Below are 56,190 nucleotides of genomic sequence, written 5' to 3'. Positions count from 1 at the left end.
CCCACCCCCGCAAATCGAGGCCCCAAAACGGCGATTCCCGGGCGGGTCGCAGTGCGGGATCCGCATAATTGCGCCACTTTCTTCCCAAACGCCGCGCACGCTGGCAGCATGGGGGTATCGACCAGTGCCTGCTCGAGAGGAGCTGCGCCATGCAATCCCCGGCCCCACACGCAAGGTTCGCAAGGCGCGAGCGCTTCTTTCGCCCCTCCCCCGTGCGGTCGGTGTGGGACGTCTCGATGGAACCGGGCATGATCTCACTCGCCGGCGGCAACCCCGATCTCACGCAGCTGCCGCTCGACGCGCTCGGTGAGGCGGCCGCCCACCTCATCAAAGCGCAGGGCCTCGAGGTGCTGCAGTACGGGGCGGGGTCGGGCATTGCCCCGCTGCGCGAGCAGCTCGCGCTACTGATGCGCACAACAGGCCTCGCCCCCGACCCCGACGAGATCCTCATCACCGCCGGTTCGCAGTTTGGCATCGAACTGGTGACGGCGATGCTGTGTGACCCGGGCAACGTGATGCTGGCCGAAGCCCCCACCTACGTGGGCGCGATCAGCACGTTTCTGGGGCTGGAGGTAGCCGTCGAACATGTCGCGTGCGACGAGCACGGCCTGATTCCCAACGAACTCAAGCGCCGCATCATCGAGCTGCGCGCGGCCGGCCGCACCGTCAAAGCGCTCTACACGATCCCCAACTTCAGCAATCCCGCGGGCGTGACGCTGTCTGCCGCTCGCCGCCCCGTCATCGCACAGATCTGCAAGGACGCCGGCGTCACCGTGATCGAAGACGATCCGTACGGGCTCGTGCGCTTCGCCGGCGCGCACATCGCTCCGATCAAGGCCCACGACGACGACGTGATCTACCTCGGCTCGATGAGCAAGATTTTCTCCCCCGGCATTCGCATCGGGTGGGTGTACGCCCCGCGTGCGCTGCGCGATCGGCTGCTGCTCTTGTCTGAGGCGACTCTCATTCATCCCTCGCTCATCAGTCAGCACCTCGCGCTTGCGTACCTGCGCGATTTCGATTGGCGCGCGACGCTCGACAAGACCATCGCGCTCTACCGTGAGCGCGCCGAGGCGCTTCTCGCGGGGCTAGCCGAGGCGCTCCCCGCGGGCTCCACCTGGACTAGCCCGAGCGGCGGCTTCTTCGTGTGGGCCACGCTGCCCGAGGGCTACAGCGCAGACGCCCTCTTCACACTCGCGGTGGAAGAGGGCGTCGTGTTCATCGCCGGACCCGGCTTCTTTGCCGATGGCACGGGAGACCGGCACCTGCGGCTCTCGTTCTCACTCGAAGCTCCGGATCAGATCGCTGCGGGCCTTGAACGGCTCGCACGGGCCACTGCCCGGCTCACGCGAGCGTGTTGACGGGCGAATCAGGAGCGCCCGAGAACACCACCGACACCGCGTTCTGCGCCTGGATGCGCACGTACTCGATCTCGGTGCGAGTCGAGAAGTACGCGATGTGCGGCGTGAGCACGACATCGCTGCGTCCAACGAGTGGGTGCGAAGCCGAGGGCGGCTCCTCCTCCAGCACGTCGAGCGCAGCAGCGGCCAGGTGCCCGGCGTCGAGCGAGGCCGCCAGAGCGTCGCTGTCGATGAGGCCACCGCGCGACACGTTGACGATGACAGCGCCCGCGGGCATGCCCGCCAGAAACTCGGCGTTGATCATCTTCTCTGTCGAGGGGAACAGCGGCAGGTGTAGCGAGAGTACGTTCGTCTGCGCTTGCACCTCCTCCAGGCTCGCACGGGTCACACCGGCTGCAGCCAGATCGGCCTGCACCTCAGGGGTGTCGGGCAGCATCGGGTCATAGCCGAGCACGCGCCCAAACAGCGGCCCTGCGACGCGAATGTATTCGCGGCCGATCTTGCCGAGGCCCACCACACCGAGCGTGAGTTCACTCATGCGCGGGGGCGCCACGGGGGCGCGGTCGTTCCAGGTGCCGGGCTTTGCAGACTCCAGGTAGAAGTCGAGCTGGCGCACCGCGTGCAGGGTGAGCGCGAGCGCGTGGGTCGCAACCTCTTCGGTCGCGGCGCCGGGCACGTTCGTCACCCACACCCCGTGTTCAGTGGCGGCATCGAGATCGACGTAGTCGAAGCCCATCGACATGAGCGCCACGATCTTGAGCTCGGGCAGTGCCTCGATCACTTCGCGGGTCACGGAGGCGTAGCCGGGTAGCAGCACGGTTGCCCCCTGTGCGCCCGCGATGATCGCTTGTGAGTCACGCGTGTTCAGCACGCGCACCTCGAAGCCAGCCTCCTCCAGCAGCGCAACGCCCGGCGTGATGTCAGTGTCGTCGGCGTCGGTGTAGACGGCGATCGGCTTCACGGCGCTCATGCGGCAGCCACCGAGGCGTCGAAGGTTGCCTGGTCGATGTGGATCAGCTGCAGTCCGCCACCTGCGACGGCTGCGGCCACCGCTGCGTTCAGCTCGGCAACGTTCGCTGCGCGCTGACCATTGCCACCGAACGCAGTCGCCACGGCCGCCCAGTCGGGCTGCACGAGGTCGACCCCCACGGGCGCGATCTCGGCGTCGAGTTCGTTCTGCTTGATCTCGGCGTAGCCACCGTTGTCGACGACAATCACGGTCACGTCGAGGCGCTGCTCGATCACCGTGATGAACTCGTTCATTGAGAACATGAGCGCACCGTCACCGGTCACGGTGAACGCGGGGCGATCCGGAGCAGCAATGCGCGCGCCAAATGCCGCGGGCAGGCCGTACCCCAGAGTCGCGTACGTGGCCATGTAGGGCGTCGAGTTCGGCGTGGCCACGCGCAGCGTGTTGAGCAGACCCCAGTACGCCACCTGCGAGGAGTCAGTCGCGACGATCGCGTTGTCTGGCAGCGCGCCCGCAATCGCCTCGGCCAGCAGCGTGTTCACTGCCGAGAGTTCGAGGGACTCGGCGCGCACCGCGGCGCGAGTCGCTTCGACGCCCGCCGCCACTGCCGCCGCGTCGCGCGGCGTGAGCTCTGCCGTGGCCAGCTCGGCATCGATCGCGGCAAGCGCGGCCTGCGCATCGCCCACGATCCCCACGTCGGCACGCTGGTTCTTGTGCAGCTGGGTTTCGAGCAGATCGATCCGGATCACGGTGCCCCGCGCTTCGAGCTCGTCGACCCACAGCTCAGCCTCGCCCAGCTTCGAGCCGACAACGAGCAGCACGTCTGCGTTCTGTGCACGGTCGCGGGCGGCGGCCAGGCGCAGCGCCGAACCGATGGCGAGCGGGTGACGCTCGTCGAGCACGCCCTTCGCGTTGAGGGTCGTCACGACCGGCGCCTGCAGCCGCTCGGCCACCGCGCGCAGCTCGGCTGCCGCGCCGCGCGATCCGCCGCCCGCGAGGATCACGGGGTCCTGGGCGCCCGCAAGCAACTGGGCGGCCTGGGCGACGAGCGCCTGATCCGGAGCTGGGGTTGCCTCGAACTCGCGTGCTGCGAGGATCGCGGCATCGATGTCGTTCTCTTCCTCGAGCAGGTCGAGCGGCACCTCAATGTAGATGGGGCGGGGGCGCGTCGTCGCGAACAGCTCGAACGCATCGTGCACCGCTTGCACCGCTTCTGCGGCGGTCTGTACGCGGCGGCCCCACTCGACGATCGCGGCGGCGGCAGCCAGCTGATCCTTCGTCTCGTGCAGCGTGCCCTTGTCAGCAAACTCGGCGCCGCGGGCGGGGCCGGGCGCCAAAATGATCATGGGGCGCGACTCGCAGTACGCGGTGCCCGCAGCTGAGAGCGCGTTGAGCAAGCCCGGGCCGCTCGTCGTGATGACGACGCCCGGCTTGCCCGTCTGCAGCGACCAGCCGTCAGAACCGTAGCCGGCGCCCTGCTCGTGACGCGTGGTCACGGGACGAATGCCGAGCGCCCCCAGCGGCCGGTAGAACTCAAGGTTGTGGGTGCCGGGGATCCCAAAGATCGCGTCAACACCGTAGCCCGCGATGGTCTCCATCACAAGCCAACCGGTCGTGAGTCGCTTCGCGCTTAGCTCAATCTGCGTCATTGGTTATGCCTCCTCGGCGGCGAACCGCTTCGTGCCGTCCACCCAAGTCTCGAACACCTGGATCTGTGAAACTTCTGCGCCTGTGGTCTCAAGCGGGTTGCCCGCAAGGACCACGAAGTCAGCGCGCTTACCCGCTTCGAGCGAGCCGAGCTCGTTCTCGCGGCCGATCGACACTGCTCCCTCGAGCGTATGCGCTTTGAGTGCTTCCGCCGCGCTGATGCACAGCGAGTCGGGGCCGAGCTTCTTGCCGCGGCGGGTCACGCGGGTCACGGCCGCCTGAATTGCCTCGAGCGGGCGTGGCTCGGCAACCGGCGCGTCAGACGAGATTGTGATCGGCACGCCAGCGTCTCGAAACTCGCCGAGCGGGTTGAACCGTTCACCGGGGGTGCCGATGGCCTGCTCGACGCCCTCGCCCCAGTTGTAGTAGTGCTGAGTCTGGTTCACGGGGCGAATGCCGAGCTTCGCCATGCGCGCGATCTCTTCGGCGGCGGGCAGGCCACAGTGCTCGATGCGGTGGCGGGCGTCTGCGTCTGGTCGCTCCTCAAGCGCTGCCTCGATCGCGTCGACAACCATCTTGATGGCAACGGGCGACTGGGCGTGGGTCGCGGTCTGTAGACCGGCCGCGTGCGCCTTGCGCACGAGCTCCGTGTACTCGCGGGGCTCGTGGTAGAGCTGACCCTTGCGGCACGGGTCTTCGGCGTAGCCCTCAGGGAAGTAGGCGGTCCAGCCTCCCAGGGTGCCGTCTGCGTACAGCTTGATGCCGGTGGCCGAGAGGAACGAGTTGCCGAACGGGCCGGTGATGCCGAGCTCGATCACCTGGTCGAGCAGGTGCGACAGGAAGTAGGCCGAGACGCGCATGTTGAGCGCGCCGCGGCCTGCCATCTCAAGGTAGGCCGCCATCTCGCGCTGCGACACCTGGGCGTCGCCGATCGCGGTGACACCACCGGCGAGGAACTCGCGCTGCACGAGGTCGAGCTGGCGCTGGTGCTCGGCGGGCTCATCACCCAGGTGAAAGTTGGGGCCGTGGTGGCCGATCTTCACGCCGTGCAGGCCCGTGAGTACGTTGCAGGCGGCGTCAGACAGCTCACCCGTGAGCTCGCCCGCAGCGTCGCGGAAGAACTCGCCGCCCTCGGGGTTCGGGGTATCTTTTGTGATGCCGTACTTCTCGAGCGTGTACGAGTTCACGACGCCACCGTGGCCAGAGGCGTTCATGATGTACACCTCGCGGTCGGTCGCGATCTCGTCGAGTTCGAAGCGGGTGGGGTGGCGACGCTCGGCGAGGTTGCGCTGCTCGTAACCGAACCCGCGCACCGGCACACCTGCCGGGAGCTTCTCGGCGCCCGCGCGCATGCGCGTCACGATCTCGGGGATCGAGGCGACTTCTGCGGGGGTGATGTCGACCCAGGTGAGCAGCTGACCGTACATCAGCGGGTGAGCGTGCGCATCGATGAACCCGGGCACGATCGTCGCGTCGGGGTAGTCTGCGCGCTCGGGCTGAACGCCCGCCGCGACCGCGGCAGCCTCAACCTCGGCCACAGAACCAATCGCAAGAATCTTGCCGCCGGCAGTCAGCATTGCTTCTGCGGTGGGGCGAGCCTCATCGACGGTGAGGATCGCCTGTGCCGTGACGATCGTGGGCTGCGAGTCGCGTGCGTCGTAGGTTGCGAGCGTGCGCATTACTTGGTTCCTCCTGCGGTGTCGATGTGGGTGGTGTCAAGGCGGGCCTTGAAAGATTTGGTCACGGGTGCCAGGTCGGAGTGCTGCGGCGCAAACTTCACGCCGATCGCGGCGGCGAGTGTCAATACGCCAAAGAACGCGACGACCGACCAGAAGTTGCCGCCGGTGACGACGAGCAGTGTCGAAGCGATGACGGGCGACAGACCGCCCCACACTGCAGCACCAATGCCGTACGACAGCGACATGGACGTGTACCGGCCCTGGGGGCGGAACATCTGCGCCATGAGCGTTGACAGCGGCGCCCACGCGCCGCTGAGCGTGACACGAATGAGAATCACGAACAGCCAGATCAGCGCCACATTCTTCGCCTGAATCGACATCACGAGCGGAATCATCACGAGGAACGAAGGAATGATGCCGAGGTACATGACCGTCTTGGAGCCGATTTTGTCGCCGAGGGCCGCAATCGGCAGCGTCACGAGCATCTCAACGAGTGAGGCGATCGTCATCGCGCCCAGCAGAATCATCGGATCGAGACCGATTTCGGGGGTGTCAGCGTAGTTCTGCACGAACGTCGTCGCGACCACGTAGCCGCCCGAGGACATTGCGATGATCAAGAAGCCCATGAGAATGGGAAACCAGTTGTTCTTGAGTGAGAACAGCAGCGGGCTCGACTGCTCTTGCCCCTCAACCTTCGCTTCGAAGACCGGGGTTTCCTCGACCTTGAATCGTACCCAGAAGCCGACACCGATCAGCACGATGCTGAACAGGAATGGCAGACGCCAGCCCCACTCGAGCAAGAAGTCGTTGCCGAACGAACCGAGCAGCCAGAATGCACCGGTCGCCATGAGCGCGCCCAGCGGGTTGCCCACCTGGGTGAAGCCGCCGTAGAAGTTCTTCCACTTCGACGGTGCGCTCTCGACCGCCATGAGGCTCGCACCGCCCCACTCGCCACCGACGGCCAGGCCCTGCACCATGCGGCACAGGATCAGCATGACCGGCGCCCACATGCCGATCGTCGCGTAGCTCGGCAGTAGGCCGACGAGCGTGGTCGCAATGCCCATGAGAATGAGCGTGATCGTGAGCGCGGGCTTGCGGCCCAGCTTGTCACCCATGTGACCGAAGATGATGCCACCGAGCGGGCGCATGAAGAACGCGACCGCGTACGTGCCAAACGAAGCGAGGGTCGCGAGCGCCGGATCGAGGTCTTCGGGGAAGAACACGTGCGGAAAAATGATCGCCGCAGCGGTCGCGTAGATGTAGAAGTCGTACCATTCGATCGAGGTGCCGACGAGTGCGGCGAACCCTGCCCGAAGCGCACGTTTGTGCGTGCGCTCCTGGATGGGCGCGGCTGTTGATGACATGCAAAGCTCCTTCGCTTCAAAGTAAAGCGCGTGGCCCGGTGTACCGAGCGCACGAATATAGCTGCGACTCTAGGCGAGATTGTGGCGCGCGGCCACCCATATACACACAGAACTACAGGCGTTGACACTTGTTATGCGACGATTGCGCGCTCATTTGTTCTCAAAGCGTGCAGAATCGCCAAGTTCTACGAACTTTATGCGTAGACTGACTGACACTACCGCGTATTTCAGCGAGAAGGAGACACGCATGCCGCTCGGCCCAGGCGCAGACGCCCACCACGATCGTCTCGATGCCGAGCTAGTTCATGCGCTTCAGCTCGACGGCCGTGCGAGCATTCAAGACCTCGCCGAGCAGTTTGGAGTTTCACGCGACCTCGTGTCGCACCGACTCAAGTTCTTGTTCACGCAGGGCGGGCTGCGCGTAGTCGCCGCCGTTGATCCCGGGTTTGCGGGCCACCACCTACTCACGCACGCGATGGTCGATCTCGATGGGCCCGCGCGCCCCGTTGCCACCGATCTAGCACGCCTCGAGGGTGCCGTGTTCGTGTCACTCGTGAGCGGCACCTGCCCCCTCGTATTCGAGTCGCGCAACGCTGGGCAAGCAGAGCTGCACGAGACGCTCGCGCACGCTCGCAGGCTACCCGGGGTGGAGCGCATTCGCGTGACCACCTACGGTGAGATCCTCAAGGGATTCTTTGTGTCACAGCAGCGTTCAGAAATCGAACTCGACGCGCTCGACCACGAGCTGATCGGACATCTGCAGCACGACGGCCGTGCCAGCTACCGCACGCTCGCAGACCTGGTGCACCTGTCACCCTCTTCTGTACGCGCCCGGGTGCAGCGACTCATCGCCTCGGGCGTGATCCGGATCTCGGCCATCAAGGCCGGTGGCATCTCACGCAGTCGCCTCGCGATCGGCATTGGGATCACGGCGCGCGGTGCGACCGATGAGATTCGCGACTTCATTATGGAGTCCCAGGCGATTGATTTTGCGGCGTCGGCGCACGGGAACTTTGACTTCATCGCGACGCTCGTGGGCCCGAGCGCGGGCACGCTGCTGGCAACGTTAGAGGATCTGCGGGCGCTATCCGCGGTCGCCGCGATTGAGTCGTGGACGCACCTCGACATCGTGAAAGAGGACTACGCCCGCACGCTGGGAGCGCGCGAACCGCGCCGCGGGTGAGATGCGCGTGAGGCTCGCAGTCTAGCCGCCGAGAGCGCGCTGTACGCGGCTGAGCGAGATATTTTCGTGCAGCAGCACGCCCGTGCTGGTGCGCTGCTCGAAGTGGTAGCCCATGCGTCCCTGGCACAGCATGCCGATGAGGTAGGGCTCACTGGGGGTCCACATGATCCAGGTGGGCTGGCCGTCGGCGTTCGTGCCCAGGTAGGTGAACTCGATATCGCGGTCACCGATGCGCTGCACGCTCGGCGACAGCGTCTCCCGTGAGAGGGCGACACCGCCCGATCCCGTTTGCTGCATCTCACTCATAGCTCGATCCTAGCGAAAGATCAGCCCTGCGGCCTAGAGGGAGCGCGGCGCGCCCCCTCTAGGCCCTGCTTACTTGCCCGATTACGCCCCTGCGAAAAACGCGCCGGTCGCGCGCGCGAGACCGTGCAGGTCGTTCACATGGGCGAGCTCGCGTGCCGAGTGCATCGACAAGAGCGGCACCCCCACATCGACGGTGCGAATGCCGAGTCTCGTCGCGGTGAGCGGCCCAATGGTTGAACCGCACGGCACGGTGTTGTTCGACACGAACTCCTGTGTCGGCGTACCCGCCGCCGCACACGCACGCTGCCACAGGGCAGCACCGTGGGCATCGCTCGCGTAGCGCTGATTCGCGTTGACCTTGAGCATCGGCCCGCGCCCCGCTAGCGGGCGCACGTTGGGGTCGTGCTTCTCGGGGTAGTTCGGGTGCACCGAGTGCCCCGCATCTGCCGAGACGCACCACGACGACGCATTGGCACGCGCCGTGTCTTCGACCGTCGCCCCGAGCCCCGCGCGCAGGCGCGCCAGGACGTCTTCAAGAAACGGCCCGCAGGCGCCTGAGCGCGTTGAGGAGCCCAGCTCTTCGTGGTCGAAAGCTGCGAGTATGGCAATGGTGCCGGGCTGCGGCTCCGCCTCCATGAGCGCCACGAGGCCCGCGAACGTCGAGCTCAGGTTGTCCATGCGCGGCGAGGCAAAGAACTCACCGGTCGCCCCGATGCGGGCGGGCGGCTGTGTGTCAAACAATCGTACGTCGGTGCCCGCAATGTCACTCGCGCGCACGTTCGTGCCGCTGCCAGCGTTGCTGTCAGCACTACTGGTTGCGATGTTACCTGCGTTTGCCGCGGCAGCAAGCAGCTCGAGCACCGACACCTCGCCCGGCGTCGCTCCCGGCACTGCGAGCACCGGCTGCGTGTGACGCTGCCGGTTGAGCGTGAGCCCCTCGTTCGCTTCGCGGTCGAGGTGAATCGCGAGCTGCGGAATGCGCGCCACCGCTCCCGTGCACACGAAGTGCTCGGCGCCGTCACGCGTCACAACGCGACCGGCAAACCCCAGGTCACGGTCGAGCCACGAGTTGATGAGCGGCCCGCCGTACACCTCGACGCCCGCCTGCGCCCAACCGTCAGCCACAAAATCGGGCTGCGGCTTGAGCACAAAACCGGGTGAGTCGGTGTGTGCGCCGAGAATGCGCACGGGGCTTTGCGGCCCCACCCCCGATCCGGCACGCCAGGCAATGATCGCGCCGTCACGAACGACGAAACCGCGGGCGCCCGATTGGGTGGGAGCCCAGGCGACCGCCTCGTCGTGCCCGACGAAGCCGGCCGCAGTGAGTGCCGCGGCAGCTTCGTGGGCTGCGTGGTACGAGCTGGGCGATGCGGCCACGAACTTGGCGATCGCGTCGATGTAGGCGTTCTGGTCGCCCAATAGTGCGGTCATTGGTTACTCGGCGCTCACAGCTTCTGCGGCCTCGGGCTTTTCGGGCGCCTCGAATGCGGCGGCGAACTCGGCCAGCAGACGCGCGCCGAAACCGGTCGAGCCGACCGAGCGCCACAGGTCATCGCTCTCAGACTGCATCGTGCCCGCGATGTCGAGATGGCCCCAGGGGGTGCCGTCGACAAACTCGTTCAAGAACAGGGCCGCGAGAATCGCGCCGGCGTATGCGCCACCCATGTTCGACAGATCGGCCACGTTCGACTTGAGCTGTTCGCGGTAACGGTGGTCGAGCGGCATGCGCCAGATGTTCTCGTCGGTCGCTTCAGCCGCGGCCTCGAGCTGCGCCGCGATCTGGTCGTTGTTAGCGAGCATCGCCGCGGTGCGGGTGCCAAACGCGGCCATTGCCGCGCCGGTGAGCGTCGCGATGTCGACGATCGCGTCGGGGCGCTCGCCGCCTATCGCGGTGTCTTCGGTTGCGAGCACCAGGCCGTCGGCAAGCACCAGGCGCCCCTCGGCGTCGGTGTTCTTCACCTCAACCGTCTTGCCGCCGCGAATGGTGAGCACGTCGCCCAGCTTCATGGCGCTACCCGACGGCATGTTGTCGGTGCACATCAGCCAGCCGGTGACGGCGCTTTGCACGCCGAGCTCGGCGAACGAGGTCATGGCGGCGAAGACCGCGCCCGCGCCCATCATGTCGAACTTCATGGCGGCGTGCATCGCGTTCGAGGGCTTCAGGCTGATGCCACCCGAGTCATACATGATGCCCTTGCCGATGAGCGCGAGGTGCCCCTCGGGGTCGGCGGGGCGGTAGCTCAGCTTGATCATGCGCGGCTCTTGCACGCTACCGGCGTTCACGCCGAGCAGGCCGCCCAGTCCCATCTCTTCGACCTGCTTCAGGTCGAAGACCTCGACGCCCAGGCCAAACTCGGGGGCGATCTGCTCGATAATCTCGCCAAACTTGTCGGCGTTGAGGTGACGCGGCGGCGTGTTAGCGACGTCGCGCGCGATGGCCGCGGTGCGGGCGAGCACGAGGCCTCGGGCGACCCCCTGCTCTGCTTCTTCGGTGTACTCGGCGGGCACCTGCAGTGTCAGCTCTGCGAGTTCGACCGTGACCGGCTCGTTCTTCAGCGCGTCGTAACGGTAGCGGGCGAGGGCCGCGCCCTCAATGGCGGCCTGCACAGCGACGCCGGCATCCCACTCGCCCGTGCCCAGTAGTTCGGTGAGATCGACCGCGATGTGGCCGCACTCGCGGGCCGCACGAGTGAACGCGGCGACAGCATCGCGCAGTTCAGCGTCGGTCTCGATGCCGGTCTTGCCGGTGCCCACGAGAACCGTGAGGGGGCTGCCGGGCAGCACGAGGGTCTGGTTGGAGCCAGCCTTGAAGCCAGCGGCGGCGAGCGCCTCGCGGTCTAGGGCACCCACTGATGCGGGCAGATCGCCCTCAGCAGCCACGAACACGGCCTGCGCGCCGTGGCCGGTGGTGGCCTCTGTAGTGAGGCTCACGCTCGTAGTGCGTGAGAGAGAAGGGACGGGATCGAAGGCTGCATCAATCTGAACACTCATGCGACCAGCCTATCGCCGCGGGCTTCGCGCTTCGGTGCTTGTTCGCGTGGGGCTCACCCCTGGGCAAGCGCGGCGACGGGCGAGATCCGGATCGCGCGCTGCGCCGGTGCTACCGCGGCCCCGATGGCGAGCAGCACGCCGAATCCTGCGACGCCCCCGATGATCGGCAGCGGGATCGACGGCGCGGCAAGACCTAGGCTCGCGCCGAAGATCGATTGCGCCGCGATCCAGCCGTAGAACACGCCCAGCACGAGCCCCAGACCGAGCGCCGCGGTGACCATCTGCACGCTCTCGGCGATCACCATGCGGCGCACCTGGCCGCGCGTGAAGCCGAGGGCTCGCAGCAGGCCGAGTTCGCGTGTGCGCTGCAGCACGCTGAGCGAGAGCGTGTTGACGAGGCCCACTGCGGCGATGATCGCCGAGAACCCGACGAGCCCTACAAGCACCGCGGTTGTGATGGCCAGGGTTTGGTTGAGTGTTTCGATGTCTTGCTGCGCGCCACCGAAGGCCTGAAACGCCATGTCTTTGTAGCTTTCGAGTGCGACAGCGAACATTGTGACGAGGGTGACGCCGATGACGAGGCCGATGGTGGAGCGGGCGCTGCGCTCTGGAAAGCGCACGGCGTTGCCGGCGGCTATCGTGCCGACCGGGCCGCGCCCGAGCGTGCGACCGGTGAGGTTCAGGAGCGGCGGCATCACAAAGTGGGCGCCAATCGCGATGCCGGTGAATGAGAAGAGACCCCCAAAGAACGAGACGAGCAGCGCGAAGGGCGAGCCCAGGCTGAGCAGCAGCCCCAGCGCAAGCAGCACCGCGCCTCCCACCAAGAACAAAATCGCGATCACGGTGCGGCCAGTGCGGTTCTTCGCTTGTTCGGTGGTGAGTTCGACCGCAGCGCCGGTGGCCGCAATAGGTGAAACGGTGCCGACGCGGCGCGATCCGGCCCAGGCGGCCACCCAGGTCGTGAGTGAGACTGTCACGACGGCCCCGATCGTGAGCGGGTCGAACAGCGGGTAGTCGCGGCCTGCAGGCAGGAAGCCGGTGCCACCCCAGGCGCCTGTGCCCCACTGCACGATCGCGATGACGAGCCCGGTCGCGAGAATCATGCCGATGACGGATCCGATGGCCCCCATCGCGAGACCCTCTGCCGCGACTCGAGCGCGGACTCGCTTCGAGGTCGCACCCACGAGTCGCAGCAACGCGATCGTGCGGGTGCGGCCCGCGATGATCGTGGCAAACGTGTTGGCGGTGACGATCGCACCTACATACAGCGCGATGACAATAAAAACGAATGAGACGCTGAGCAGCAGGGCCTTGAACGTGCTCGACTCTTCGGCGAGCGCCGGATCGATCGCGGCGGTCATAATGCCGCTTATGTGGATCAGGGTGACGGCGAAGAGCGAGCTCAGCGCGGTCACGATGATGGTGGCGGCGTGATCCTTGATCTGGGATCCGGTGCTCATGATCGCACCGCCGTGGCGCTGCGATCTTCGAGCCCCAGCATGGTGACCGAGATGTCGGCGGCCGACATGGCCCCGCGGTCTGACACGATCTGCCCGTCAGCCAAGAACAGGATGCGGTCGGCATAGCTCGCCGCAACCGGGTCGTGCGTCACCATCGCGATGCTTTGCCCGGTCTCGGTAACGGCGGCGCGCAGCAACTGCAGCACGTCGCGGCCGGTGCGCGAGTCAAGCGCCCCGGTGGGTTCGTCGGCAAAGATCACGTCTGGCTTCGTCGCCAGCGCCCGTGCGATCGCGACGCGCTGCTGTTGGCCGCCCGAAAGCTGGTGGGGCCGGTGGCCAAGGCGCTCACGCAGGCCGAGGGCATCAATAAGCGCCTCGACACGGGCGCGCTCGGTGACATCGGGCTTGCGTCCGTCAAGTTCGAACGGCAGCCGCAGATTGCCCATCACGTCGAGCGTGGGCACCAGGTTGAAGGCCTGAAACACGAACCCGATTCGGCGACGGCGCAGCTTCGTGAGCGCGGCATCGCCGAGGCGTGTGATCTCGTCATCGCCGAGCCACACCTGCCCCTCGCTCGCGGTGTCGAGCCCCGCCATCACGTGCATCAGCGTCGACTTGCCAGACCCCGAGGGCCCCATGATCGCGGTGAACTGGCCACGGCCGATGCCGATCGAAATATTGTCGAGGGCCGTGACCCGCTGGCCGCCTTTGCTACCAGGGCCGCCCGGGCCGAAGTGCTTACTGAGGTGAGTGACGCGTGCGACGACGCCGATATCGCTGGACTTGATATGCATGCCTCCAGGCTAGAAATCGCGTGGCATACACACATCGGCCGGGGGTACCGCAGTAATAGCACTCAGGTACCGACGCCACGTGAGACCAGGGGTCACCAAACAGCCCCGCAATTCGCACTAATATGATGAGTTTATAAACCCACAAACTCGTGGAGGTATTAATGCCACTCGGCGATGCGCAACGCCCCCTGTATGAGATCAAGGCGAACCTCTTTAAAGGCCTCGCCCACCCGTACCGCATTCGCATCCTTGAACTCTTGAGCAACGCACCCGAGGTATCGGTGCAGACCATGCTCGGAGAGACGGCGCTCGAACCTTCGCACCTGTCGCAGCACCTCGGAGTGCTGCGCAGATACGGCCTCGTGGTTTCTGAGCGCCGCGCGAGCATCGTCTACTACCAGCTCGCGTACCCGGAGATCTCCGATCTCTTGCGCGTCGCTCGCGGCCTACTGCATGAGCTGCTCAGCAGCGACGAGGCACGCACGGCAGCAGCCACCCTGCCCAGCATTGCGCGTTCCGAGGAGGGGGCAGCATGACCGCGAGTGCCGGATCCGGTGCACGCGGCAGTTCGTGGCTTAGCTCGCTACTCCCCAGCGCGCAGACTACAGCGGCGTGCGTCGCAGCTGGAGGGGCGATCTAGCCGCGGGGCTCACCGTCGGCATCGTTGCGCTGCCGCTGGCGCTCGCGTTCGGTGTCAGCTCTGGGGTTGGGGCAGGAGCGGGGCTCATCACCGCAATCGTCGCGGGCATCGTCGCGGCGGTGTTTGGTGGTTCACACGTGCAGGTGTCTGGGCCGACCGGGGCCATGGTCGTCATACTCGCACCGATCGTGGCGGCCCACGGCGCGCAGGTCGTTGCCCTCGTGAGTGTTATGGCGGGCGTTTTTGTGCTCCTTGCGGGCTTGCTGCGCCTTGGCCGCACGGTGAGCTATATTCCCTGGCCGGTGATCGAGGGGTTTACCGCCGGTATCGGCATCATTATCTTCATGCAGCAGGTGCCCGCTGCGGTTGGGGTGAGTGACCCGAACCTGTCGACGAATGCGCTTGTTGCCGCGGTGCAGGCAATCGGGGCTGCTTCGTGGCCGGCAGCTGCGCTACCCGTCGCGGCAGTGGCAGCCGTGGCCGCTATCATGCTGCTGCTCGCAAGATTCGCCCCCGGCGTGCCCGGGTCTTTCATCGCGATCATCATCGTCTCACTCGTCGCCTTGTTCGCGGTGCTGCCGTTACCCTCGATCGGTGAACTACCGCATTCACTGCCGGCGCCGGCCCTCCCACAGTTTGACCTCTCGCTCATAATGAGCCTCACCGGGCCCGCGTTAGCCGTTGCAGCATTGGCGGCGATTGAGTCGCTCTTGTCTGCGCGCGTGGCGGCATCGTTAGCCGATACCGGCTCTGTGCAGTCCGACCGTGAATTGGTTGGCCAGGGTCTCGCGTCGCTCGCGGCAGGATTGTTTGGCGGTATGCCTGCCACCGGGGCGATCGCCCGCACAGCCGTGAATGTGCGCAGCGGTGGCCGCACGCGGGTAGCCGCGATCACCCACTCACTCGAACTCATTGTCGTTGTGGTTGCGGCCGCTAGCGTTGTCGCCCGCATACCCCTAGCGGCCCTCGCCGGCGTGCTCATGATGACGGCTGCCAGAATGGTGTCGCTATCAACGCTTCGCCGGGTAGCGCGGGCCGGCGGCTCAAACCTCGTCATCTACACGCTCACCCTCTGCGTGACGGTCGCATTCGACCTCATCATCGCGGTGGGCATCGGCCTGGCGGCGGCGGCTTTCTTCGCGCTGCGCGCGCTCAGCCGCATGAGCGGTGCACATCGCGAACGACTGCCGGGCACTCCCCAGCTCGGCGACGACCGCATCGCACTTTTTCGCATCTCGGGGTCCCTGTTTTTTGGTGCGGCAGATCGTCTAGCCGACGCGGTCACGGTCGCGCAAGAATACGGTGTCGAAGTGGTCGTGCTGCGGCTCTCGCAGGTGCAACTCGTCGACGCTACTGGCGCGCACGCGCTCGCTGACCTCGTCGGCACGCTCGAACGACGCGGGGTCACCGTGCTCATTAAGGGCGTGAGAGACGAACACCGTGCCCTATTTGAGCAGCTCGGGGTCATGAGTTCGCTGCGGCATCCCAACCACCTGTTCTCCCAGCTGGATCCGGCGCTCAGTCACGCGCGTTCGCACGTTGCGCGGGGCCGAGCTAGCGTTGCCGGGCAAGCCTAAGCAGACTCCTCGCGCAGCGCCGAGATCTCGCTGAGCAAGTCGGCCATCTTCCAGCACCGCACGCCCATCGCAGTTTTACCGTCGGCTGACACCAGAAACGCCGCTGTAACTGCGCCCCATTTACGCACCCGCACCTCATTGATTGCATCAAGCGCGAGGCCGAAGTCCCGGTGTACGTCAGCCACTCCGAACAGGTTGTTGACAATGTTGTTCACGCGGTTGGCTTTGAAGAGCACCGCTGTCGAGGCCAACGAGATGCGCCCGCCAATCCAGTTCAGCCGCCTAAAAACCTCGGCGTCACTCAGACTATCGAGGGTGGCGACGTCGATCAGCACCACATTTGCGATTCGTGAGGTTCCCATATTGAAAGTCATCGTATCGCCCACTCTGCTGGGGCACGATCCGGCCCTCCTGCGGGTTTCGAAACAACCGGGAATAGATGCGCATGCATCTAGGTTGCACCCGGCATGAGAGCGTTCGGTTTCCTGTCCTTCGGCCACTACGGCCCCGTACCCGGGTCGCGCGTTCGCACCGCGGGCGACATGCTGCGCCAGACCATCGAGCTCGCCGAGGGCGCCGACGAGATCGGCGTAAACGGGGCATACGTGCGCGTGCACCACTTCGCGCGCCAGGCTGCATCGCCGATGCCGCTACTCACGGCGATGGCCGCCCGCACGAAGCGCATCGAAGTGGGCACTGGCGTCATCGACATGCGGTACGAGAACCCGCTGTACTTCGCTGAGGAGGCCGCGGCGCTCGACGAGATCGCAATGAACCGCATCGCCCTCGGTGTGAGCCGGGGGTCACCCGAACCCGCTCTTCGCGGCTACGAAGCGTTCGGCTACACGGGCTCTGAGGACCCTCGCGGCGCCGACATCGCCCGCGACAAGTTCGAGCTATTTCTGCGCGCGATCGACGGCGAGGGCATCGCCTCGGCAGATCCTCAAATGGGCCCGGCAGGAAAGCTCGCGATCGAACCCCACTCCCCCGGTCTGCGCGACCGCATTTGGTGGGGCGCCGGATCAACCCCCACCGCCATCCAAACGGGCGAGATGGGGCTCAACATGATGAGCTCAACGCTTCTCACGGAGGCGACGGGCGAGCCGTTTCACATATTGCAGCGCAAGCAGATCGACGCCTACCGCAAGGCCTACTTTGACGCGGGTCACACTCGCCCACCGCGCGTCTCGGTGAGCCGCAGCGTGTTTCCCATCATGAACGCGAATGATGAGGCCTACTTTGGGCTGCGTTCACGCGATGCCGGCGATCAGATCGGTGTGATCGACGGGTTCCGCTCGACGTTTGGCAAGACCTACGCGGCAGAGCCGGATCAGCTGGTCGAGCAGCTCCTCGCCGATGAAGCGGTGATGGCGGCAGACACCCTCATGCTGACGATTCCCAACCAGCTAGGACCCGAGTACAACCTGCACATTCTCGAGTCGTTCGCGAAGCACGTCGCGCCTGCATTGGGCTGGAAGCCGAACACCGAGGGGCCTGTGCAGGGGTACGCGATCTAGCGCGCTAGCGGAGTGGTGTGGATTGCAAAAGACTCATCATGACAATCGATGCGCCAGAAACTCAGTCACATGCCACAGCTACGTGTCACCGTGTAACACAGGAGGATTCGATGTCAACAACGACTATCACTCTGCGCCTCACAGAGTCCGAGAAGTAACTGCTTGCAGATTACGCAACGACGTTCGGTGTGAGCATTTCTGAGTTTGTACGCAACACAGCGCTCGCTCGCATTGAGGATGAACTCGACCTCGTTGCATGGGAAGACGCGAAACGCGAATTCGACAACGACCCGAGAACACTGACTCCTGACGAGATCGCAGCGAAATACCTTTGAATGTAGCAACTGCTCTATTCTCAGCGAGCCGATAGACAGCTCAGCAAACTCGACGCCGGGGTCCGTCGTGTCATTGTGGCTTGGCTCAATAAGAACCTCGATGGGTGCGATGATCCCCGCGCGACCGGTAAAGGGCTTAAAGCGAGCTTGTCGGGCAAGTGGCGCTACCGCATCGGTGACTATCGCGTGCTCTGCGAGATACGCGATGCCGAACTCGTCATCCTTACTATCGAAATCGGTTATCGATGCAATATCGACGAGTGAGCCTAATATGCGATCTGACGTCATTTCCCGTTCGAATCCAGGTAGTCTGACAAGACTGTGAGCACGACTCCGCAACACCCCAGGATTCGCCCTTACCAAGCCGACGACGCTACGCCCACGCTGAGAATTTTCACGACGGCGATTACAAGGACCGCGGCAGCTGATTACTCTCCAGAACAGATTATGGCTTGGGCCCAACCTGGCCTGCGAGACGCCACAGAATGGCACCTCGCCATGCACAACCGAAACAGTTTTGTCGCCACTTTGCACGATGAAGTCGTTGGCTTCTCTGATGTTGATGAGCATGGGCACATCGACATGATGTTCGTGGACCCCCAACACCAGCGGCAAGGAGTCGCGCACACACTTCTTACCGAGGCGGAAAGACAAGCGAGGGAGCTCCATGCGGCAAGTCTGACGGCTGATGTCAGCATCACCGCCCGGCCTTTCTTCGAGAAACACGGATTCTGCGTCGAGCGCCGACAGGAGCCCGTCAAGCATGGAGTAAAGCTCGTGAACTATCGAATGCGCAAGGTGCTCAATGAAAGCCACACTTAGCGCCCATCAGGGCCGTAAGTGCGATCGTGAGTTAGCCTGTGCGCATGCTGATGCGCCGCCTGGCAAGCCTCGCCCTTATGATCGGGCCGCTACTCTTTGCTCTTTCGCCATTCTTCTGGGTGGGCAAACACTATGGCGTCGTCGGCGGGTTTCTCGTCGCGATCTCCACCGTGCCTTGGCTGTTCGGGCTCATTAGTGAGTACGACGCGCTGCGTGCGAAGCTTCCAGTGTGGTCGGGGCTCTGGATGCTGCTCACCCTCATTGGAGCGTTTGGTACCGTCGCGTTCGGCATACAGGGAGTCTTCGAGAGTCTGCTCGGTTTCGGCGAATGGCGCGGGGCTGCGACTTTCGACACGTATCCGCTTCCTGTAACCCTCATACTTATGACCGCCGGGCCCGCCTTTCCGCTCGCGCTTTTCATCCTGGGGGCCATGTACTGGAAGACCGGCCTCGTGCCACGCTGGGCGGCGGCCCTGCTCATGTTCGCAGCTATCGCGTTTCCCATCGCAAGGGTTACCCGCGACTTCCCTTTTGTCTTCATCGCCGACTTCACCATGCTCGCGGCATTCTGCGCGATCGCTTGGTACGCATCACGCCGCCCCGCGCCTCATTTAGTTGACTAATACCCGGCTCCAACTCCGGATCAGGTATTTTAACCCAAACGCAGTCGTTATATTTCTGTTATAAATAGTGCTGCTGGGGCCTGTTCTGACGCGATTTCGGGTTGTTTTGGGTCGCTTTCGCCAGGTTTCCGAGTGCTTTTGCCGGCGGGTGCGAGGCGATGTCGGTGTCAATGTCGGTGGTCCAAGCGACCATAGAGACATGGAACTTTTCGCCTCACTGACGCAGCAGCTGGCAGCGGTACGCCAGCTGGTTGGTGAGGTGCCCGCGGCCTGCGAGATCCCCGAAATTGTGCGCCAGTTGCCCGACGACGAGGTGCTCGCGGTACTCACCTCGGCAGCCGCGGTCGTGCACGAGCTCGAACTGTTGCAGCTCGCCGCGACCGGTGTCGTGGTCGAGCGTTCGAGCCGTGAGGCCGGGCATGCAGGGCTTGCACAGTCGCGGGGGTTTCGTAACCCGGCGACGCTGATTCAGCAGCTCACCGGTGCCACCCGTGCCGAGGCGCTGCGCGGGGTGCGCGTGGGTGAGTCTTTGTTCGAGCAGGCACCCGCCTGGCCCGAGGGCATGCCGCTACCGGCCGAAGTGCCGGGCGGCGGTGATGGTGCTGGGACTGGCGATGACGCTGGGAGTGGCGACGACGCCGACGGCAGTGGAAACACTGGCGCGGGGGTGACTGACGGCACTGCCCCCGATAGTGCGGGCGCTGCCGGTGACACCGGGAGTGCCGACGGCAGCGGTGACGCCGGTACCGCCCTGGCGCCACCCGAGCCGTGGCATGCCCCCCTGCGGGCGGCGCTCCTTGAGGGCTCCTTGTACGAGTCGCAGCACGACGCGATCCGCACCGGACTCGGCGAACCACCCGCGCCGTCTCTGCAGCGCGAAACCCCCGACACCGATACGGGCGCCGACAATGGCGATACCGTCACCGACATGGGCGATACCGATACCTGTACCGACACAGACACCGACACCGACACCGACACCGACACCGACACCGGCGGTGGCGATACGGGGGCGCGCACGTTCGCCGAGCTGCAACACGAAGCGTTAGCGCTCGCCGAGGTGTGGCGGCTCGCCGCCGAAGAACTCATCCGTGAAGCGCCACTGCGCACGGTCGAAGAGCTGCGCCAGGCCGCCCGCAACATTCGCGACATCCTCGACCCGGCAGGCGCCGAGGCCCGGTCACGGGCACGCTACGAGGCCCGCTCGTTCAGGCTGTGGCGCGACGCGGCCGGCGCCTGGCGCGGATCCTTCACCTTCGATGACGAATCCGGGGCGCTCATACGCAGCCTTATCGACACTGCGCTACGCCCCCGCCGGGGCGGTCCCCGGTTTGTGGACCCGGCCGACAAAGCGCGCGCGCAGCAGCTTATCGATGACCCGCGCACCAACGATCAACTCACCCACGACCTCATGATCGACGCCGTCTCGAGCGGCATCACCGCCGACCCCGCCACCACGCTCGCCGCCCAGAAACCGAGCGTACGCGTGGTGACCGTGCTCCACCGCGGCAGCCGCTCCACACCACCGACCGCCGCACCGGCCGCCTCACCGGCCGCCTCACCGGCGGCGCCACCACAGGCGCAGCCTTCACCCACAGCGCAGCGAGCAGAATCACCGACAGCACCACCGGCCGCCACACCGGCGGCACGATCGCTGACAGACCTCAAACAACAGGCCCAGCAGCTCCTCACCCAGCCCGCCCCGGCACAGCCCGGGCAGGGCATCAGTGAAGCAGACGGCAGCGTGCTCCCGGCGGGCACGCTCGCACGGCACCTGTGTAACACGGGACTCATCAACGTGATCGTGGACGACGCCGGTAACCCGCTCAACATGGGCCGCACCCAACGCCTGTACACGAGCGCCCAACGCGTCGCCTTGTCGCTGCGTGATGGGGGCTGCCGGTGGCTGAACTGTGACCGGCCCGCATCATATTGCGAGGCGCACCACATTGACGAGTGGGTCGCGGGCCACGGCCGCACCGATATCGCTACCGGAATCTTGCTCTGCCGGTACCACCACGGGCAGCTCCACCACGGTGGCTGGCGCATCACCCGCGACGGCGACGGCCCCTTCATGCTGCACGACAAACACGGCACCGCGCATGAACTACCGGTGCGCGCCGACCGGTCCACGATGTGGAACTTTACCGACCTCACCCCGCTCCCGCCACGGCTCTACCCACGCCCAGACACACCTCCAGACCCAGACACACCGCCAGACCCGGGCACACCGCCAGGCCCGGGCACTCCACCGGATTCAGGAACGCCACCAGGTGCAGGCACCCCACCGGATTCTGGCACCCGACCGGGTGCAGGCGCACCACCGGATTCAGGAACGCCACCAGGTGCAGGCACCCCACCGGATTCAGGCACCCCACCGGACTCAGACACTCCGCCCAACCCAGATACCCCACCGGGCGCGCAGGAACCACCTGCGTGGTCACCGGACGCAAAGGCTCCAAACACACAGGCGCCAAACTCACAGGCGCCAAGCACACATGTGCCAAACACACAGGCGCCAAGGACACAGGCGCAAAGCACACAGGCGCCAAGGACACAGGCGCCAAGCACACAGCAACCCGCTCAACGAGACCAGCAGCCACCCCAGCTGCCAACCCAGCTGCCGATCTTCATCGAACAGCAGGAGCCACTGACCGCAACGAACTTCAATATTTCGCCGACGCCAACACCAACACCAACACCAACACCAACACCAACACCAACGGTGACCGCATCAGCTTGGGCGCCACCACCGAGAACTCCAACCCCAACTGAGCCACCCCCCGGCCAGCCCCAATATCGAACCCGCGGCTCGCCCCGCGGCCACGCCCGCCCCTCAGGCGAGCATGCTCTCCCAGATGAGTCAAGGGCTGGTGCCGGCTCAGAGTCGCTCCATGTCCAGCACTCGCCGCATCGCGAACAGCGAGCCAGGCGCCCCGCCGGGGTAGCGCCGCACACACCGGCCCAGCAGAAGATGCCCTGTTATCACCTCCATCACGCACCTTCATCACGCACCTTCATCACGAACATCCATCACGCGCCTTCATAACGAACATTCATCACGAACATTCATCACGAAGAGCCTGATTAGGATTGGACACAATGCAGTTCAGCCGACCTTCGCGTCTCACACCAGGGGGAACATGATGCACCGTTACAAGCCCAGAACCCTTGCGGCAGCGGCCCTCACCTGTGCAGCCGCCCTGTTCCTACTTCCGGGTTGCAGTATCGTTTCCAACGTCACAGATCTTTTTGGTGACAAGAGTGCCGAGTCGAGCGAAGGCCCCCGCAACAGCGCTAAGAAGCCCTCTGAGCAGTCCTCCACGTCAGAGCAAGAAGATGCAAAGCAGGCCGCCGAAGAGAGGAAACAAAAAACTGAAGACGCTCAGCGCGAAGCAGAAGAAGCCAAAAAGGCTGAAGAAGCCAAACGCGCCCGGCTCGTGCTCCCCTCCGCCTGCGACGCCATGAATTCGACCGCATACGACGAGGCCACCGCGGCAATCGCCAACCTCAACCTCACAGTGCCTATTCAACAAGCACGCCTCGACAGTTTTGAGTTCACAGCGGGTGAGGTCGCGAAGGCCACGATGCAAAAAGCGGTCCGCTTCGAGAGCTGTTCGTACCCCGTCTATTTCCACAACGCTGTAGTCCAGTATGTAATCGAGATAGCAGCCGCCGATCAGGCCTCCCTTATTTCTGCGCTGCGCGACGACCCCACCATCACCGAGAAGTCTTCAGGTAGCGTGGTGCACTTCACATTTGACCAGTACTACGAGGGGCAGCGCGGCGCCCCGATGAGCACGAGGGTGAACTACATCTTTATGGGCAACGCATGGATCGCCCTGTTCGACAACGGTGAGCTCGACTACGCTCCCGCCGCGATCGAGGGGCTGCGCGCGGCCAACCCCACGCTGTAAATCAGCTCCCGCCCACCGGCATTAGGCTGAGTCCGTATGTTTGAAGCACGCACGCACCTCGTTTATACCCGCGACGGCCGCACGCTCACAGGCTCCTCCATCGGCCCGACCGATGGCCACCCTGTGCTGTTTATCTCAGGTGCGGCGACCGGCAAAAGCATGACTTTTGGTGACGAGTATCTCAGCCAAACGGGCCTACTCCTCGTCACAATGGATCGGCCCGGCATCGGCGGTTCGACGCCCGACACTACACGCACGCTGGCATCGACCGCCGACGATTACCGTAATTTCATGCGCGAGGTCACCGGTTCAGACGCCCCATTTCACGTCGTCGCAAACTCCCAGGGCTCGGTCTTTGCGCTGCAGCTCGCCGCAAGCAAGGTCCTCGAGTCCCTCACCTTGGTTTCGCCCGCTGACGAGCTCGCCCACCCCGCGATCCACGCCCAGTTGCCCGCTGAGGCCACCGCACTCGCTGACCTTGCGCGGCACGATCCGGATCAAGCCGCAACGATCTTAGCCGGGCTTGACATGCAGGCCATGGAGAGCATGGTCCTTGCAGGCTCACATCCGTCCGATGCCGCGTTCTATCGCAGCGAGCCCTTCGCGACCCGCTATCGCGATGCACTCGCCGAGGGGTTCGCATGCGATGGCGCTGGCTATGCGCGAGACACGCTCATCGCTATGCGCCCATGGGGCATAGAGCTCGACACCATCGCATGCCCGGTCACGATGCTATTTGGCGCGCTCGACCTGTCACACTCACCGGATCACGGGGCCACGCTCGCCTCTCGGATCACGGGCGCCACCCGCACCGTGCTCCAAGACGCGGGCGGCGCGCTCTTGTCGACCCACTCGCGCCTGGTGCTAGACACCGTGCTCGACGCCATGCTCGGCACTGTGCTCGGCACCGCACCTGAGCTGGCAAGCTGACGCTCTGCAGACGCGCAACACGGCAAGCAAACAACAGGGCAAGCGAGCAACCGTTCAACCGTTCAACCAGCCGCAGGGCGACCGAGCGCCCCGGTAGCTCCTACATCGCGCGGTACGCGGCGCTCATTCCTACGACGTAGTGCTCAAAGCTGGGCTCCTCGGTGTCTTCGGTCGCCGCGACGAGCAGGTCGAGGTAGTACTCCCACCCCGGGCCGATCTCGCCAAGCTCGACGCGCTCGGTGAGCAGCTGGGTGAACAGCAACACCGTGTCGTCGTCGCCGTCGGCCTCGAGCGCAAACGCCATCTCCCAGTCAACGCCCTCGTCAAGCACGTGCAGCACGAGCCTGTTTGGCGCCTCACACGCACGAATTCCGACGCGCAGAGCGGGCTCATGCGATTCGAAGCGCATGCGCACGCGTACACCGCTACCCGGCTGCGCGTCCCCCTCCCACGGCCCAAACCAGCGCTCAGTGAGGTCTGATTCGGTGAGAAACTGCCACGCCTCGTCGATCGGCAGCGCGAGCGACCGCGCGATCTGCAGGTACCTACGCCCCTCGTTTACAACGACGCGTCCACTTGCTTCCATGGGGTGCCTCCTCTAGGTCTCACTCAGCGTATCTGGCAGGCGCCATCCCTGCCCGAGAATGTTCGCCATAGCGAACTTAGGATCGCGGCCAATCGAGGCCTGATCTGGGGTTCTCACTCGCTCCGGATCATTGCTAACGTTGCATCTCGTACTTGCGACGCGCGCTGGTGGCAGCGCGGTAGCGCTGTGTGTTGGTGCGACCGCAGCGCTTTTTTGTGTAGTTTGAGCCCCCGAGGAGTGAGCATGAGCGAGATCGATATCGCGAACCCCCATGACTACGACCACCGCCACGCCGATGTCTCTTCTGGCTGGCTGCGCGCGAGCGTCTTTGGCGCCATGGATGGGCTCGTCTCAAACGTCGGCCTGATCGCTGGTATCGCAGCGGCCGGAGCCCCCACCGGTGTTGTTGCCCTCACAGGCGTATCGGGCCTCATTGCGGGCGCGATCTCAATGGCGCTCGGCGAGTTCACATCGGTGCGCACCGCGAACGAGCAGCTCGACACCGAGGTGGAGGTCGAGCGCGAAGCTCACGCCCGCAACCCCGAGGGTGAGCAGGCAGAGCTGGCCGTGTTGTTTGAGCGTTTGGGCATGGAGCCCGGCACCGCCACGTCTGCCGCTGTGCAGGTGCACGCCAACACCGAGCAGGCTGTGCGTGTGCACCTCGCTCACGAGCTCGGGCTCAGCCCCGAAGAGAAGCCGTCTCCCTGGGTCGCCGCAGTGTCATCGTTTATTTCGTTTGGCATCGGCGCCATCATTCCGGTGCTGCCCTTCCTCTTTGGCTTTGGTGACCTGTGGTGGGGCCTCGCATTTGGTGGGGCTGGTCTGCTCGTGGCGGGTGGCCTCGCAGCCGGCATAACCCGGCGCAGCTGGCTCAAGGGAGCGGTGCGCCAGCTCGTCTTTGGCGGTGTCGCGGTCGCCGCGACCTACACGATAGGCGCAATGCTTGGCGTGTCTGAATTTAGCTAACCCAAGAGCTCGGCTCTCACCAGATACACGGCTCGCATACCGGTGACCGTATGCTCCAGCGGATACATTGGCCAAAGCAATCGGCAATTGCCTTTTAGCTTCACAACCGGGCGTTGTCACACCGCCCGAAGGGAACCAGGTGCCGATTATGTCGCTGACGTCTACCCACGCGCGCACGCAAACCCCCAAGAACGGCCTCGGCCCGCTGCAGTACACGCGGGCACGCACCGAAGATTTTCCGCCGATCGCCAAGGCCTACACGAATGTTTCGCGTGAGGTGCGCGAGGCGGGGCTACTCAAGCGCGCGCAGGGGTTCTACGCGGTCGTGGGTGTGGCACTGGCTCTCGGGTTTGCCGCCGCTGCGACCGGTTTCATTCTGCTGGGCGATAGCTGGTTTCAGCTGCTCATTGCAGCGGGCGTAGGCCTGCTCTTCACCCAGGTCGCGTTCATCGCGCACGAGGCGGCACACCGCACCGTGCTTGCGACCGGCCCGGCTAATGATCGGCTCGCCCGCGTGCTCATCGCGTTTGTCGGCATGAGCTACGACTGGTGGGATTCGAAGCACAGCCGCCACCACCAGAACCCCAACAAGGTCGGCAAAGACCCCGACATCGAGGTCGACACGATCTCGTTTATCGAAGAGGACGCGGTGAATTCACGCGGCCTGGTGCGCGCGATCACGAAGCGCCAGGGCTGGTTCTTCTTCCCCCTGCTCACTCTCGAGGGCCTCAACCTGCACCTGCACGGGTTTAAGCACCTGCTGCAGCGCGGGCCCGTGCGCGGTCGCTGGATCGAGCTGTCGCTCATCACAGCCCGCTTCGCACTGTTTTACACCCCCATCTTCATGTTTCTGCCGCTTGGGCTCGCCTTCGCGTTTGCGGGCGTGCAGATCGCCGTGTTTGGCGTCTATATGGGTGCCTCGTTTGCCCCGAACCACAAGGGCATGCCCGTCATCGCCCACGACGCGAAGCTCGACTTTTTCTCAAAGCAGGTGCGCACCTCACGCAACATTCGTGGCGGCTGGTGGGCGACGGCCATGTTTGGCGGTCTCAACTATCAGGTTGAGCACCACCTTTTTCCCAGCATGTCGCGCCCCTACCTCGCGAAGGCCCGCAAGATCGTGATGGAGCACTGCCGCACACTCGACGTGCCCTACACCGAAACGTCGGTGTTGCGCTCGTACGCAATCGTCATCGCATACCTCAACCGGGTGGGTCTTGCCGCCCGCGACCCGTTTGCGTGCCCGGTTTCGGCACAGTACGGACGCTAACCGCAGCATCTGGCGCTGCCTACCCGCTCGGGGCGCGTAGGCTTATTCCATGCCCAGCCCCGAGTTCGTCGACGCCGTACTCGATGTGGTGCGCCGGATTCCGGCGGGCCGCGTCATGACGTACGGCGATGTGGGCCTCGCGGTCGGCTCGAACGCGCCCCGCGCGGTGGGCCGCGTGATGGCGCTCTACGGCCACGCGGTGCCCTGGTGGCGGGTTGTGCCCGCCAGCGGTCTACCACCGCAGGGCCACGCGCGTCTCGCACTGCCGCACTACCTCGCCGAGGGCACGCCGCTACGCTACCCGCGACCCCACGGCGAGGCTGCCCCGAACCCGACGACGACGTCACCCACCGACCCCGAATACCGGCTTGCGCTTTCTAGCGCGCGCCTGCCCTACACGCACGAAATCTACGCGGAGGTCGCCCTGTGAGCGAACACGTCACCCACTCCCCCGAGCCCGAGACCGTCCCCGCGGCCGATTTCGAAACCTCGGGGACCGCTCCGGATCACCCCGGCGGTGAAGCTGGGCTGCGGCTCGGGTTCGTGCGCGGCATCGCTCCCACCAAGTGGGCGAAGCGCTACCTGGTGGCGACGCACACGCGGCTTGAGCTCGTGCCGGTCGCGGCCGCGTTTAGCCCCCGCACGAAAGCCAGCCCCGACTACGACATGCTGCTCGAGCGCACGGCGCCCGGCATCACCCCTGACGGCACAGGTATCGCGGGCGACGCGGGCAACTCGGGCGACCGGCGCGCCCTGCGGCTCTACGACGAGGGCATCGCGCTCGTCGTGAATGTCGATCACGAACTGGCCAGCGAGACCGAGATCACCGCGGCCGACCTCGCTCTCGTGCCGCTGCTTGACCACCCGGATCACGCGCCTGAGTGGCCCGCCGCACAGCCGTGGGCGGATCCGGATTGGAAACCGCGGAACGCCCGGGCCGCGCTGGATCTCGTGGCCACAGGAGCGGGGGCGATGTTGCTGCCGATGCCGCTCGCGCGGCACCTGTCGAGCAAGAAACAGCACGCGCTGCTGCTTGTGACAGGCGAGGGAGCTCCCGCGGCGACGACCGTGTGGGCGACGTGGGAGGTGAGCCGCGATGACGCCGACGTGCAGCAGCTCGCGGGTATCTTGCGTGGTCGCACCGCTCGCAGCTCGCGCGAGGGATCGCCAGCGGCGGGCTCGCCCACCGAAGCGAAACCCAAGCAAAAGCAGCCAGCGCCCAAGAAGCAGCAGCCCAAGCTCAAGCCCAACTCGCGTGGCGCGCAGCTCGCAGCTGTGCGCGAAAAGGCCGAGCGAGCGAAGGCCGAGAAGCGGGCGGCGGCGCGCAAGGCGAAGAAGGGCGGTGGCAAGCGCCGCTAGGCGATGAAGCGCTCGACCACGAGCAGCGCCGCGAGCACGATCATCATGGCGCCGCTCGCGTACGACACGAACCTGGCGAGCTCAGGGTGCCGCGCGATGACACGCTTCGAGGTGAATGCGACGAGCGTGTAGACGACGAACACGGTGAGTGTGAAAACCGCGCCGAGCACGAGCATCTGCGCGCTCGCCGGCCACGCCGCCCGCAGCGACACAAACTGCGGCAGCAGCGCCACGAACAAGAGGAGGCCCTTCGGGTTCGTGCCGCTCGTGGCAACGCCCTTCACAAACATGCGCCGCAGCGATCCGGGGGTGCCCGCGGCCTCGGCGTAGCGCGCCTCGTTCGCCGAGCGCAGGGTTTGCACGCCGAGCCACCCGAGGTACGCAACGCCCGCGACCGTGATCACGTCGAGCGCGCGGGGCGTCGTCGAAACGAGCGTCGCGATGCCAAAGGCGGTCGCTACGGTGAGCAGCAGGTATCCGAGCGTCAGCCCCGTCACGGCGGGCCAGATGCCACGCCCGCGCACGCCCGTCGCGATTGCGTACCCCCAGTCTGCGCCGGGGAGAAAGGCGAACCCGATGCTCGAGATAGCGAATGCGCCAAACAGTGCCATGTCCATGCTCTGAAGCGTAGAGATTTAGGCGCGACAAGTGCTTGTGTGTTTCACCACGAAACCCCGTACCGTACGCATATTATTATCGCTATGGACGCGATCGATAGAGAAATCTTGCACGAGTTGCAGTTATCGGGCAGAGAAAGTGCGACCACGCTTTCACAGCGCGTGGGCCTCACCGTCGCGCCCACCCTGCGACGCATGAAGGATCTCGAAACTTCGGGGGTGATTCGCGGTTACCACGCCGATATCGACCCCGAGCGGGTGGGGCTCTCGTTTGAGGCGATCGTGTTTGTGCAGATGAACCTCACCGACTCTGACACGATTCGCGAGTTCGAGCGGCAGGTCGACGAGCAGCCGCAGGTGGTGGAGGGCCAGCGGCTCTTTGGCGACATCGACTATCTGTTGCGCGTGCTGGCACCCGACCTGATGAGCTACCAACGGTTCTTTGATGAGGTGCTCACCGGCCTGCCCGGAGTACGCAAAATCACATCGACCATCGTGATGAAAACGCTCAAGGCTCCCATCGTGGTGCCGGTGTAGCCGGGCACAGTTACGTGCTGTGCCCGGCTAGGCTCCGCAGGACCCTACCTGTCGGCGAATCGGTCGGTCGCGCGTACGAGCGCGTCAACGATGCCGGGCTCATCTGACGAGTGGCCCGCGTCTGCGATCATCTCGAAGTGCGCCTCGGGCCACGCGCGGTGCAGGTCCCAGGCCGTGCGCGCAGGCGTGCACACGTCATACCGCCCCTGCACGATCACGCCTGGAATGCCCGCCAGTTTCTCGGCCGCGTCACGAATCAACTGCCCATCTTCCATGAAGCCACCGTGCGTGAAGTAGTGGTTCTCGATGCGCGCGAACGCGACCGCCGCCGGCGCGTCCTGCCTTGTCGCGGCGATGCCCGCCAAGTCGGGGTGTAGCTTGACCGTCGACTTCTCCCACACGGTCCATGCGACCGCCGCCGGCACGTGCACGGCGGGGTCCACATCGAAGAGACGCCTGTGGTACGCCGCTACCAGGTCTGCGCGCTCAGCCTCGGGAATCTGCTCAAGATACTCCTCCCACACGTCGGGGAAGAGGTGGGAGGCGCCGTCTTGGTAGAACCAGTCGATCTCTGTCTTACGCAGCGTGAAGATGCCGCGCAGCACGAGCTCGGTCACACGCGACGGATGAGTCTGCGCGTAGGCGAGCGACAGCGTCGACCCCCACGAGCCGCCAAACACCTGCCAGGTGTCAATTGCGAGATGCTCGCGCAGGGCCTCCATGTCTGCCACGAGGTGCCAGGTCGTGTTGGCGGCGAGATCGGCGGCGGGGTCGCTTGCGTGCGGCAAGCTGCGCCCACACCCGCGCTGATCAAACAACACGATCCGGTACCTGGCGGGGTCAAAGAACCGTCGCTGATCGGGCCCGCAGCCACCGCCGGGCCCGCCGTGCACAAACACGACGGGCTTGCCCGCCGGGTTACCGCACTCCTCCCAGTACACCTCTTGGCCGTCCCCCACAGCCAGCAGGCCGTGGGCGTTGGGTTCGATGGGCGGGTACAGGCTGCGCAGTTCGGTCATACTCTCCACTGTAGCCATTAGCCAGTGCTTGCAGAGGCTACAGCGTCTACAGCGTCTACAGCGCCCCGACGAGGCCCGTCATCAGTGAAATGACCATCGCAATCACGAATGCGTTGAACGCGAAACTCACGATTGTGTGCGTGCGCACGGCGGCGAGCGCCGCCGAGGTGCGCGGCGTGGCGGCTGTCATCGCCCCCACCGACGAGATCATCACTGCCATTGACACAAAGTCGGTGAACACAGGTTCTTCGGTGATATCGAACTCGAGGGTCTCGCCCGCCGCGTGCAACCGCAGGTAGCGCAGGGCAAACGCGATCACCATAGACGCCCACGACGAGCCGACCGTGATGATGACGAGCGCCGCTAGCCACAGCATATTGCTGCTGTTGCCGAGCATTGTGGCCACCACGGCAACGACGAGCGACGCTCCCGCGGCCGAGAGCGCCCAGTCGCCTGCGCCGCCGAAGCCGAGCAGCTTCGCCGCTACGCTCGGGCCCCGGTGGTGCTGCGTCGACGCAAGTGCCATGAGCGCGGGCCGTGGCGTTGCCCGGTAGAGCCGGTAGGTCCACACCGTGTACAGCACTGAAAACGTCGACAGCGAGCCGCACAGTGCCGCAAACCCCAGCGTGGGGGTCAGGTCAGCGCCGCGTACTACCGCGATGGCGAGCGGCGCGAGCAACACGACAAACGAGACCGCCAGCGCGACCATCGCGCGCACTGTGTCGCTGTGCGCGCGACTGGTATCTAGCGGCCGTACTGGCTCGCTTGCTGGCTCGCTTGCAGGCTCGTTTGCAGACACACTTGCAGGCCCACTTGCAGTCTCGTTTGTCTGCCGCGCCCCGGGCAGGGGCGAGTCTGAGAGATGGTCTTCGCTACGCACCCGCCCAGCTTAGCTGCGCGCGGCCGCCCGAGCCTTCGCCTGCTTGTGCAGCTCTTTCTCGTGAATCGGCCAGCGGCCAGCATCGCGCTCTGCTTCGACGTACGCCTGAGCTTCGGCCTGCCGTTCTGCCTCAATGCCCGTCGCAATCTCGGCGCGCAGCAGGCCAGGAGTGAGCCCAAACGCATCGACGAGGTCACCGGCGTGGTCGCGCAGCCGCCCGATCAAGCGGTCGACGTAAGCGGTCACCGCCTCGGCTCGCTGCCCCGAGAGGCGGCCAGCGATCAGGTACCACGCCGCGTTCTGTTCGATGAGTGAGAACCCAAACAGGTCGCGCAACCACGTGAGCACCTGCTTGGAGCCGGGATCTGCGAGCGCGTCGACGGCCTCGGTAAACGCCTCCCACTGCAGCAGCTCGGCGTGCGCCCGGGCGGCCGCGATGAGCTTGTGCTGCTGCGCGTTAAACGCTTCTTCTTGCGCGGCGGCGCGCGCCTGTTTGTCGGCCCGGTCGATCCCCTTGCCTGCGTCGCGCAGCACACCTGCGATCTCGGCAACCATTGTCTCAACGCGGTCGGCGAGCAGCGCGCGTTGCGCTTCGGGTGCGCGCAGGCTCTCCACCGAGCGCGCCACCTGCCCGAGGTCGGCGATGCTCTGCCCCATCTGACGCAGGCCGAACCTGCTCACCCGATCGCCCAGCTGCGTCGCCGCGGCCTTTGCGATCGCGGCTTTATCGCCGCCCGCAAACTGTGCCGCGTAGTCCTTCAGCAGCCGCTTACCTACGAGCTGCAACAGCACGTTGTTGTCGCCCTCAAACGTGACATAGATGTCGAGGTCGGCGCGCAGGCTCGTGAACCGATTCTTCGCCATAAACCCGGCACCTCCGCACGCCTCGCGCGCTTCTTGCAGGGTGTCGAGCGCCGCCCAGGTCGATAGGGGTTTGAACGCCGCCGCGAGTGTTTCGAGGTCTTCGCGGTTTTCTTCGGTGTCGCGGGCGCCCGAGAACACTTCGTCAAACACGGTGAGCAACCGCTCATTCGCAAATGCCATCGCATAGGTCTGCGCAAGGCGAGGCAACAGCCGACGCTGATGCTGACCGTAGTCGAGCAGCACGGTCTCGCGCCCCGAGGCCCCCGGAAACTGCCGCCGCTCATTGCCGTACGTGATCGCGATTGCGAGCGCCGCCTGCATCGCGCGCACGGCCGAGCCGTCGAGCGATACGCGCCCCTGCACGAGCGTGCCAATCATCGTGAAGAAGCGGCGACCCGGGCTTTCGATGGGTGACGTGTAGGTGCCGTCAGGCGCCACATCGCCATAGCGATTGAGCAGGTTCGTACGCGGCACCCGCACGCGCGTAAAGTGCAGCCGGCCGTTATCGATGCCGTTGAGCCCGCCTTTCACTCCGTCGTCTTCGCTGCCCACACCTGGCAGCATGTCACCGGCAGGCGTACGAATTGGCACGAAGAATGCGTGCACACCGTGGTTCACTTCGTTCGTGATGAGCTGTGCAAACACGACCGCGGCCTGCCCGTGCAGCGCCGCGTTGCCGAGAAACTCCTTCCACGCGCCCGCAAACGGCGTGTGGATCTCAAATTCTTCTGACTCCGGATCATAGGTTGCCGTCGTACCGATTGAGGCGACGTCTGACCCGTGCCCGATCTCGGTCATCGCAAACGCGCCCGGTAGCTTCAGGCTGATCACGTCGGGCAGCCACTTCTCGTGGTGCTCCGTTGTGCCGAGGTGCAAAATAGCGGCGCCAAAGAGACCCCACTGCACGCCACCCTTAATTTGCATCGAGGGGTCGGCCAGCACGAGCTCTTGAAACGCCGCAATGTTGCCGCCGTGGTTGTCGCTGCCGCCGACGCTTGCCGGGAATGCGCGCTGAATGGCCCCGTTTTCGACGAGAATGCTCAGCTGCCCCAGTGCACGCTCGCGGTGCTCGGCCATCGGTTGCCCGGCAATCGTGTGCAGTCGCGGGTCTTGGGCGAGCGCCCGCGACTCGAGTCGCTCGGCCTTCCACCTGCCGAGGAGCGCGTCACCCACCTCTCCCACATCGATCTTTGCGGCCTGTACGGGGGTCGAGAGGGTGCGGTGGTCGCTCATCGGTGCTCCTTTGTCAGCTCTGTGCGCGCCGGGCGTTCTTGAATCAACTGTTCAAGAATCCTCGGCTCTAACGTCAGCCTAGGGAGCGCGTGACCGACGCTCAAGCGTGTGGGGGCCGTGCTACAAACGTGGCCGGGCCCCCGCCACACTGCTTGGTGATGATCTACATAAATAGCAACCGGTTTATGTGGAGTTCATCTAGAACTAGCGCACCTTGTGCACCGCTACCGCAGTTTGTCACCGGGGGCGAAGTCGCCAAAGAAGCGCGGCTTCACGCCCGCTTCTGCGAGCATTGCCTCGGTGCGCTCCTGTCGCGCCCGCGAGATCAGCAGTACGGCGCGACCGTCGCTGCCAGCGCGCCCCGTGCGACCGGTACGGTGCAGGTAGGTCTTGTAGTCGCTCGGCGGGTCGGCCTGCACGACCAGGTCGACGCCGTCGACGTGAATGCCGCGCGCCGCGACGTCGGTCGCGACGAGCACCGCGACTTTACCGTCGCTGAAGCGTTCAAGGTTGAGCTCACGCCGGGCCTGGCTGAGGTTTCCGTGCAACTCGACAGCGCGCACCCCGTCATCGCCCAACATTTGCGTAATCCGCTCGGCGTTCGCGCGCGTGCGGCAAAACACCATCGTGCGGCCGCGCCGCTTCGCGAGCTGCGTAATGACCGCGTCACGCTCGGTACCGCGCACCAGCAGCACGCTGTGGTCGACCCGTCCCGGCGCCTTCTCTTCGGCCTCGTGCACGACCGGCTCGGGCAAGAACTCTGCCACGAGGTCTGACACGTCGGCGTCGAGGGTGGCAGAGAACAGCAGTCGCTGGCCGCCGTTTACCGTCTGCCGCAGCACCTTCTGCACGGGCTCGAGAAACCCGAGCTCACACATGTGATCGGCCTCATCAATGACGCTCACGAGCACCTCACGCAGGTCGAGCCTGCGTCGATCTACGAGGTCTTGAATGCGCCCGGGGGTGCCGATCACAATGTCGACGCCACGCTCGAGTGCGTGCACCTGCGCGTCGATGGGGGTCCCCCCGACGAGCTGCGCCGTGTAAAAACCCACCGAGCGCGCGAGCGGTTGCACGGTTCGGTCGATCTGCAGCGCAAGCTCACGCGTCGGCGCGAGAATCAGCGCCTTGGGGTGGCGCACGGCCTGCGGGCGCGGACCCTCAGTGCGCACGCCGCGCTTGCCCGCGGATTTCTTGGGCGCGCGAGCGATATGCCCCTCGGCCTTCAGCTTGAGCATGCGCTCCACGAGCGCCGCCCCAAACGCGATCGTCTTGCCCGAACCGGTGTTGGCGCGACCGAGCACGTTGCGCCCGGCGATCGCGTCAGGGATCGTCGCGACCTGCACTGGAAACGGGCTCTCAGCCCCCAGCTCACCGAGCACGCGCACGAGGTTGCCCCCCAACCCGAGACTCGCAAACGTGGCCTGTGCCGCATCGGCCACCGTGGTGCGCACGGCCTCGGGCAGCGGCGCGCGGTGTTGCTCGCGCTGCCGCTCGAGCACGGCTTTCTGTTGGTTGCGATTCTCGCGCGTGACCCGCGGTTCTCGCGTCTCGCGTTTTTCTCGCGGCGCGCGATCGGCGTCTGGCTTCGAAGCCTGCACCTCGTAGCGTGTCGTTTTCTTGCGAGGGTTACGCCCCGGTTCGTAGTTTGCGGGCGGCTTGAACCCGCCGCGTCGGCCCTTGGCCATGTCTCAGTGCTCCTCGCTCGGCGCGTGGCCGGTGGGGGTTGGCCGGTCGGAATCTTCCGCCGGCGAAGTCGCTTCTTTCATCAGATCGTCCCAGCTCAGCTCGCCCGTGACTGGCGGCGCGCCCGCGGGTGGCCGCGTAATCGGCGAGGCGTGGGGCTCAGGCAGCACGAGCGGCGCAATCTCGTCGGTCGCGTTCCACGTGTCAGACGCAAAACCTCGGTGCCCGGCTGCTGGGGACTGGGCGGCACGTTCGGCGCGCATCGGCGGCTCTGGCTCCGGATCCGCGGCAACCCCGGGCACCGAGGCCGCTTCGGCCTCCGCCGCTGTTTTGGCCTCCGCGCCGAACCCGAGCCCCTCAAGCGCTAAGTGCATCTCAGCGGTCGGCGTGAGCTCAGCGATCGGCCCGGGCTCAGCCGTCGGGTCGGGTTCAACCGTCGGGTCGGGTTCAACCGTCGGGTCGGGTTCAACCACAGGAGTGAACTCGGCCACCGGAGTGAACTCGGCCACCGGAATAGGCCCAGCCAGCGGAACGGGCTCAGCGACCGTCATGGGCTCAGTCTTCGGGATCAGTTCAGTGCGCGGGGTGCGTTCAGTGCGCGGGGTACGTTCAGCGCGCACTGTCGTCTCGGCGGGAGCCGTGGCCTGCACGGGGATTGATCCGGAGCGCCTGGGCCCTGGCTCCCTCGCCGCAGCCGCGCCGGGAGCCGCTGCAGCGATCGCGCCGCCGCGCGTGCTTGCCGCCGCGCCGAACAGCGCGAGGGCCCGTTTGGGCCACCGCCCGACCATGGCCACCAGGGTACTCACACCGCCTGGGCCACCCGAGCCACCGAAGCCACCGGAGCCTCCCGAGCCACCGGAGCCTCCCGAACCGCCGGAGCCGCCCTCCGTCGCGCGCCGCGGGCCGTTCCCGCCGCCGCGGCCCTCGCGCCCCCGCTCAACAACGTAATAAAGAGTCGGGAGCACCACGAGCGTGAGCACCGTTGATGAGAGCAAACCGCCAATCACAACGACAGCGAGGGGCTGCGAAATGAAGCCACCCTGCCCCGTAATGCCAAGCCCCATGGGCGTAAGCGCGAGGATAGTCGCGAGCGCGGTCATCACAATGGGGCGCAAACGCTGCATCGTGCCGTGCAGCACCGCGTCACGCAACTCGTCGCCGCGCGCGCGATACTGATTGACGAGGTCAACGAGCACAATCGCGTTCGTCACGACAATGCCGATGAGCATCAAGACACCAATGAGCGAAGCGACACCGAGCGGGATTCCCGTCGCGATGAGCAGCAGCAGCGCGCCCGTCGCCGCGAACGGCACCGACGCGAGCAGCAGCAGCGGCTGCAGCAAACTGCGGAACGTGGCGACCATGACGACGTACACAATCAGGATCGCCGCGAGTAGCGCAATGCCGAGCTGTTCAAAAGCTTCGGCCTGTTGCGCCATCACACCGCCCACCGCGGCTGTGGCTCCCGCTGGCAGGGCGACAGACTCGAGCGCCGCGTCCACCGCCGCGCTCGCGGCGTTCAGGTCGTCGCCCGCAGGTAGCGCCGACACTGTGACCGTGCGTGCCCCGTCTGCCGTATGAATTGAGACGGGGCCGTCGGCAACCTCAACCGTCGCGAGAGACTCGAGCGGCATGGGGCCCACCGCCGTCTGTATCGTGATCGCTTTGACGCCTGCCTCATCGGTTGGCACTGCGCCGAGGCTCAGGTAGACGCTTGTGACGTTAGCATCGCGCGTGATCTGGCCGATCTGCTGCGACTGCATCTGCTGCGCCAGCTGGCCCGCGACCGCCGCCTCATTGAGCCCCGCCTGCGCCGCTGCTTCGCGATTCACGGTCACACTGAGGTAGGGCCGTGACTGCCCGAGGTCGCTCTCAACCTGCTTGAGGCCCGACTCTTGTTTGAGCGCGTTGAGCACCGCGTTGCTCGCGTCTGCCAGCGTTGCTTGGTCGGGGGCCGCCACATTCACGGCGATCGACGACGACATGCCAGCTCCCCCGCGCGACTCGCTTATCGCGAACTCGCCCGCGTCATCGAGCGCCTCAACCGCGGCTCGAATCTCGTCTTGCACGCGAGGCTGGTTTGCGCTCGGATCAGTGGTGATCGAGTAGTTCACAGCTCCGTCGCCACTGCCGCCACCGAACATGGCGCCCATTCCACCGCCGCCACTACCAATGGTCAGTTGCACTGACTCGACCGCGGCCACGGTGTCAAGCGCCGCCTCGACTTTTTCGGCCTGAGCAAGTTGCGCTTCAAGGCTCGTGCCCGGCGCGAGAGTCTGCACCAGACCAACGGAGTTCTGTTCGGCAGCGCCCATGAAGTTCGTCTTCATGAGCGGTGTGGCGGCGACCGTTGCACCTAAGATGAGGGCCGCTGCGATGAGCGTGGCCGCGGGTTTTGCCAGTGTCCACTCAATGATCGGCCGGTAGCCGCGTTGCAGGGCCGTAGGTGCTTCGCTGGTTACACCCCTGCCCTCGCGAGTGTTGTGGCTTCTGTTGGCGCCGTCGCTGCGGTTTTGCCCGCGGCGCCGTTTGGGCGCAGACTCGCCCCGCAAGAACCAATACGCGAGCACGGGCACAATCGTGAGCGCCACGAACAGCGAAGCCGCGAGCGCGATGGTCACGGTGAACGCGAACGGTCTGAAGAGCTCACCGACCATGCCGTCGACAAACGCCATGGGCAAGAACACGGCCACCGTCGTGACAGTCGATGCGGTGATCGCGCCGCCCACCTCGCGCACTGCGCGCACGATAATGCCGGCCCTATCACCGGCCGCGTCTACCCCGGCCTCGCCAAAGTGACGCTTAATGTTTTCGATGACCACGATTGAGTCGTCAACGACCCGACCGATAGAAATGGTGAGCGCGCCCAGCGTAAGCATGTTGAGCGTGTAGTCAGCGAAGCCCAGGCCAATAAATGTGCACAGCACCGAAACTGGAATCGAGATCGCCGTGACGATTGTTGCGCGCACCGACATCAAGAACACCAAAATCACGAGCACCGCGAACAGCAGCCCGAGCAACCCCTCAACAGTGAGGGTTTCAACCGACTGTTCGATGTAGGGGGCCTGGTCAAAAATAACGGTGAGCTGCGCACCCCCCAGTTGGTCTGCGAGCTTGTCGAGCTCAGCCTGTACCGCGTGCGAGACCTCGACCGTGTTGGCGGCCGACATCTTAGTCACCGCGATCGTGAGCGCCGGCTTGCCATCGACGCGCGAAATGCTCGTTTCTGGCGCCTGCTGGAGCTCGACCGTAGCGTACGCACCAATCGTGAGCGGCGCAGCTGGGGCGGCAGGAGCGACCTCTTCTGGCAACACAGCCTCGTCACCGGGCTGCTCGGCCTGGTCAGCGGGCTGCTCGGCCTGGTCAGCGGGCAGCTCTGGGCTGACCGGCGGAACGGCCGTGCCCGGAATTGGCAGCGCGGCAATCGCTTCGACCGAATCAACCGTCGATCCGGCCTGCACTGCGAGCGTTCGGTCACCGTCCGAGACTGTGCCCGCCGCGAGCAGCACCCCGCTCTGCTGCAGCGTGTCTGTGAGCGTCTGAGGCGAAAGCCCATCGCGCGCCAGCGTCACGAGGTCGGGGGTGATCACCACGCGCTCGGCCCGATCGCCCGATAGCTGCGCGTCGCGCACACCGTCGAGATCGCTGAGCTTGGGCGTGACGAGACGTCGCACCAGCTGCGCCGCTTCTTCGGCGCTCTGCCCCTCGCCCGGTGTCACCGCCACCTGAATGACCGGAAAATCGTCGATGCTGCCCGACATCACCTGAGTGTCGGCCGACGCTGGCAGAGCAGCCCCCAGACGGCTGATCGCGCGTTCAACCTTTTGCTCGGTGACGGCCAGGTCAACACCGTAGGTGAACTGGGCCACCACCATCGATGCTCCCGTACTCGATGTCGCTGTTGTGCTTTCGAGCTGTGGCACCCCACGCATGGCAGTCTCAATGGGGTTTGAAACATCTGCGTTCACCACTTCGGGGGCGGCCCCCGGGTAGCTCGTAACAACCGCTATTGCCGGAAACTGAACTGACGGCATGAGCTCCTGCTTCAATGAGCCCGCCCCGATCACCCCAAACACGGCAGCCACGATGGTCACGAGTGCAATCAGTGCGCGGTTTCGTAGGCTGAACGCCGTGAGCAGATGCATGGCTTTGATTATTCCATGCGCGCCCGCACACCCGCCGGGAGCATAATGTCAGGTATGCTGCGCTTTCGCCCAAGGTCCACTCTCGGTGCACGCACGCCCGACGACTTCGCGCGGCTCGAAGGTCTGCGCCGCATGCAGGCAATCGCACTCGCGCTGCTCGGATTCATGGCCGTCGTGTTTGTCGTCTCTTTTTTGCTGCAGAGCACCCACCCCGCCTGGGGATTTGTGCGCGCCGCAAGCGAGGGCGGCATGGTGGGCGCGCTCGCCGACTGGTTCGCGGTCACCGCACTGTTTCGCCATCCGCTCGGTATCAAGATTCCACACACCAACCTCATTTCACGCAAGAAGGACGAGATCGGTGAGGGGCTCGGGTCGTTCATCGAAGACAACTTCCTCGCCGAAGACGTCGTTCACGACAAACTCGCCGAAATTAGCGGTGCGCGGGCCGCCGGTGCCTGGCTGACCGGCCCGAACGGCGCTAGACGCACGAGTGATCTCGTCGCGGCTGCCACACTCGGAGCTCTTGACGTGCTCGATGACAACGATGTGCGAGCTTTCGTTGAGACGCTCGTGCGCACGCACATTCTCGACCCCGAGTGGGGTCCACTCATGGGCCGTGCTCTCGATTCATTTGTGGCGGGTGAACACGAAGAAACACTCATCGATGTTGCCGCTGGGCGTCTTGCCGAGTGGCTCGAAACGCACCCGCACGCGTTCGACCGCGTACTCTCAGCGCAGCTCCCCTCCTGGCTGCCAAACGCGCTCGATCGCTTCATTGACCAGCGGCTGCACAGCGAAGCGGTGCGGTTTGCACGCGCGGTCGCGACAACCCCCGATCACCCCGCCCGGCAAGCGATCCGGCGCTTTTTACGCGACCTGGGGCGCGATTTGCAAGAGCAGGATCAGCTGCGCACGCAGCTTGAGAGCTTCAAACACGAAGTGTTTGACAGCCCCCGCGTTCGCTCGCTCGCGGCAAGCACCTGGGATACAGCCCGCGCCGCGATCGTCGAGATGCTGAGCGACCCGGCAAGCGAGCTGCGCTGCCGTATGACGGCCGCGGCAGAGGATTTTGGGCGCAGGCTACAAGGCGATGCAACCCTGCAGTACAAGATTGACGTGTGGGTGATGGGCGTGGTGGAGCACCTCGTGCAGGAGTATCGCCACGACCTCGCCAAGGTGGTGACCGAGACAGTGCAGCGCTGGGACGCACACGAAGCGGCCGAGAAAATCGAGCTGCAGGTGGGGCGCGACCTACAGTTCATTCGCATCAATGGCACCGTCGTCGGCGCTCTCGCGGGCCTGGCCATCTACACCGTGGCTGCGCTAGTGCTTGCGCCTCTCGCCTCGTAACCGCCAGACGAGACCTCAAGCGTTACTGTGCGAAGCGGATGGGAATGAAGAGGTCCTGTACTCGGTCGTTGAGCGCGGTGTGATCGGCCCGCGTGGTGATCGCACAGCGGGTTACGGTGCAATCGAGTCCCTCGGTCGTGGCGTCGGGCATCGTCAAGGTGGCCGTGAAACTGCCGGTCTGTGCGTCGTCGTAGCCCTGCGTCGCAAAGGCCCGCCAAGCCCAGTCGTTCGAGATCCACACGCTCGTGAGGTCCTCGGCCTTCACGTCGCCCTCTTTCGCACCCTCGGGGATGCCGCCCAGGCACGGCCCGGGCTTCACCGCCGGATCACTGGGAATCGCGCACACAGCGATATATATGCCGATTGCGGCATCGAAACCAGTACCCGAAATAGTCAACGACTCGCCCGGCCGCACCGCTGCCGCATCAAACGTTTTACCATCGCTTTCAGTGACACTGAGCGTGCGCGTGCGATCGTCGGCCCCGGTTGCACTCACCTCTGAAACGTAGCCTTCGGGCAGCTGCTGCCCCGATCCGCCGGCGCTCTTGTGCGTCAGTATGGGCAGCAACACTGCGACCACCGCAACCAACACAACAACCGCCACGGTAAGTAACGCAAACAGAATGATTCGAGTGCGGCGTGTGCGCGAATTGGTCATGTCTTCATCGTAACCGCACCGAGGCGCGCACAAGACGGCCCAGCGCTCATGCTAGAATCACCACCATACGTCTATTTTAATTGGTACTTGCTTCGCGACGATTTCGCGGGGCCCGAATGTGTAAGGGGGTCACGCATGGGGCGCGGCCGTCAGAAAGCAAAGCACACCAAGGTCGCCAGGGAGCTGAAGTATTTCAGCCCCGACACGAACTACAATGCGCTTGAACGTGAACTCGCGGCGAATAAAGCCGAAGCTCAAAACAACGAAGACCCCTGGGCAGAGTACGCTGATAAGTACAATGTCGACGATGAGGACGAGCACTAGCTTCTTCTCACGGCCTGGCTTCTCGTTTACGAGTACCTTCAGGCCATAGCCAAAGGGCCCCTCTCACGAGGGGCCCTTTGGCGTGCCAGCTGCGTGCAGCTACTACTTGCCCTGCGCCGCTACCGCAGCAGCGCCGGCTGCCGCCGCTTCGGGGTCGAGGTACTCGCCCTTACCCACAGGGTGGCCGTCTGCATCAATCTCGTATACGAGCGGCATGCCGGTCGGAATGTTGAGCGACGCGATGTCTTCGTCGGAGATACCTTCAAGGTGCTTCACGAGCGCACGCAGCGAGTTGCCGTGCGCTGTGATGAGCACGGTCTTTCCCGCCCGCAACTCGGGCAGTACAGTGCCCTCCCAGTATGGGATCATTCGGGCGACGACATCTTGCAGGCACTCGGTCTGCGGGCGCTCACCATCGATGTCGGCGTAGCGGGCATCGCGTGCCTGCGACCACTCGCTCGCGTCATCGAGTGCGGGCGGCGGCGTGTCATACGAACGACGCCACTCCATAAACTGGGTCTCGCCGTACTTCTGTAGCGTCTCGGCTTTATCAAGCCCCTGCAGGGCGCCGTAGTGCCGCTCGTTCAAGCGCCACGAACGCTCTACGGGAATCCACATGCGGTCGGCAGCCTCGAGGGCAAGGTTGGCCGTCTGAATGGCACGGCTCAGCACCGAGGTGTGCAGCACGTCTGGCAGCACACCGGCTTCAGCGAGCAACTCGCCCGCACGGGCGGCTTCGCCGCGGCCCTGCTCGGTAAGTCGCACGTCAACCCATCCAGTGAACAGGTTCTTTTTGTTCCATTCGCTCTGGCCATGGCGCAGCAAAATCAGCTTGTTCGTCATGCTCTCAGCTTAGTTTGTCGCACACGCTACCGCGCACACATCACCGGCGCGGTGCCGGTTAGAGCCGTTTAAGCCGGGGAATGTTACGCGAAGCGCCCGCGTCAGACGGCACGATCACCTCTTGTGAGGCCGCGATCACCTCACCGTCGGTCGACTTCGGATCAGCCCCAGCTTCGCCGCCGCGCAGCTCGAGCTCGGCGTCTTCAGGCACCGAACGTTTGAGCAGGGCGAGTGCGATACCGCCCCATTCATAGTGCAGCGCCGCCCGGGTTACGCGCCCCACGGGCCTCGCCCCTTCACTCTTAGAGGTGTCGGCCAGGTACACCAGCGCGCCCGCGACCGGCAGTTCCCCGCCGAAGCCATCAAGGTGAAGCATGGTGAGCCTGCGCGGTGGATGTCCCAGGTTGTGCACTTTAGCGACCGTTTCTTGCCCGCGGTAACACCCCTTCGTCAGGTGAACCGCCGTGCGCAGCCAGTCAAACTCGTGCGCAATAGCGCGTTCATCGACGTCGGCGTGCTGTGCGGGACGCCAGGCTCGCACCTCAAGCGCATCGAGCGCCATAAGACCTGCCGCACGCACCTCTTCACCCATGTCGGCCACTAGATCAGCAAGCTGATCGCGGGTAAACACGCACTGCACCGCCTGCCAGTGCCCGCCCGCGTGGTCGGCGCGGGCATACTGTACTCCGCCGCGCTGCACCTGTGACCACGGATCAATCCAGGTCACAACGGGATCGTGTTCGCGCAGCTTGCGCGCCGCCGCCCCCTCACCAAAAGCACACACCGCTGCATACTCTGCGCTGCGGTTCGCCACTTCTACACGCAGCGCAAACCGCATGCGGCCCAGGTAGGCGGTGAGCCCATCTGCGAGCCCCTCGTCAACGAGTAGCCAGCACTTCTCACCATCATCGACGAGCCGAATCGCGTACTCGATGCGCCCGTTGGGATCGAGCAACAGCGTCTCGGTACTCTCCCCAGCGGGTAGACCGGTGAGCTGCTGGCTCGTCATCGAGTTGAGCCACGATAAACGGTCGGCTCCCGCCACCACCACCACGCCGCGGTGAGACAGGTCAACGATTGCGGTGCCGCCCTCGAGTGCGCGCTGTTCACGCAACGGCTCCCCGTAGTGTGCGGGCACACCGGCAGCCTCGCAAGCGACGGCGCCGGGAAGGGTCAGAAATGCGCTCATCGCGGCAGGCCGTTCGTGGAAGGGCAAGCGCTAGTTAGCGCTGACCCTTGAACAGCTTGTAGATAACCGTGCCAGAAACCCAAGCAATCGCGAGCGAAGCGAGGCCAAGCAGACCGAGGAAGAAGAGTTCGAGTGCAAGCAGCATGTCGCCAGTCTAGCAACTCCGGGGCGGCCGTTACGCAAAGTGCGCGATGAGCAGCCCCGTGATGTCGATCACAGCGATGATCACTACTGATCCGGCGACGCTAAAAGCCAGTCGGGTGATAAACCCGACTCGTTCGGCCGTGCCCAACTGCAGTGCGAACGAGATAAGCGTCGAAACACCAACAGCCAGTACCAGCCAGGAGAAGCGGGCGTCTTCTCCGACCAGCACCGTCACCAGCACGCCCATCGCGAGCGCCGCTACCCACGCGATAACGAGCCGCGGAATGTGCCAGGCCTGCACGTTAGGCATCTCAGGCGAGTTAGGCTCGGTTGCGTCGTTCACGTCGCCATTGTCGCACAGCCCGCGCACCACGCCCTGGGTGCGACACCGTGGGGGCGACGCCCAGTACTATAGACGAACGACCCAGCCTGCCAGTGAAGGGACGCGACCGTGCAACTTCTTTGCCTTACTGACCGCGCCCCGGCCGAGGCCTTACCGTCGCTCGAGCTACTCGCACACGATGTGCGCGCCTCGCCGTTGGGTGTGCGACTGCCGGCCAGCATGAGCAGTCAGTATGACTGCATCATTATCGACGGCGTGAACAACGTGCGACTTGCCCGCGAGGTGTGCCAGAACCTGGCGCAGGGCGAACATTCCCCCCGGGTGGCGGTGCTGCCCGAGTCGGCCCTTGGCGTCGTGCAGACCGAGTGGGGGCTGAGCGACGTGCTTCTGCCGACAGCTGGCCCGGCCGAGATCGAACTGCGGCTGCGTTTGCTGCGCCCCGCCGCGGGCCAGGTCGCCGTCGCCGAGACGTCCGAGCTGCACGCCGGCGGCGTCACCATCGACGAAGCAAACTTCACGGCACGACTGCACGGTCGGCCGCTCGGCCTCACCTACAAAGAGTTCGAGCTGCTCTACTTTCTCGTGGGCCACCCCGAGCGTGTGTTCACACGCGAGCAGCTGCTGAGCGAGGTGTGGGGCACCGACTATTTTGGTGGCACACGCACCGTCGACGTGCACGTGCGTAGACTGCGCGCGAAGCTCGGTGAGCACGACGGGCTCATTAGCACCGTGCGCGGCGTAGGTTACGGCTTTGCCCGCGCCAAAGAACTACAAGACCCCGCTGCGCTTCGCACGCCCTAAAGCGCCTCACTCAAGGAGCCCCACCGTGTCTTTTTCGTCGCTGCCCGCAGTCGCCCAGCGCATTCTCGCCGAGATCGAACAGGCCGACGGCGCCTCACCCGTCTCTGACCAGGCGCTGCTCGCAGTATCGCAGGGCGCGCGCCGGCTGCTTCTCATCGCGCCCGACGGGACTGAGCTCGACGGCGCGAAGCTCGACGGCGCGAAGCTCGACGGCGCGGCGATCGGCGTAGGCGTCATCGGGGAGGGCGAACTCGACCTGGCGCTGCTCCCTGCGCACCAGACCCCCGAAGACACAGGCGCGGCGCTGCGCACGCTGCTCGCGCACTCGGCAGGCTCGCTGCGCTCATGGGTGCACGGCGACCGAGAGGTCATCGCCAGCGCCCTCGCAGCCGCGGGTTTCACGCCCGCACGGTCGCTCTACCGCATGGCCCTTGATCCGGATCTGCTGCCTGCGGGCGCAGGGCCCGCGCTCGCCCTGCCGACCCCTGCCGGCCTCGCGCTGCGCGCGTACGGCACCGAACCGGGCGACGACGACGCCTGGGTGGTGACGAACGCGGCCGCGTTTGCGAGCCACCCCGAACAGGGCCGCATCACGGTCGAAGATTTCGCGCGCATGCGCCAGGAGCCCTGGTTCGATAGCGGCGATCTGCTGCTGCTCGACGCGGGCGACGAACTCGCCGGATCAACATGGGTGAAGACGCTACGAAGCGACGGGCACGCTACCGGGGGCGATGAGGTGAGCTGCGAGCTGTATGCCGTGGGGGTGCGGCCCGAGTATGCGGGCCGGGGCCTCGGCCGGTTGCTGCTCGACGCGACCCTCGCGCGCATGGCAGAGCACGCTCCCGCGCGCGTAACCCTGTACGTCGATGGCGACAATACGGCGGCGGTGCGGCTCTACGAAACCGCGGGGTTCACCATTGATTCACGCAGCATGCAGTGGCACCGGCCCGATTCGGGTGCGGCTAGTGCCAGAATGGACGCATGAGCGAAGAAACCTCCGTCGTGGAGGGCACCGATGCCCTGCCAGCCGACCGCTACCTCGACCGCGAGCTGAGCTGGCTGGCGTTCAACCAGCGCGTGCTCGAACTCGCAGAAGACGAGACCGTGCCGCTGCTCGAGCGCGCCAACTTTCTCGCGATCTTCGCCTCAAACCTCGACGAGTTCTTTATGGTGCGCGTGGCGGGACTGAAACGCCGCATCGTCACGGGGCTCGCCGTCCCCACGAACGTGGGGCGCGCGCCCACCGATGTGCTCGCTGACATTAACCGGGTCGCGTACGAGCTGCAGCAGCGGCACGCGGCCTGCTTTAACGGGCAGGTGATGCCGCAGCTAGCGGGCGCGGGCATACGCATCGTGAAGTGGGAGGAGCTCGACGCGGCCGACCGCGAGGTGCTCACCAACTACTACGAGCACAATATTTACCCTGTCCTCATGCCGCTCGCCGTCGACCCGGCGCACCCATTCCCCTACATTTCGGGGCTCGCGCTGAACCTTTCAATTCGCGTATTCAATCCGGGCACCGAGAAGACCGAGTTCGCAAGACTCAAGGTGCCGCAAATGATTCCGCGTTACGTGCGGGTCGATCGCCGCGAGACCGAAGACAGCGTGCGCTATATTCCGCTTGAGGCACTCATCGCGAACCAGCTTGACGGGCTGTTTCCAGGCATGCAGGTCATCGACCACCACGTGTTTCGTGTGACCCGCAACGAAGACGTCGAGATCGAAGAAGACGAGACCGAGAACCTCATTCAAGCGCTCGAGAAAGAGCTGCTGAGGCGCCGCTTCGGGCCGCCCATTCGGCTCGAGATCTCAGACGACATGGACGCGGCGACGCTCGACCTGCTGGTGCGCGAGTTCGACATTGACGCCGAACAGGTCTACACCCTGCCCGCACCGCTCGATCTGAGCGGGCTGTTCGCGCTCACCCGTATTCCGCGCCCCGACCTGAAGTTCGCGCCGCACATTCCGGTCACTCACCCCAAGTTTCGTACCGCATCGCCGAGTGAGAAGCCCGACACCTTCACTGCAATCGCTCGGCGCGAGGTGCTCGTGCACCACCCGTACGAGTCGTTTTCGACGAGCGTACAAGCATTTCTTGAGCAGGCGGCGACCGACCCCGACGTGCTCGCCATCAAGCAGACGCTCTACCGCACCTCGGGCGACAGCCCCATCGTCGCGGCGCTCATCAAGGCGGCCGAAGCTGGCAAGCAGGTACTCGCCTTAGTCGAGGTGAAGGCCAGGTTCGACGAAGAAGCCAACATCTCGTGGGCCCGCAAGCTCGAGCAGGCCGGCGTGCACGTCGTGTACGGCATCGTCGGCCTCAAAACACACTGCAAACTCGTGCAGGTGATTCGTGACGAGGGCGACCGGCTCGCCCACTACTGCCACATCGGCACCGGCAACTACAACCCCAAGACGAGCCGCATCTACGAAGACTTTGGCCTGTTCACGTCGTCGCCTGAGGTGGGGCGCGACGTCACCAAGCTGTTCAACGTACTCTCGGGCTACGCGATCGAGACCGACTACGACCGGCTGCTCGTTGCTCCCCTGCAGCTGCGTGCGGGGCTACTCGAACGCATTGCGCGCGAAGCTGCCAACGCGCGCGCCGGGCTGCCCAGCGGCATCAAACTGAAGGCCAACTCGATGGTCGACGAGGCCATCATCGACGCGCTGTACCTCGCCAGCCAGGCGGGCGTGCCAATCGAGGTGTGGGTGCGCGGCATCTGCTCGATCCGGGCCGGCGTGCCGGGGCTGTCAGAGACGATTCGCGTACGATCCATTTTGGGTCGCTATCTTGAGCACTCACGTATCTATGCTTTTGAGAACGCCGGATCGAGGGAAGTGTTCATTGGCAGCGCCGACCTCATGCACCGCAATCTCGACCGCCGCATCGAAGTGCTCGTGCAGTTGAGCGACCACGAACACCTCGCACGCATCGACCGCTTCTTTGAATTCGCGTTTAGTGACGATGTGTCGTCATGGCGCATGCTCACCGACGGCACCTGGGAGCGTCGCATCGTCGGCGCGCAGGGCGAACAACTCGCAGACCTGCAGGACCTCGTGATGAGCGACCGCACGCACGCGCGAGCGCGGAGGCCCAGGTGACGCGCGAGTTGCTCGCGGCTGGCACCGTCTGTTGGCGCCGCGTGCCTGTCGCACCCGACGCGCCGGGCGCAGGCGGCTCCCCCAGCACCGCCACCGAACAGCTCATGGTGCTGCTCATTCACCGCACCAAACAGGGTGACGTGTCGTTTCCGAAGGGCAAGCTGGACCCCGGCGAAAGTATGCCGCAGGCGGCCGTGCGTGAGACCCGCGAGGAGACCGGCCTCAAGGTGCACCTCGGTGTCAACCTCGGCACGATCCAATACACAGTGGGCGACACCGCCACCAAGACCGTGCAGTATTGGGCGGCCGAGGTGACACCCGAGCGTGCGCTCGCCTCGACGTTCACCCCCAACGGTGAAGTACAAGCGCTCGAGTGGGTGCGGGCAGACGAGGCGCGCGCACGTCTGAGCTATAAAGCAGACCGCAAGCTCTTTGACGTCTTCTTGCGTCTCGCGGGCCACGACCTGCTCGATACGTTCTCGGTCACGCTGTTGCGGCACGCGAAAGCCGAGCCGCGCAGCCCACTATCACCCGCCGACCATCTGCGACCGCTGACTACAGTGGGCGACGACCAGGCCGACATGCTCGTGCCGTCGCTCGCGGCGTTTGGCCCGCGCCGGCTCTACAGTTCGACGGCGCTGCGCTGTCTCGAAACCATTGCTCCCATCGCCGAGCACACGGGCAAACGAGTGCGCGAACACGCCTCACTCAGCCAAGACTTCTGGGACGCAGGCGATCTCGCCGAGACGCGGCGCTTGATCGGCAAAATCGTGAAGCGCGGCCGCAACTCAATTTTGTGCAGCCACCGCCCTGTGCTGCCCGACCTGGCACGCGAGCTCGTGCTCGCGACCGGCAGCGTGCCCGGCCCCTACCTCGCCGAGGCGGCCGCGCTACCGCCCGCCGGATTCTCGGTATTTCACTTGTCGCGCTCGCGGCCGGGCGCCGGCATTCTCGGCGTCGAGACCTACCCGATCAAACGTTGAGCCCACCCACCCACGAAGCCCAGCACCCTCCGTTCGCGCTCGTCGTGAACCCCGCCTCGGCGCTCGGTCGCGGTAGCCGCGTCGCCGCACGGGTGAGCCGCGCGCTGCGCGACGCCGGTGTCTCGTCAATCACTATTTCGGCGCCCAACGCCGCCGAGTGCGGGGTGCTCGTCGAACGCGCATGCGCGGCCGGAGTACGCGGCCTGATTCTCGTGGGCGGCGACGGGCTGATTAGCACCGTGCTGCAGGTGGCGGCCGCCCGCGCACTGCCCATTGGCATCGTGCCCGCGGGCAGCGGCAACGATTTCGCACGCCAGTTTGACCTTCCGCGCAGTCCCACCCGGGCGGTGCGGGCGCTGCTGCGCGCGACCCCGCAGCCCGTCGATCTCGGCCTCGTGCAGTACACGGGGCAGGCGGGTGTTCGTTTCGAACGCTGGTTTGCGGGCGGGCTGTCGATCGGCATTGACGCGGCCGTGAACCGCCGCGCCAACGCGCTGCGGTTGCCGATCGGCCCACTCCGCTATGCGGCGGCCCTGCTTGCCGAGGTCGCGCTGCTGCGTTCGCGCACGTTTCGCGTCACCGGGCTGGCACGCCCTGGTGACGGTGATCCGGAGCGCCCGGATCATGCCTACAGTGGACTGCTCGCGTCGGTGATGAACATTCGCACGTTTGGCGGCGGGATTCCGATCTCACCCGAGTCGCGGGTCACCGACGGCGCGCTCGAGCTGATCGAGGTGGCGCACGCGAGCAAGCTGCGCCTGTTCAGCGTGCTGGGCACGCTCGCCCGCGGCAAGCACGCGGCGCTGCCCGAGGTGCGCATCACGCGGCTCACGCGCGTGATGATCGAGGCGGGCAGCGAAATCGCGTTTGCCGACGGCGAGGAGGTGGGCACCGGCCCGTTCGAGGTGCGGGTGGTGCCCGGCGCGATCAGAGTACTCGCGCCCGCCAGCAGCTAACGGGCTATTGGCTCGCCAATAGCCACTCGTGAGCGCCCGCCTCGGCCGCCCCCATCGCGTCCACCGTGGCGCGCGTGCGCTCGAGCACACCCGCGTCAAACTCGGCCGACTGGCACACGCCCTGCGGCTGGTCAGGCATCACCGAGCACCACTTGTAGCCCCCGTTTTGCGTGTTTGTCGCAGCGTTCCAAGCCACGTCGTTCGTGGTCCAGGTGCCATCTGGCTGCTTCGCGAACTGCACACGGGTCATTAAGAACTCGTTGTTGACGCTCTGCGCGGGCGGTGCGGACTCACTAATCGTGTTGCCCGTGCCGTAGAGAATCCACTTGCCGTTGTAGTTCTCGAGGGGCTGTACCGCGTGCGCGTGGTGCTGGTAGACGAAGTCAAACAGGCCACTGTCGTGCAGCTGCATGGCAAGCTCGCGCTGCCCCGGCGTCGGCTCGGTCCAGTACTCCTCGCCAATGTGCTGCACACCGATCACGAGGTCCGCACCCATGTCGCGTGCCTTCTGGGCCTTCGCGATCATGCGCTCGGGGTCGACGCGCGGCTCTTCCATGCGAAAGTCGACCTGCCAGTCGTGTTCGGCATTGAGCCCGTTGAGCGAGAACGTCGACGTCATAATCGCAACTTTTGCACCGTTGGCTTCGACAATGAGCGGTTCGTCACGCTCGCCCTCTGCCCGGTACGAACCGGTGTGCGCGATCCCGGCCGCGTCGAGCCCGTCGAGGGTGCGCACGAGCCCCTCGGTACCCTGGTCGATCGTGTGGTTCGACGCCGTCGTGCACACGTCGTAACCGATCGCTTTCACCGCTTTGGCCAGCTCGGGCGGGGTGCTGAACTCGGGGTAGCCGAGGTAGGGGCCGCCCACCGGCGCGAGCGGCGTCTCCATCTGGCAGATCGCGAGGTCGGTCTGATCGAGGTACGCTTTTTGACCTTCAAGCAGCGGCAAGAAGTCGAAGTTCTCGCCCGCCTCGTTCGTGGGAATCGCGAACGGACTCCACAGCCCCTCGTGAAACAAGAGGTCGCCCGACATCGCAACGCTCACGCAGTGGTCGGTGGGGCATGCGGGCCCCGCGCCGGGCTGCGGCTTTGGCGCAGTGTCTTCGGCCTTCACCTCGGCCTTGGGGGCTGGCTTGCTCGCGGGCGCCTTTGCTTGAGGCGCGGCCTCGGGCTCTGGCGCGCAGCCCGCGGTGCCCAAGACGAGCAGCGCCGCTGCCATGGTCAGTGCGTACTTCTTGATCCCGTTCATCTGTTCCATGCTAGTCGGCGCGGGGCTGGGCGTGCAGCCGCGCGCGGCCCACACCATTTTCGCCCGGTGAGTTCACCCGCTGTTCACCCGTTAGCGAGCCGCAAGACACCCGAGCTTCCTACTGTTGTTGGTGTGGCACCGGCCACGACTCATCCGTTCTCAAGATTGGATCACCCCACAGTGAAGCTCAAAGCTCTGACCAAGGTTGCAGCCATCAGCGGTCTCGCGGCACTCACCCTGACCTCTTGCGCGGCCAACGAGCAGGCCCCCGCCGCACAGAACGTTGAGGGTGGCGACTCGTCACTCTCGGGCGAGCTCATTGGTGCGGGCGCCTCATCGCAGGACGCCGCACAGAACGCCTGGGTCGCTGGTTTTCAGACCGCCAACTCGGGTGTCACCGTAAACTACGACCCCACGGGTTCGGGCGCCGGCCGCGAAACGTTCCAGCAGGGTGCGAGCGCCTTCGCCGGCTCTGACCGCGCATTCAAGCTCGATGAAATCTCGGCTGGCCCCTTCGACGCCTGCGCCGCCGACAGCGGCATCGTCGAGTTTCCGGCCTACATCTCACCCATCGCCCTGATCTTCAACGTCGAGGGTGTCGATTCACTGAAGCTCGACGCGCCCACCGTGGCGCAGATCTTCGCGGGCAAGATCACGAAGTGGAACGACCCCGCAATCGCGAGCCAGAACGAGGGCGCAGAGCTCCCCGACCTCGCCATCACCGCTGTGCACCGCTCAGATGAGTCGGGCACGACCGGCAACTTTACCGACTACCTCGCCGCGGCAGCTCCCGATGACTGGAGCGTAGGCTCGATCGAGTCGTGGCCGAAAGAGTTCGGCGGCGAGGGCGCCCAGGGCACCTCGGGCGTCGTGGCAGCGGTCACTTCGGGTGTGGGCACGATCGGTTACGCCGACGCCTCACAGGCAGGCGAGCTCGGCACCGTCGAGATCAAGGTGGGCGAAGAGTATGTCGCTTACTCCCCCGAAGCCGCCGCAGCAATCGTTGACGCCTCGCCCATCGAAGAGGGCCGCGGCGCAAACGACCTCGCGATCACGCTCGACCGCAGCTCGACCGCCAAGGGCGTCTACCCGATCGTGCTCGTCAGCTACCTCGTGGGCTGCGAAGCCTACGCAGACCCCGCCAACGCCGAGCTCGTGAAGTCGTACTTCGGCTACATTGCAAGCGAAGAGGGCCAGCAGGCTGCCGCCGAAGCAGCGGGCAGCGCCCCCATCTCGGCCGACCTGCGCAGCAAGATCACCCCCGCGATCGACGCCATCAGCTAGCACCCCGCGGGCCGTGTCATCGCCTAGAGTGTGATGACGCGGCCCGCCCACGTGTTTCGCCCGATCCGACTCTGGAGAGCCTTAAGTGACCCTCACCCCCGCCGCGCCCGCAGCCTCGAAGCCTGCGCGCCGCACACACACCAGGCCGGTGCTCAGCATCGGTGATCGCGTGTTCTCGCGCGCGGCTGTCTTCGCTGGAAGCATGATCCTCGTCACGCTTGGCGCGGTCGCGCTGTTTCTTATCGTGCGCAGCATCCCCGCCTTCAGCGCAACCGATGAGACCGCGTCGCTGCTCACAAGCAACTTCTGGCAGTACGTGGGCCCGCTCGTGTTTGGCACGGTCTGGGCTGCGACCCTCGCGCTCGCGTTCGCACTGCCCCTGTCGATCGGCATCGCGCTGTTCATCTCGCACTACGCTCCTCGCCGCCTCGCGCAGCTACTCGGCTACATCGTCGACCTGCTCGCCGCTGTGCCCAGCGTCGTGTTCGGTCTGTGGGGCATCGGCGTGCTCGCCCCCGCGATTCGGCCCGTCTACGTGTGGCTGAACGAGAACCTCGGTTGGATCCCCCTCTTCGGGGGCGTCACTTCGGGTACCGGGCGCACGATTCTCACCGCCGCTATCGTGCTCGCCACCATGATCCTGCCCATCATGACCGCGATCTGCCGCGAGGTGTTCCTCCAGGCGCCCAAGCTGCAGGAAGAAGCGGCGCTCGCGCTCGGCGCGACCCGCTGGGAGATGATTCGTATGGCGGTGCTGCCGTTTGGCCGCCCCGGCATCGTCTCGGCCGCGATGCTCGGCCTCGGTCGTGCACTCGGCGAGACCATGGCCGTCGCCATGGTGCTCTCGGCGACCGGCCTCGTGAGCTTCAAGCTGCTCACTTCTGAGAACCCCTCGACCATCGCGGCCAACATCGCGCTGTCGTTCCCCGAGGCCTACGGCGAGAACATCAACGTGCTCATCGCGACCGGCCTCATCCTGTTCATCGTGACGTTCCTCGTGAACGCCCTTGCGCGCTGGATCGTCAGCCGCCGCGCTGAATTCCGGGAGGCAAACTAATGAGCCAGCACACTGACCTCGCTCCGGATCGGGCCACCCGCCCGCCCATCACGGTACGCCCCGTTCAGGCAGGTTCGAGCCTCGCCGGTAACCGGTTGTCACGCCGCACCCCCTGGATCCTGCTGGGCTCGAGCCTCGTGATTTCGTTCGCGCTGTTCGGCCTGTTGGCCGCAGCGAGCGGCGCCGAGTTTTCACTCGTGGGAGCGGTGCTCGTGGGCACCCTCGGGTACCTTGGCATCATCACGCTGATGGCGGGCCTGATTGAGGGTCGCAGGCAAGCCGTCGACCGTCTCATCACCGGGCTCGTGACGTGCGCCTTTGCGCTCGCGATGGTGCCGCTCATCTCAGTGGGAATCACGGTCGTCTCGAACGGCCTGGCGCGCTTTGACACCGAGTTCTTCAACTCGTCGATGCGCAACGTTACGGGTGAGGGCGGCGGCGCGCTGCACGCCATGATCGGCACACTCATGATCACGCTCGCGGCCACCATCATTGCCGTGCCCATGGGGCTTCTGACCTCGATTTACCTGGTCGAGTACGGTCGCGGCCGGCTCGCTAAGACGATCACGTTCTTGATCGACGTCATGACGGGCATCCCCTCGATCGTCGCCGGCCTCTTCGCCTACGCCGTATTCGCCCTGTTTCTGGGGCCCGGCGTACGCATGGGCATCGTCGGTGCGGTCTCGCTTGCTGTGCTCATGATTCCCGTCGTCGTGCGCTCGAGCGAGGAGATGCTGCGGCTCGTGCCGAACGAGCTGCGCGAGGCGTCATACGCGCTCGGCGTGCCCAAGTGGCGCACCATCTTGAAGGTGGTGCTGCCCACCTCAATCGCGGGTATCACCACCGGCATTATGCTCGCTATCGCGCGCGTGATCGGCGAGACGGCACCGCTACTCATCACGGCCGGATTCACCGCGTCAATGAACTACAACCTGTTCGCCGACCGCATGCAGTCGCTGCCCGTGTACGTGTACACACAGTTCGCGAACCAGGGCAACCCGGCCTTCGCGTTCATCGAGCGTTCGTGGGCCGCAGCGCTCCTGCTCATTCTGATCGTCATGGCACTCAACCTGCTCGCGCGTCTCATCGCGAAGTGGTTCTCCCCCAAGTTCGGCCGCTAGCGGTCGCCCCACACTCTTCACCACCACAGAAAGCACCCAGCATGTCTAAGCGCATCGAGATCTCTGACCTCAACGTCTACTACTCCAAGTTTCTCGCAGTCGAGGGCGTCACGATGAACATCGAGCCGCGCACCGTGACCGCCTTTATCGGGCCGTCGGGTTGCGGCAAGTCGACCTTTCTGCGCACCCTCAACCGCATGCACGAGGCTATCCCCGGTGCCCGCGTCGAGGGTGAGGTGCTGCTCGACGGCGAAGACCTCTACGGGCCGGGCGTTGACCCCGTGCTCGTGCGTCGCCAGGTGGGCATGGTGTTTCAGCGCCCCAACCCGTTTCCGACCATGTCGATTCGTGAGAACGTGCTCGCCGGCGTCAAGCTCAACAGCCGCCGCATCTCGAAGAGCGACGCCGACGACCTCGTCGAGCGCTCACTCACCGGCGCGAATCTGTGGAACGAGGTGAAGGATCGCCTCGATAAGCCGGGCTCTGGCCTTTCGGGCGGTCAGCAGCAGCGTCTGTGCATCGCTCGCGCCATCGCTGTCTCCCCCGAGGTGCTGCTGATGGATGAGCCCTGCTCGGCGCTCGACCCCATCTCGACGCTCGCGATCGAAGACCTGATCGCCGAGCTCAAGCTGCAGTACACGATTGTCATCGTGACGCACAACATGCAGCAGGCTTCGCGCGTCTCAGACCGCACCGCCTTCTTTAACATTGCGGGCACCGGCAAGCCGGGCAAGCTCATCGAGTACGACGACACTTCGAAGATGTTCTCGCAGCCGTCGGTGCAGGCAACCGAAGACTACGTGAGCGGTCGATTCGGGTAACCCACGTTCCGGGGTTTGGATCCAGCGGCTGCGCTCGCAAGCTCGCTCCGCGCAGGATGACGAAGAATAGGCGCTGTCCGCCACTCGGTCAAGCTGCGCCTGGATCCTGCGACTGCGCTCGCAAGCTCGCTCCGCGCAGACCCTATGAGTGTGGGGTTTATAAATAATCGATTACAAGCCTTGTAAGGCCAGAGCCCCACGGTGAAAATACGTGGATCACCCCAAGAGTGGCTTGGAGTGCCGACAGTCAACGGAGGCCCTGGTGTTTACAGATCGTACTTGTATTGGTCTAGACGTGCACGCTCGAAGTATTCACGCCTACGCAATTTCTCCCCGCGGAGACATTCATCACAGCGCACTGACCGCATCTACGGACGCGGTCCTGACCTGGATCTCAGAGGTCACCCAACCAACCGATGACATCGCGGTGGCTTATGAGGCTGGACCCACCGGGTTCACCCTGGCACGAGCACTCACCGCTGCTGAAATCGATGTGGTGGTAGCCGCCCCGTCCAAGCTCCTGCGCCCCTCAGGCGACCGCATCAAAACAGATGCCCGTGACGCGCTGCTCTTGGCGCGGCTCCTGCGTATGGACGAGCTCACCGCCGTTCGTGTGCCCACTCTGGCGGAAGAAGCGGCACGTGACCTCGTACGTGCCCGAGATGATGCCCGACGAGATTTGAT

General features: G+C 65.2%; 50 protein-coding genes. 27 read left to right on the top strand and 23 right to left on the bottom strand.

Annotated features, from left to right (window positions below):
• Positions 1-149: 149 nt before the first annotated feature.
• Entirely contained in the window at positions 150-1,361 is a 1,212-nt protein-coding gene (locus ACXR2T_RS00250) for an aminotransferase-like domain-containing protein (protein WP_458838123.1), read from the top strand.
• Here the strand turns inward: ACXR2T_RS00250 and ACXR2T_RS00245 are convergent.
• The 4 genes from ACXR2T_RS00245 to ACXR2T_RS00230 are packed head-to-tail and all read right to left on the bottom strand — an operon-like array spanning position 1,345 to position 7,021.
• The gene (locus ACXR2T_RS00245) at positions 1,345-2,331 is read right to left on the bottom strand and encodes a C-terminal binding protein (protein WP_458838124.1); all 987 of its coding nucleotides are present in this window, start codon (positions 2,329-2,331) and stop codon (positions 1,345-1,347) included. The two genes, ACXR2T_RS00250 and ACXR2T_RS00245, sit on opposite strands and share 17 nt — an antisense overlap.
• Positions 2,328-3,980 carry a thiamine pyrophosphate-dependent enzyme gene (locus ACXR2T_RS00240; RefSeq protein ID WP_458838125.1) on the bottom strand — a complete coding sequence of 551 codons (1,653 nt, stop codon included), beginning with the start codon at positions 3,978-3,980 and terminating at the stop codon, positions 2,328-2,330. The genes ACXR2T_RS00245 and ACXR2T_RS00240 overlap by 4 nt, the downstream gene beginning before the upstream one ends.
• Before the next feature lie 3 nt (positions 3,981-3,983).
• The gene (locus ACXR2T_RS00235; protein ID WP_458838126.1) at positions 3,984-5,657 is read right to left on the bottom strand and encodes an amidohydrolase; all 1,674 of its coding nucleotides are present in this window, start codon (positions 5,655-5,657) and stop codon (positions 3,984-3,986) included.
• Positions 5,657-7,021: an MFS transporter gene (locus ACXR2T_RS00230; RefSeq protein WP_458811559.1), complete on the bottom strand. Its 1,365-nt coding sequence runs from the start codon at positions 7,019-7,021 to the stop codon at positions 5,657-5,659. Before ACXR2T_RS00230 ends, ACXR2T_RS00235 begins: the two co-directional genes overlap by 1 nt.
• Before the next feature lie 247 nt (positions 7,022-7,268).
• Here ACXR2T_RS00230 and ACXR2T_RS00225 point away from each other — a divergent pair, with 247 nt between their 5' ends.
• A complete protein-coding gene (locus tag ACXR2T_RS00225; protein ID WP_458838127.1) occupies positions 7,269-8,204 on the top strand; it encodes an Lrp/AsnC family transcriptional regulator in 936 nt (311 codons plus the stop codon).
• A 21-nt stretch (positions 8,205-8,225) separates the two neighbouring features.
• Here ACXR2T_RS00225 and ACXR2T_RS00220 read toward each other — a convergent pair whose 3' ends face one another.
• The 5 genes from ACXR2T_RS00220 to ACXR2T_RS00200 form a co-directional block, all read right to left on the bottom strand.
• Complete coding sequence (locus tag ACXR2T_RS00220; protein ID WP_458811563.1) at positions 8,226-8,510, bottom strand: hypothetical protein; 285 nt, start codon at positions 8,508-8,510, stop codon at positions 8,226-8,228.
• 81 nt (positions 8,511-8,591) lie between these two features.
• Positions 8,592-9,941 carry a M18 family aminopeptidase gene (locus ACXR2T_RS00215; RefSeq protein ID WP_458838128.1) on the bottom strand — a complete coding sequence of 450 codons (1,350 nt, stop codon included), beginning with the start codon at positions 9,939-9,941 and terminating at the stop codon, positions 8,592-8,594.
• Positions 9,942-9,944: 3 nt separating this feature from the next.
• On the bottom strand, positions 9,945-11,501 hold the full coding sequence (locus ACXR2T_RS00210) for a leucyl aminopeptidase family protein (protein ID WP_458838129.1): 1,557 nt from the start codon (positions 11,499-11,501) through the stop codon (positions 9,945-9,947).
• Between the two features lie 53 nt (positions 11,502-11,554).
• Positions 11,555-12,961: an ABC transporter permease gene (locus ACXR2T_RS00205; protein WP_458838130.1), complete on the bottom strand. Its 1,407-nt coding sequence runs from the start codon at positions 12,959-12,961 to the stop codon at positions 11,555-11,557.
• Positions 12,958-13,755, bottom strand: coding sequence for an ABC transporter ATP-binding protein (locus tag ACXR2T_RS00200; protein ID WP_458838131.1), 798 nt, complete (start codon positions 13,753-13,755; stop codon positions 12,958-12,960). Before ACXR2T_RS00200 ends, ACXR2T_RS00205 begins: the two co-directional genes overlap by 4 nt.
• A gap of 161 nt (positions 13,756-13,916) precedes the next feature.
• On the opposite strand from ACXR2T_RS00200, the gene ACXR2T_RS00195 reads away from it, so the two are divergent.
• Together ACXR2T_RS00195 and ACXR2T_RS00190 are read left to right on the top strand one after the other, a co-directional pair.
• Positions 13,917-14,291 (top strand): ArsR/SmtB family transcription factor, encoded by a 375-nt coding sequence (locus tag ACXR2T_RS00195; RefSeq protein WP_458838132.1) that lies wholly within the window; start codon positions 13,917-13,919, stop codon positions 14,289-14,291.
• 76 nt (positions 14,292-14,367) lie between these two features.
• A complete protein-coding gene (locus ACXR2T_RS00190) occupies positions 14,368-15,972 on the top strand; it encodes a SulP family inorganic anion transporter (protein ID WP_458838133.1) in 1,605 nt (534 codons plus the stop codon).
• Here the strand turns inward: ACXR2T_RS00190 and ACXR2T_RS00185 are convergent.
• Positions 15,969-16,334: a hypothetical protein gene (locus ACXR2T_RS00185; RefSeq protein WP_458838134.1), complete on the bottom strand. Its 366-nt coding sequence runs from the start codon at positions 16,332-16,334 to the stop codon at positions 15,969-15,971. The two genes, ACXR2T_RS00190 and ACXR2T_RS00185, sit on opposite strands and share 4 nt — an antisense overlap.
• Before the next feature lie 105 nt (positions 16,335-16,439).
• Here ACXR2T_RS00185 and ACXR2T_RS00180 point away from each other — a divergent pair, with 105 nt between their 5' ends.
• Positions 16,440-17,489, top strand: a complete 1,050-nt coding sequence (locus ACXR2T_RS00180; protein WP_458838135.1) for an LLM class flavin-dependent oxidoreductase — start codon at positions 16,440-16,442, stop codon at positions 17,487-17,489.
• Positions 17,490-17,602: 113 nt separating this feature from the next.
• Here ACXR2T_RS00180 and ACXR2T_RS00175 read toward each other — a convergent pair whose 3' ends face one another.
• Entirely contained in the window at positions 17,603-18,112 is a 510-nt protein-coding gene (locus ACXR2T_RS00175; protein WP_458838136.1) for a hypothetical protein, read from the bottom strand.
• A 159-nt stretch (positions 18,113-18,271) separates the two neighbouring features.
• Between ACXR2T_RS00175 and ACXR2T_RS00170 the strand changes: the two genes are divergently transcribed.
• The 5 genes from ACXR2T_RS00170 to ACXR2T_RS00150 all read left to right on the top strand — a co-directional run bounded on the left by ACXR2T_RS00170 (position 18,272) and on the right by ACXR2T_RS00150 (position 24,116).
• Positions 18,272-18,646: a GNAT family N-acetyltransferase gene (locus ACXR2T_RS00170; RefSeq protein WP_458838163.1), complete on the top strand. Its 375-nt coding sequence runs from the start codon at positions 18,272-18,274 to the stop codon at positions 18,644-18,646.
• A gap of 44 nt (positions 18,647-18,690) precedes the next feature.
• Positions 18,691-19,269: a hypothetical protein gene (locus ACXR2T_RS00165; protein WP_458838137.1), complete on the top strand. Its 579-nt coding sequence runs from the start codon at positions 18,691-18,693 to the stop codon at positions 19,267-19,269.
• A gap of 199 nt (positions 19,270-19,468) precedes the next feature.
• Positions 19,469-22,318 carry a hypothetical protein gene (locus tag ACXR2T_RS00160; RefSeq protein WP_458838138.1) on the top strand — a complete coding sequence of 950 codons (2,850 nt, stop codon included), beginning with the start codon at positions 19,469-19,471 and terminating at the stop codon, positions 22,316-22,318.
• A gap of 94 nt (positions 22,319-22,412) precedes the next feature.
• Positions 22,413-23,186 carry a hypothetical protein gene (locus ACXR2T_RS00155; RefSeq protein WP_458838139.1) on the top strand — a complete coding sequence of 258 codons (774 nt, stop codon included), beginning with the start codon at positions 22,413-22,415 and terminating at the stop codon, positions 23,184-23,186.
• Between the two features lie 36 nt (positions 23,187-23,222).
• The gene (locus ACXR2T_RS00150) at positions 23,223-24,116 is read left to right on the top strand and encodes an alpha/beta fold hydrolase (RefSeq protein ID WP_458838140.1); all 894 of its coding nucleotides are present in this window, start codon (positions 23,223-23,225) and stop codon (positions 24,114-24,116) included.
• A 100-nt stretch (positions 24,117-24,216) separates the two neighbouring features.
• Here the strand turns inward: ACXR2T_RS00150 and ACXR2T_RS00145 are convergent, their stop codons facing one another.
• Positions 24,217-24,702, bottom strand: a complete 486-nt coding sequence (locus ACXR2T_RS00145) for an SRPBCC domain-containing protein (protein WP_458838141.1) — start codon at positions 24,700-24,702, stop codon at positions 24,217-24,219.
• Positions 24,703-24,945: 243 nt separating this feature from the next.
• Here ACXR2T_RS00145 and ACXR2T_RS00140 point away from each other — a divergent pair, with 243 nt between their 5' ends.
• From ACXR2T_RS00140 to ACXR2T_RS00125, 4 genes are all read left to right on the top strand, one after another.
• Positions 24,946-25,668, top strand: a complete 723-nt coding sequence (locus ACXR2T_RS00140) for a VIT1/CCC1 transporter family protein (RefSeq protein WP_458811585.1) — start codon at positions 24,946-24,948, stop codon at positions 25,666-25,668.
• Between the two features lie 148 nt (positions 25,669-25,816).
• The gene (locus ACXR2T_RS00135) at positions 25,817-26,938 is read left to right on the top strand and encodes a fatty acid desaturase family protein (protein WP_458838142.1); all 1,122 of its coding nucleotides are present in this window, start codon (positions 25,817-25,819) and stop codon (positions 26,936-26,938) included.
• A gap of 49 nt (positions 26,939-26,987) precedes the next feature.
• A complete protein-coding gene (locus ACXR2T_RS00130) occupies positions 26,988-27,368 on the top strand; it encodes an MGMT family protein (RefSeq protein ID WP_458811589.1) in 381 nt (126 codons plus the stop codon).
• A complete protein-coding gene (locus ACXR2T_RS00125; RefSeq protein ID WP_458811591.1) occupies positions 27,365-28,297 on the top strand; it encodes a LysR substrate-binding domain-containing protein in 933 nt (310 codons plus the stop codon). Before ACXR2T_RS00130 ends, ACXR2T_RS00125 begins: the two co-directional genes overlap by 4 nt.
• Here the strand turns inward: ACXR2T_RS00125 and ACXR2T_RS00120 are convergent.
• Entirely contained in the window at positions 28,294-28,914 is a 621-nt protein-coding gene (locus ACXR2T_RS00120) for a LysE family translocator (RefSeq protein ID WP_458811593.1), read from the bottom strand. The genes ACXR2T_RS00125 and ACXR2T_RS00120 overlap by 4 nt on opposite strands.
• An 84-nt stretch (positions 28,915-28,998) precedes the next feature.
• Here ACXR2T_RS00120 and ACXR2T_RS00115 point away from each other — a divergent pair, with 84 nt between their 5' ends.
• A complete protein-coding gene (locus ACXR2T_RS00115; protein ID WP_458838143.1) occupies positions 28,999-29,451 on the top strand; it encodes an Lrp/AsnC family transcriptional regulator in 453 nt (150 codons plus the stop codon).
• 44 nt (positions 29,452-29,495) lie between these two features.
• Here the strand turns inward: ACXR2T_RS00115 and pip are convergent, their stop codons facing one another.
• The 5 genes from pip to ACXR2T_RS00090 form a co-directional block, all read right to left on the bottom strand.
• Positions 29,496-30,470: a prolyl aminopeptidase gene (gene pip / locus ACXR2T_RS00110; protein ID WP_458811597.1), complete on the bottom strand. Its 975-nt coding sequence runs from the start codon at positions 30,468-30,470 to the stop codon at positions 29,496-29,498.
• Between the two features lie 55 nt (positions 30,471-30,525).
• Positions 30,526-31,179, bottom strand: a complete 654-nt coding sequence (locus tag ACXR2T_RS00105; RefSeq protein ID WP_458811599.1) for a DUF1345 domain-containing protein — start codon at positions 31,177-31,179, stop codon at positions 30,526-30,528.
• Between the two features lie 180 nt (positions 31,180-31,359).
• Complete coding sequence (locus ACXR2T_RS00100; protein ID WP_458838144.1) at positions 31,360-33,447, bottom strand: acyl-CoA dehydrogenase family protein; 2,088 nt, start codon at positions 33,445-33,447, stop codon at positions 31,360-31,362.
• 224 nt (positions 33,448-33,671) lie between these two features.
• Entirely contained in the window at positions 33,672-35,135 is a 1,464-nt protein-coding gene (locus tag ACXR2T_RS00095; protein ID WP_458838145.1) for a DEAD/DEAH box helicase, read from the bottom strand.
• 3 nt (positions 35,136-35,138) lie between these two features.
• On the bottom strand, positions 35,139-39,278 hold the full coding sequence (locus tag ACXR2T_RS00090; RefSeq protein WP_458838146.1) for an efflux RND transporter permease subunit: 4,140 nt from the start codon (positions 39,276-39,278) through the stop codon (positions 35,139-35,141).
• 54 nt (positions 39,279-39,332) lie between these two features.
• Between ACXR2T_RS00090 and ACXR2T_RS00085 the strand changes: the two genes are divergently transcribed.
• Entirely contained in the window at positions 39,333-40,628 is a 1,296-nt protein-coding gene (locus ACXR2T_RS00085; protein WP_458838147.1) for a DUF445 domain-containing protein, read from the top strand.
• Positions 40,629-40,650: 22 nt separating this feature from the next.
• Here the strand turns inward: ACXR2T_RS00085 and ACXR2T_RS00080 are convergent, their stop codons facing one another.
• On the bottom strand, positions 40,651-41,286 hold the full coding sequence (locus ACXR2T_RS00080) for a hypothetical protein (protein ID WP_458838148.1): 636 nt from the start codon (positions 41,284-41,286) through the stop codon (positions 40,651-40,653).
• Positions 41,287-41,421: 135 nt separating this feature from the next.
• Between ACXR2T_RS00080 and ACXR2T_RS00075 the strand changes: the two genes are divergently transcribed.
• Complete coding sequence (locus ACXR2T_RS00075; protein ID WP_458811611.1) at positions 41,422-41,610, top strand: DUF3073 domain-containing protein; 189 nt, start codon at positions 41,422-41,424, stop codon at positions 41,608-41,610.
• A 102-nt stretch (positions 41,611-41,712) separates the two neighbouring features.
• Here the strand turns inward: ACXR2T_RS00075 and ACXR2T_RS00070 are convergent, their stop codons facing one another.
• The 3 genes from ACXR2T_RS00070 to ACXR2T_RS00060 all read right to left on the bottom strand — a co-directional run bounded on the left by ACXR2T_RS00070 (position 41,713) and on the right by ACXR2T_RS00060 (position 44,129).
• A complete protein-coding gene (locus ACXR2T_RS00070; protein ID WP_458838149.1) occupies positions 41,713-42,453 on the bottom strand; it encodes a phosphoglyceromutase in 741 nt (246 codons plus the stop codon).
• A 58-nt stretch (positions 42,454-42,511) separates the two neighbouring features.
• Positions 42,512-43,642 (bottom strand): CAF17-like 4Fe-4S cluster assembly/insertion protein YgfZ, encoded by a 1,131-nt coding sequence (gene ygfZ / locus ACXR2T_RS00065; RefSeq protein WP_458811615.1) that lies wholly within the window; start codon positions 43,640-43,642, stop codon positions 42,512-42,514.
• A 175-nt stretch (positions 43,643-43,817) separates the two neighbouring features.
• On the bottom strand, positions 43,818-44,129 hold the full coding sequence (locus ACXR2T_RS00060) for a hypothetical protein (RefSeq protein WP_458811617.1): 312 nt from the start codon (positions 44,127-44,129) through the stop codon (positions 43,818-43,820).
• Between the two features lie 108 nt (positions 44,130-44,237).
• Between ACXR2T_RS00060 and ACXR2T_RS00055 the strand changes: the two genes are divergently transcribed.
• The 5 genes from ACXR2T_RS00055 to ACXR2T_RS00035 are packed head-to-tail and all read left to right on the top strand — an operon-like array spanning position 44,238 to position 49,974.
• Positions 44,238-44,930 carry a winged helix-turn-helix transcriptional regulator gene (locus tag ACXR2T_RS00055; RefSeq protein ID WP_458838150.1) on the top strand — a complete coding sequence of 231 codons (693 nt, stop codon included), beginning with the start codon at positions 44,238-44,240 and terminating at the stop codon, positions 44,928-44,930.
• Between the two features lie 25 nt (positions 44,931-44,955).
• The gene (mshD, locus tag ACXR2T_RS00050) at positions 44,956-45,915 is read left to right on the top strand and encodes a mycothiol synthase (protein WP_458838151.1); all 960 of its coding nucleotides are present in this window, start codon (positions 44,956-44,958) and stop codon (positions 45,913-45,915) included.
• Complete coding sequence (locus ACXR2T_RS00045; RefSeq protein ID WP_458811623.1) at positions 45,912-48,035, top strand: RNA degradosome polyphosphate kinase; 2,124 nt, start codon at positions 45,912-45,914, stop codon at positions 48,033-48,035. Before mshD ends, ACXR2T_RS00045 begins: the two co-directional genes overlap by 4 nt.
• Complete coding sequence (locus tag ACXR2T_RS00040; RefSeq protein ID WP_458838152.1) at positions 48,032-49,018, top strand: NUDIX hydrolase; 987 nt, start codon at positions 48,032-48,034, stop codon at positions 49,016-49,018. The genes ACXR2T_RS00045 and ACXR2T_RS00040 overlap by 4 nt, the downstream gene beginning before the upstream one ends.
• The gene (locus ACXR2T_RS00035) at positions 49,015-49,974 is read left to right on the top strand and encodes a diacylglycerol/lipid kinase family protein (RefSeq protein ID WP_458838153.1); all 960 of its coding nucleotides are present in this window, start codon (positions 49,015-49,017) and stop codon (positions 49,972-49,974) included. The genes ACXR2T_RS00040 and ACXR2T_RS00035 overlap by 4 nt, the downstream gene beginning before the upstream one ends.
• Before the next feature lie 4 nt (positions 49,975-49,978).
• Here the strand turns inward: ACXR2T_RS00035 and ACXR2T_RS00030 are convergent, their stop codons facing one another.
• Positions 49,979-51,223, bottom strand: a complete 1,245-nt coding sequence (locus tag ACXR2T_RS00030; protein ID WP_458838154.1) for a CapA family protein — start codon at positions 51,221-51,223, stop codon at positions 49,979-49,981.
• A 180-nt stretch (positions 51,224-51,403) separates the two neighbouring features.
• Here ACXR2T_RS00030 and ACXR2T_RS00025 point away from each other — a divergent pair, with 180 nt between their 5' ends.
• The 5 genes from ACXR2T_RS00025 to ACXR2T_RS00005 all read left to right on the top strand — a co-directional run.
• The gene (locus ACXR2T_RS00025) at positions 51,404-52,507 is read left to right on the top strand and encodes a phosphate ABC transporter substrate-binding protein PstS (RefSeq protein ID WP_458811631.1); all 1,104 of its coding nucleotides are present in this window, start codon (positions 51,404-51,406) and stop codon (positions 52,505-52,507) included.
• Positions 52,508-52,592: 85 nt separating this feature from the next.
• On the top strand, positions 52,593-53,564 hold the full coding sequence (gene pstC, locus ACXR2T_RS00020; protein ID WP_458811633.1) for a phosphate ABC transporter permease subunit PstC: 972 nt from the start codon (positions 52,593-52,595) through the stop codon (positions 53,562-53,564).
• Positions 53,564-54,685: a phosphate ABC transporter permease PstA gene (gene pstA, locus ACXR2T_RS00015; RefSeq protein WP_458838155.1), complete on the top strand. Its 1,122-nt coding sequence runs from the start codon at positions 53,564-53,566 to the stop codon at positions 54,683-54,685. The genes pstC and pstA overlap by 1 nt, the downstream gene beginning before the upstream one ends.
• A gap of 41 nt (positions 54,686-54,726) precedes the next feature.
• Positions 54,727-55,506: a phosphate ABC transporter ATP-binding protein PstB gene (gene pstB / locus ACXR2T_RS00010; protein WP_458838156.1), complete on the top strand. Its 780-nt coding sequence runs from the start codon at positions 54,727-54,729 to the stop codon at positions 55,504-55,506.
• A 211-nt stretch (positions 55,507-55,717) separates the two neighbouring features.
• Positions 55,718-56,190: IS110 family transposase (locus tag ACXR2T_RS00005; RefSeq protein WP_489945465.1), on the top strand; the 473-nt coding region annotated here is incomplete at its 3' end.

It is taken from the genome of Leucobacter faecis (genome assembly GCF_054456635.2).
This window is presented reverse-complemented; position numbering and strand designations above follow the sequence as displayed.

What these genes read in the sequence shown, in the direction of transcription:
- ACXR2T_RS00080 (WP_458838148.1), bottom strand. Translation starts at nt 41,286, where the DNA reads ATGACCAATTCGCGCACACGCCGCACTCGAATCATTCTGTTTGCGTTA.
- ACXR2T_RS00160 (WP_458838138.1), top strand. Translation starts at nt 19,469, where the DNA reads ATGGAACTTTTCGCCTCACTGACGCAGCAGCTGGCAGCGGTACGCCAG.
- ACXR2T_RS00220 (WP_458811563.1), bottom strand. Translation starts at nt 8,510, where the DNA reads ATGAGTGAGATGCAGCAAACGGGATCGGGCGGTGTCGCCCTCTCACGG.
- ACXR2T_RS00170 (WP_458838163.1), top strand. Translation starts at nt 18,272, where the DNA reads ATGGCTTGGGCCCAACCTGGCCTGCGAGACGCCACAGAATGGCACCTC.
- ACXR2T_RS00210 (WP_458838129.1), bottom strand. Translation starts at nt 11,501, where the DNA reads ATGAGTGTTCAGATTGATGCAGCCTTCGATCCCGTCCCTTCTCTCTCA.
- ACXR2T_RS00120 (WP_458811593.1), bottom strand. Translation starts at nt 28,914, where the DNA reads ATGGACATGGCACTGTTTGGCGCATTCGCTATCTCGAGCATCGGGTTC.
- ACXR2T_RS00070 (WP_458838149.1), bottom strand. Translation starts at nt 42,453, where the DNA reads ATGACGAACAAGCTGATTTTGCTGCGCCATGGCCAGAGCGAATGGAAC.
- pstA (WP_458838155.1), top strand. Translation starts at nt 53,564, where the DNA reads ATGAGCCAGCACACTGACCTCGCTCCGGATCGGGCCACCCGCCCGCCC.
- ACXR2T_RS00155 (WP_458838139.1), top strand. Translation starts at nt 22,413, where the DNA reads ATGATGCACCGTTACAAGCCCAGAACCCTTGCGGCAGCGGCCCTCACC.
- ACXR2T_RS00200 (WP_458838131.1), bottom strand. Translation starts at nt 13,755, where the DNA reads ATGCATATCAAGTCCAGCGATATCGGCGTCGTCGCACGCGTCACTCAC.
- ACXR2T_RS00240 (WP_458838125.1), bottom strand. Translation starts at nt 3,980, where the DNA reads ATGACGCAGATTGAGCTAAGCGCGAAGCGACTCACGACCGGTTGGCTT.
- ACXR2T_RS00205 (WP_458838130.1), bottom strand. Translation starts at nt 12,961, where the DNA reads ATGAGCACCGGATCCCAGATCAAGGATCACGCCGCCACCATCATCGTG.
- ACXR2T_RS00115 (WP_458838143.1), top strand. Translation starts at nt 28,999, where the DNA reads ATGGACGCGATCGATAGAGAAATCTTGCACGAGTTGCAGTTATCGGGC.
- ACXR2T_RS00075 (WP_458811611.1), top strand. Translation starts at nt 41,422, where the DNA reads ATGGGGCGCGGCCGTCAGAAAGCAAAGCACACCAAGGTCGCCAGGGAG.
- ACXR2T_RS00175 (WP_458838136.1), bottom strand. Translation starts at nt 18,112, where the DNA reads ATGACGTCAGATCGCATATTAGGCTCACTCGTCGATATTGCATCGATA.
- ACXR2T_RS00045 (WP_458811623.1), top strand. Translation starts at nt 45,912, where the DNA reads ATGAGCGAAGAAACCTCCGTCGTGGAGGGCACCGATGCCCTGCCAGCC.
- ACXR2T_RS00245 (WP_458838124.1), bottom strand. Translation starts at nt 2,331, where the DNA reads ATGAGCGCCGTGAAGCCGATCGCCGTCTACACCGACGCCGACGACACT.
- ACXR2T_RS00195 (WP_458838132.1), top strand. Translation starts at nt 13,917, where the DNA reads ATGCCACTCGGCGATGCGCAACGCCCCCTGTATGAGATCAAGGCGAAC.
- ygfZ (WP_458811615.1), bottom strand. Translation starts at nt 43,642, where the DNA reads ATGAGCGCATTTCTGACCCTTCCCGGCGCCGTCGCTTGCGAGGCTGCC.
- ACXR2T_RS00145 (WP_458838141.1), bottom strand. Translation starts at nt 24,702, where the DNA reads ATGGAAGCAAGTGGACGCGTCGTTGTAAACGAGGGGCGTAGGTACCTG.
- ACXR2T_RS00230 (WP_458811559.1), bottom strand. Translation starts at nt 7,021, where the DNA reads ATGTCATCAACAGCCGCGCCCATCCAGGAGCGCACGCACAAACGTGCG.
- ACXR2T_RS00130 (WP_458811589.1), top strand. Translation starts at nt 26,988, where the DNA reads ATGCCCAGCCCCGAGTTCGTCGACGCCGTACTCGATGTGGTGCGCCGG.
- ACXR2T_RS00185 (WP_458838134.1), bottom strand. Translation starts at nt 16,334, where the DNA reads ATGGGAACCTCACGAATCGCAAATGTGGTGCTGATCGACGTCGCCACC.
- ACXR2T_RS00165 (WP_458838137.1), top strand. Translation starts at nt 18,691, where the DNA reads ATGCTGATGCGCCGCCTGGCAAGCCTCGCCCTTATGATCGGGCCGCTA.
- ACXR2T_RS00090 (WP_458838146.1), bottom strand. Translation starts at nt 39,278, where the DNA reads ATGCATCTGCTCACGGCGTTCAGCCTACGAAACCGCGCACTGATTGCA.
- pstB (WP_458838156.1), top strand. Translation starts at nt 54,727, where the DNA reads ATGTCTAAGCGCATCGAGATCTCTGACCTCAACGTCTACTACTCCAAG.
- ACXR2T_RS00135 (WP_458838142.1), top strand. Translation starts at nt 25,817, where the DNA reads ATGTCGCTGACGTCTACCCACGCGCGCACGCAAACCCCCAAGAACGGC.
- ACXR2T_RS00030 (WP_458838154.1), bottom strand. Translation starts at nt 51,223, where the DNA reads ATGAACGGGATCAAGAAGTACGCACTGACCATGGCAGCGGCGCTGCTC.
- ACXR2T_RS00150 (WP_458838140.1), top strand. Translation starts at nt 23,223, where the DNA reads ATGTTTGAAGCACGCACGCACCTCGTTTATACCCGCGACGGCCGCACG.
- ACXR2T_RS00085 (WP_458838147.1), top strand. Translation starts at nt 39,333, where the DNA reads ATGCTGCGCTTTCGCCCAAGGTCCACTCTCGGTGCACGCACGCCCGAC.
- ACXR2T_RS00215 (WP_458838128.1), bottom strand. Translation starts at nt 9,941, where the DNA reads ATGACCGCACTATTGGGCGACCAGAACGCCTACATCGACGCGATCGCC.
- pip (WP_458811597.1), bottom strand. Translation starts at nt 30,470, where the DNA reads ATGACCGAACTGCGCAGCCTGTACCCGCCCATCGAACCCAACGCCCAC.
- ACXR2T_RS00250 (WP_458838123.1), top strand. Translation starts at nt 150, where the DNA reads ATGCAATCCCCGGCCCCACACGCAAGGTTCGCAAGGCGCGAGCGCTTC.
- ACXR2T_RS00140 (WP_458811585.1), top strand. Translation starts at nt 24,946, where the DNA reads ATGAGCGAGATCGATATCGCGAACCCCCATGACTACGACCACCGCCAC.
- ACXR2T_RS00225 (WP_458838127.1), top strand. Translation starts at nt 7,269, where the DNA reads ATGCCGCTCGGCCCAGGCGCAGACGCCCACCACGATCGTCTCGATGCC.
- ACXR2T_RS00105 (WP_458811599.1), bottom strand. Translation starts at nt 31,179, where the DNA reads ATGGTCGCGCTGGCGGTCTCGTTTGTCGTGTTGCTCGCGCCGCTCGCC.
- ACXR2T_RS00095 (WP_458838145.1), bottom strand. Translation starts at nt 35,135, where the DNA reads ATGGCCAAGGGCCGACGCGGCGGGTTCAAGCCGCCCGCAAACTACGAA.
- ACXR2T_RS00235 (WP_458838126.1), bottom strand. Translation starts at nt 5,657, where the DNA reads ATGCGCACGCTCGCAACCTACGACGCACGCGACTCGCAGCCCACGATC.
- ACXR2T_RS00100 (WP_458838144.1), bottom strand. Translation starts at nt 33,447, where the DNA reads ATGAGCGACCACCGCACCCTCTCGACCCCCGTACAGGCCGCAAAGATC.
- ACXR2T_RS00180 (WP_458838135.1), top strand. Translation starts at nt 16,440, where the DNA reads ATGAGAGCGTTCGGTTTCCTGTCCTTCGGCCACTACGGCCCCGTACCC.